Below are 57,322 nucleotides of genomic sequence, written 5' to 3'. Positions count from 1 at the left end.
TGAACGGGAATGCGGCGCGTGGTTCGATGGCGCGGCGCCCGACGTTGCGCCCGGGCCGAGGCGCGCGGCGGCCAGGGACGCGCAAAGCGGGAGAGACAAGCATGCCGGATCGATCCGGAGACCAGACGCGGCGCGCGGCGATCGTCGCGCCCCAGCCCGACGCGGTGGAGACCGGGGCCGTGATCCTGCGCCGGGGCGGCAACGCGGTGGACGCCGCCATCGCCTGCGCCTTCGTCCAGACCGTGGTGGACCCGCTGATGTGCGGGCTGGCGGGGTTCGGGTCGATGCAGGTGTATCTGCCCGACCGGGGAGTGCATGAATTCATCGATTTCCACGGCAAGGCCCCGGCGGCGGTGACCCCGCAGATGTGGGAGCGCCTGATCATCGGCGAGACCTATGACGGTTTCGGCTTCGTGCTGGAGGGCCAGGTCAACGACATCGGCCGCCAGTCGATCACCGTGCCCGGCAGCCTCAGGGCGTTTCACGAGGCGCATTCGCGTTTCGGGACCATGGCGTGGCGCGAGGTGATCGCCCCGGCGATCGGTTTCGCGCGGGACGGTTTCGTGCTGACCCCCGACGTCTATTACTACTGGGTGTCGCGCGACGCGCCGGGGCGCGCCAGCGTCGCCGACCGGCTGCGCCATTCCGCGCCCGGGCGGGCGCTGTATTGCGGCGATGACGGCGCGCCGCTGCCGCTGGGCAGCGTCATCCGCAACCCGGACATGGCCCAGACCCTGTCGATGATCGCCGATCAGGGCCCGGAGGTTTTCTATCGCGGCGTGATCGCCGACGCCATCGACGCCGACATGCGCGCCAATGGCGGGCTGCTGTCGCGCCACGATCTGGAGACCTACGCCACCACGTCGCGCGAACCGCTATGGGGCGAATACCGCGGCCGCCGCTTCGCCACCAACCATCCGCCCGGCGGCGGGGTGATGCTGGTGGAGATGCTCAACATCCTCGAAAATTTCGACCTTGCGGCCATGGGGCATGGCTCGACCGAATACATGCGGGTGGTGGCCGAGGCGATGAAGATCGCCACCTCGGACAAGGACGAGCATGTGGGGGATCCGGATTTCGTCGACGTGCCCATGGACCGGCTGACCGCCAAGGCCTATGCGCGCGAGCGGGCGGCGGCGATCGCGCGCGGCGAGGTCCATCACGTGCGGCGGCTCGGCATCCCGGAATCCCCGAAGACCACCCATATCAGCGTGCTCGACGCCGCCGGCGGGGCGGTGTCCATGACCCATTCGCTGGGCATGATGTCGGGGGTGATCACCGAGGGGCTGGGCTTCATGTACAATGGCTGCATGGGGGTGTTCGACCCGCGCCCCGGCCATGCGGGGTCGCTGGCGCCGGGGAAATCGCGGTTTTCCTCGATCTGCCCGACGATCCTGTTCGACGGCGACGCGCCGTCGCTGATCATCGGCGCGCCGGGGGGCACGCAGATCGCCATCGGGGTGCTGCAGGTGATTCTGAACGTGGTGGATTTCGACATGCCGATCCAGCAGGCGGTGCTGGCGCCGCGGTTTTCGGCCACCAGCGACCGCATCGACGTCTGCGCCCGCATCCCGCGCTACGCCCATGCCGGGCTGGAGGAACTGGGCTACGAAGTCGCGCGCAGCCCCTACAGCTACGATTTCGGCTCGGTGCACGCCATCCGGCTGCGCGACGGGCGAGTGAGCGGCGCGGCGGACATGCTGTATGGCGGCGGCATGGCGCTGCTGGTCTGACGCGCGGGCGGTTGGATGGCGGGGTGGGTGGCTGGCGGGGTTGACCGAGGTCAATGCCCGCGCCGGCGGGATGCGCGATGGTGCCATGCGCCCGGCCCTTGCCGCCCTTCCGCCCTGGGCGGCGGCGCGCGTCGCAACGCATCCGCGGAGACCTCCGATGGCACAGTCAGTGCAAGACATCCTCTGGTTCGAAACCCTGCGCCGCGCCGACGTGCCGATCGTCGGCGGCAAGAACGCCTCGCTGGGCGAGATGGTGGCGGCGCTGGGGAGCGCCGGGGTGCGGGTGCCGCCGGGTTTCGCCACCTCGGCCGACGCCTATAGGGATTTCGTCGCCGCCAACGGGCTTGACGCGACCATCCGCGCGGCGCTCGACGACCTGGAAAGCGGCAAGGCGACGCTGGCCGAGGCCGGGGCGGCGATCCGCGCCGCGTTCCTGCGCGGCGACTGGCCCGAAAACCTCGCCGTCGACATCGCCGCCGCCTATCGCGAGCTGGGCCGGCGCACGGGGCGCGCCGCCCCCGCCGTGGCGGTGCGCTCCAGCGCCACCGCCGAGGACCTGCCCGACGCCAGCTTCGCCGGCCAGCAGGAAACCTTCCTGAATGTCACCGGCGAGGCGGCGCTGCTGGACGCGTGCCGGCGCTGCTACGCCTCGCTGTTCACCGATCGCGCCATAAGCTATCGCAAGTTCAAGGGGTTCGACCATATGGACGCGGCGCTGTCGATCGGCGTGCAACTGATGGTGCGCGCCGATATCGGGGCCTCGGGGGTGATGTTTTCCATCGACACCGAGACCGGCTTTGACAAGGTGGCGGTGATCAACGCCGCCTGGGGGCTGGGCGAGAATGTGGTGCAGGGGGTGGTGGATCCCGACGAATATCAGGTGTTCAAGCCGCTGCTCGACGACCCGGCGCTGACCCCCATCGTCAAGAAACGCCGCGGCGCCAAGACCGTGAAGATGGTGCATGACCGCGACGGCCCGCGCCCGGTGAAGAACGTGCCCACCTCGAAGGCCGAGCGCGAGGCGATCGTGCTCGAAGATGACGAGATCCTGACGCTGGCGCGCTGGGCCTGCGCCATCGAGGCGCATTACCGCTGCCCCATGGACATGGAATGGGCCAGGGACGGCGAGACCGGCGAGATGTTCATCGTGCAGGCGCGCCCGGAAACCGTGCAATCGCGCAAGGATGCCGGGGTGATGCGCAGCTATCGCATCACCCGCAAGGGCCGCACGCTGGTCACCGGGCTGAGCGTCGGCGCGGCGGTGGTCTCGGGCCGGGTCTGCCTGATCGAGAGCGCGGCGCAGATCGATGATTTCGTCGACGGGAGCATCCTTGTCACCGGCTCCACCGACCCGGACTGGGCCCCGATCATGAAGCGCGCCGCGGGGATCGTCACCGATCATGGCGGGCGCACCTCGCACGCCGCGATCCTGAGCCGCGAACTGGGCCTGCCCGGCATCGTCGGCGCCGGAAACGCCACCCATGTGCTGCATGACCAACAGGAGATCACCCTGTCCTGCGCCGAGGGCGACGAGGGCTATGTCTACGAGGGCGACGCCGAAGTCGAAATCCGCGACGTGACGCTGGGCGACATCCCGGCGACGAAGACCAGGGTGATGCTGAACATGGCCAGCCCCGCCGCCGCGTTTCGCTGGTGGCGCATCCCCGCCGACGGGGTCGGGCTGGCGCGCATGGAATACGTCATCAACAGCCAGATCAAGGTCCACCCCATGGCGCTGGCGGCGTTCGACAGCCTGCGCGACCCGCAGGCGCGGCGGATCATCGAGCGCCTGACTCGCGGCTATGCCGACAAGCGCGAATATTTCGTCGACCGCCTGTCGCGCGGGCTGGCGCGGATCGCGGCGCTGGCCCACCCGCGCCCGGCGATCATGCGCATGAGCGATTTCAAGACCAACGAATACGCCAACCTGATCGGCGGCGCCCAGTTCGAACCCGAGGAGGCCAACCCGATGATCGGGTTCCGCGGGGCCTCGCGCTATTATTCGCCGCGCTACCGGGCCGGGTTCGCCATGGAATGCCGGGCGATCAGGCGGCTGCGCGACGACATGGGGTTTTCCAACGTCATCATGATGATCCCGTTCTGCCGGTCCGTGGCCGAGGCTGATCTGGTGCTTGAGGCGATGGCCGAGAACGGGCTGCGGCGCGGCGAGAACGGCTTGCAGGTCTACGTGATGTGCGAGATCCCGTCGAATGTCATCCTGGCGGGCGAATTCGCCAAAAGGTTCGACGGGTTTTCCATCGGCTCCAACGACCTCACGCAGCTGACGCTCGGGGTGGACCGGGATTCGGCCGAACTGGCGGGGCTGTTCTCCGAACAGGATCCGGCGGTGAAATGGATGATCGGCAACGTCATCGCCGAGGCCGGCAAGGCCGGCGCCAAGGTCGGGCTGTGCGGGCAAGGGCCAAGCGACCACCCGGAATTCGCGCAGTTCCTGGTGGAATGCGGCATCGATTCGATTTCCGTGACGCCCGACAGCTTCGTCGAGGTCAAGCGCCACGTCGCCAGGGCCGAGGCGCGGCGCGACGGGTCGGGCTGAGCTGAGCTGGGCGGGGCCGGGGCGGGCGGGGTCGGCGGGGCCCGGGGCGGCGCACTCGACCGGCGCGACGGCGCGCGCTAGACTGGGCGCATCCGACATCGCGGGGTTCGCCCATGCCGCAGGACAAGGCGCTGGTTTTCGAGAACAAGGCGCTGGCCGCCGCCCCCGCGACCCATGTCTTCGTGATCGGCGTCGGGCGCTATGATTTCGGGCGCGACCGGGGCGAAAGCCTGATCGGGGGCGATCTGGCGCAGCTGTCCTCGCCGCCCGCGTCGGCGCGCGCCGTCGCCGACTGGTTCCTGTCGGAATTCCGCAATCCCGACTGCCCGCTGGGCAGCCTGTCGCTGTGCCTGTCCGAGGAGACCGCGCAGGATTACGCCCCCCCGAACCGCGACGCCATGCGCCCGCCCGAGGCCGATCTCGCCCAGGTCAAGCGCGCCGCGCGCCACTGGGCCGACCGGCTGCAGGGCCATGACGACAACATGGCGGTGTTCTATTTCTGCGGCCACGGGGCCTCGCTGGGGCAGAAGGCGGCTTTGCTGCTGGCGGATTTCGGCGACCCGGACAACGGCTATGACGGGGCCGTGGAATTCGACCGGCTGCGCGGCACGCTGAAGAACGCCAATGCCGACAGGCAGCTGTTCCTGCTGGATTGCTGCCGCACAAGGGCCGACGGGCTGTATCGCAACGAACCCGATATCGGGTCGCGCGTGCTGTCGATCCCGCCCGGCGGGCGCGGCGCGGCGCGCCAATGCGTGCTGTTCCCGACCATCGCCGGCGAACGGGCCTACGGGCAGCCGGGCAAGCCCAGCGTGTTCGCGACCTCGTTCCTTGACGCCATGCGCTTCGCGGCGCCCGACGATCAGACCGGGCCATGGATCGCCACCACCTCGCTGATCCTGAACGCGGTGGATCGACTGATCGAATACCGCCTGCCCCCGGCGCTGCGCGCCAAGACCGTGCCCAACGCGCTGGAGGCGACCAATTTCGAGTTCAACCATATCGAGGCGCCGACCTGCACCCGGTCCTTCGTCACCATCGCCGATCCCGGGTTCTGGCCCATGGCCGAGGTCGATTGCGCCCCGGCGGCGGGGCAGGCCGGGGCGGCGCAGTCCCGGCGCGCCGACCAGTCCGACGAACTGGCCTGCTGCGTGTTCGAACTTGCCCCCGGGGCCTGGGAATTCTCGGCCAGGCTGGATGCCGAGCCGCCGCGCGTGAAGCCGGCGCGCCGCACCCTCACCCGCCCGGTGGCCTATGTGCGCCTGGACCTGGCGCCATGACCGCGCTGCGCCTGATCCTGCATCAGCCGCTGGCCGACGGGCGGCTGGATTTCGGCGCCGTGGCCGAATTGCGCCAGCTGCTCGACGCCGCCGGCAAGCCGGTGACGCGCGGCTGGCGGGCCACCCGCAGCGTCGCGGTGGCCGGCGGCGGCGCGCCGGATGACGGCGGCGAGGCCTATGCGCGGTTCGATCTGCCGGCGCCGGGGCGCTACGGGCTCAGCATCCGCATGCCGCGCGGCGCCGATATCGAGCGCGAGCTTGATATCGCCGCCGGCGAGATTCATGCCGAGGTGATCGACCTGCCGGCGTCGCCCCATGAATATCTGGGCTGGCAGCAGTATTCCGGGGTGGTGCGGCAGGACCCGAGCGCGCCCCCGCCGCCCGCGGCGGGGGGCGGGAAGGCGATCTATTCGCCGTCGCGGGACGCCCTGGGCGGCCTCCTGGACAAGCCCTTCGGGGCGCCGGACATGGCGTTTCCGCGCGCCTTCCGGGTCCGCGCGCCAAAGGGAGAGAAGGCCTGGAAACACCTGGCCCGCGCCGGAGATTTCGCCTATTGGGGCGGGGCGCTGAAGGCCGTGGAGATCGACGACTGGGCCTCGGCGCAACATGACGACGCCTATTGCCTCTGGACTCCGCGGCTGCCGCTTGACGACGAGAGCGGCGCGCTGGTGGCGGCGCTGCGCGGCGATGCCGCGCCGCGCGACTTGGCCGAGCGTTTCCCGCGCTGGCTGCTGGTGGAGCGGGACGGGCAATGCGACCTGGCGTCGATGCCCTGGGTCTGGTGGGGGCGCCATCGACCGGATGCGGGGAATGAGGGGCTGAAGCTGCTGCATGACCGGTTCAACCCCAGCCCCGGCGACCCGGACCGACCGGGGCGCACGGTGCTGAGCGTGCAGGACGGGCATTGGGGCGGGCTGCTGGAATTCATCGCCTCGGGGCGGTTGCTGGAGGCCGCGGAACTGGCCGACGACGTGTTCGCGCGCGAACCGCCCGAGATGGCGCTTTACGAAAAGCTCCGGGGGCCGATGACGGCGGCGCTGGGCGCGCTCGTGCTGGTGGCGACCTCGCCGACGCGCGCGCCCCAGCCCTGGGACAGGTGGCTGGCCAATCTGGAGACCTGGTTTCCCGGCATCCCCGACGGCGCCGTTCTTTGCGGCTACCGCAAGTTGCAGCTTGGGCGTCATCGCGAGGGGCGCGCGCTGCTGCGGCGCGGGGTCGAGCGCGGCGTGCCGTATTTCGCCGCCACCATGCGCATGCTGACCCTGGGTTTGTCGCAGGTGGAGGATGACGAGACCCTGCGCCTGGTCTCTCCGCTGGCGACGCAGGTGGACCCGACCCAGCCTTTCACCGTCATCCGCCTGAACGGGGCCGCGCCATGACCTTTCGCCTGACCATGCATCCGGCGCTGGACGGGGATTGCGTGCAGCTGTCCTGGGGCCATGGCGGCGACCTGCGCCACCTGTTCGTGGATCTGGGGCGCGGATCGACCTGGGCCGCGGTGCGCCCGGTGCTGGCCGGACTGAGAGAGATCGAATTGCTGGCGATTTCCCATGTCGACGCCGATCACATCGCCGGGGCGGTGAAGATGCTGCGCGACGAACCGCCGGTCTTCGCGCCCAGGCGGCTGTGGCACAACGCCCGCCCGCAGCTTGAAACCGCGCATCGGCGGCTGCACCGCCCTGTCGAGGTCGACTCCTTCGGCGCGCGGCAGGGCGAGAAACTGGCCCGCGGCATCGCCCGTTTTCACTGGCCCCAGAACGCCGAATTCGCCAGCGGCGTGGTGTCCACCAACAGCCCCGAGGCCGCCGCGCCGCTGGCGCTGCCCGGCGGGCTGACCCTGCGGCTGCTGTCGCCGGGGGACCGGCAGCTGGCTGACCTGCTGCCGGTCTGGGATCGGGAGCTGGAAACGGCCGGCATCCGCAGTTTCGACCCGGATCAGGACGACGACCCGCTGGACGAGGGGTTCGAATCCTTCGACGGCCCCCCGGATGTGGAGGCCCTGGCCGCCGCCCCCTACAGCGCCGATCGCGCCGAGGCCAACGGCGCCTCCATCGCCTTCGTCGCCGAATTCGAGGGCGCGCGCGCGCTGCTTGCCGCCGACGCCCATTCCGAGGTGCTGGAGACGGCCCTGCGCCCGCTGGCCGCGGCCGAGGGCGGGCGATTTCGGGTCGATCTGCTGAAAATCTGCCATCACGGGTCGAAGGCCAACACCTCGCCGGACTTCTTCGGGATGATCGACTGCGCGCGCTTCGCGATCTCCACCAACGGCACGCGGCGCCACAAGCACCCGGACGCCGAGACCGTGGCGCGGCTGCTGAAAGCCGACCCGGGGCGCGAAAAGACCCTGTATTTCAACTATGACCAGCCCAGCGCCAAACGTTGGGACAGCCGGCTGCTGTCGCGCCTGTGGTCGTATCGCGCGGTGTTCCCGGTTGCGCGCGACAACGGGCGGCTTGCCATCGACATCGCCGCGCCGCCCGGGGACCAAGCCGGGGACTGAGCCGGGCTCAGGCCACCCAGGAGGGCGCGAAGAAGGCGCGCGCGACGCCGTCCTCGGCGAACATGGCCTCGGGCGAGGCGGCCTCGATCACCGTGCCGTCGGCGATGAACCAGATCTCGTCCATCTGCCGGGCGATGATCGGGTTGTGGGTCACCACCAGCGCCGTGGCGGGCGAGCCGCGCAGCAGCCGCGTCACCAGTTCGGGCCCCACGGAATCCAGCGCGTCGTCAGGTTCGTCGAGCAGCAGCAGCCGGGCGTCGGACAGCGCGGCGCGGGTCAGCATCGCCCGGCGGACCTCGCCCGCGGACAGGTTGCGCCCGGCCTCGGCCACATGGCCGTCGAGCCCGCCGAGGCGTTCGATCACCTCGCCGAGCCCGTAGCCCCGGGCGGCAAGCAGAATGTCCGCGTCGTCGCGCCGGCCGCCGGCGCCCATGGTCAGCGCCCGGCGCAGGCTGCCCGCGAGGATCGGCGTGCGCGCGCCCACATAGGAAACCAGGCGCCGGCGCTCCGACGCGGAAAGGCTGGCTGGGGCGTGATCGCCGATCCGCACCTTGCCCCGGGTCGGCGCGTCCAGCCCGGCGGCCAGCGCCAGCAGGGTGGATTTCCCCGCGCCGTTGGGGCCGATGACGGCGATCTTGCGCCCTGCCTGCGCGGCGATGTCGATATCGGTCAGCCCGGCGCTCGCCACATGGGCGAAGCGCAGGGGCTGCGGGTCGTCTGAAAGCCGCGCTTTCGGCCTGCCTGGACGTTTCACTTTCGGTTTCTCCAGCAATTCTATGCATTTGTCCCGGGCTGCGACCCAGGCCCGGTGGCGGTCCCAGACTCCGGCGAGGTTGCGCAGCGGCTGGATCATCAGCCCGACCGCCGCCAGCGCCCCGGCGGTGGTCGCGACGCCGGCGCCGCTGCGCAGCGCCGCGAGGATCAGCGCCGCCGCGGCGACGCCCGACACCGCGTCGGGGATGGCGCGCAGGTAGGCGGCGCCGCGGCGGCGGCGGATGGCGGCGCGCACCATGCGTCGGGTGCGCCGCAGGAGCGCGCGGCGCTCGATGCTCATGCGCCCCATCAGCCGCAGTTCCGGCGCGTGGGGGATGCGTTCGCTCATGTCCGCGGCCAGTCCGGCGCGGCGCGCCCGCAGCCGGCGATGCGCCCGCCCCAGGCGCGGCGCGCTCAACGCCATAAGCCCCAGCCCCAGCGCGATCGGCGCCGCGGCCGCGAGCCCCAGCAGCGGGTCGAGCGCGAACAGCACCGCCGTCGCCGCCGGCAGCACGATGGCCGCCGAGATCATGCGCGCCACCCCGAGGCTGACCCAGTTGCGCACCGCCGTGAGATCGCCGACGAAGCGCAGCGCCAGCCCGCCGGTGCGCTGTTCGGCCAGGATTCTGGCCGGCAGACGCGACAAGCGGCGAAACAGCCGCAGGCGCAGTTCGCAGGCGTAGTCCTGCCCCACCCGTTCGGCGATCACCTGTTCGGCGACGCGCAGGCAGGCGATGGCGATCCCCGACAGCGCGATCAGCGCCAGCGCCGCCGCCGGCGGCGCCGCGCCGGGCGCGCGCAGGGCCGCGAACGCCTCGCGCGTGGCAAACGCCGCGACCCCGGCGGCGGCGGCCTGGCCCACCGCGATCGCCGCCACGGCGGCGATGCCGGCGCCCCGGCCGTTGGCGAGGATCCCGGGCAGCCGGGTCACGCCGCGACGCCCGCGCAGCGCCGCGCGTCAGGCGCAGGGGGCTGGGTCAGGGCCGGGGCGGGCGCCGGAACGGGGGCCGGAACGGGGGCCGGAATTGCGGCCGCCTGGCGGCGGATCCCCGCCAGCAGCGCCCCGGCCGAGGCCGGATCGCACAGCGCCTGCTTCGTGGTCACCTCGATATTCGCCGCCGCGCCGGCCTCGCGCATCGCCAGCGGCGAACAGCTGACCATGCCGGTGACGATCGCCGGCTCGATGCCCAGCCCGCGCAGCACCGCGGCGCCGCCCACGGCCGAGGCCGCGCAAGGGGCCGCGAACATCACCCCGTCGAGGGCGTCGAGAATGTCGTCACGGCGCAGCAGCGCCGCGGTTTCGCGCTGAAACACGCCATCGGCGAATTCGATCGCCGCCACGTCGCAGCCGACCGCCGCCGCGTGACCCAGCAGCGTGTCCATGCCGGCGCGGATCCGGGCCACGGGCTCCATATAGGTGGAGGCCATGCCCGCATCGACGAAATCCGCCACGTAGTCGGCGCCCGCGTCCACATAGGCGTTGTAATCGCCAAAGGCGCCGGTGCCGGTGATCTTCAGCGTCGCCACCCGGTAGCCGGCGCGCACCAGGCCATGGGCGAAGCTGGCGACGGCGGTGGTCTTGCCGGCGTTCATCGAGGCCCCGACCGCGGCGATCACCGTCATCCCGGAGGGGCGCGCCATGCCGGGCAAGGCGTAATCGGCGATGTTGAGCGGCGCGCCGCGGCGATCCGCGACCATGCCGATGGGGATGACCCGCGTCGGCCCGGACATGCGGCGGTTGGATTGCAGCATCCGCCCCACCAGACCGCCCCCGGCCAGCATGTCAGCGCCCGCGGGGTCGATCTCGGCAACGCCCTCGTACTGGTCCGGGGCGTAGCGCGCGCCGCAGGTCAGGATCACGAGATCGCCCGGATACAACTGCGAGGGTCGGCCCGAAATCAGCTGGATGCGCTTGTGGGATTCGATGCGCTCGACCCGCGCCAGCACCAGATCGCCCGGCCTTGCGGCGGCGAAATCCGTGGTCAGGCGGCCGGCGTCCCGCTGGTTCACCCGACGCGTTGTGAACGCCCATTTGGCGATTTGCGTGAAGTCAAATCCGGTGTCGGCGATGAGAGACATGATACGCTTTCCGTTTTCGTTTGCGCTGGATGGAATCGCCCGGGGTCGACCCGGATCTCGGCATGGGGCGCGGGGTTGGACTCGGGATTTGATCCCGGGAGTGACTCGGGGGCGTCTCCGGGCAGGATCACCGCCGCCAGCCCGCCCTTTTCGACGCAGTCGACAAAGCTGTGACCGCAATCGGGGAGCACGTGAAACCCGATCCCCGACGGGTCGAGCCCGCGCTCGCGCGCGGCGTCGCGCAGGGCCGCGACCCAGTTGCGCCCTCGCTGCAGACGGTTGGCGCCTTGCTGGCGGTCGATCTCGGGGTTGCTGCGGGTCGCCGCGTCGATGGCGCAATCCTGCGCCCCGACCGCGACCTGGATCGGCAGGGAGAGGAATTCGTCGAGCCGGGCGCGGATCTGCGCGCCCCAGGGCTTGCGGCCGGCGGGCCGATGGCCGAGCCCATAGGGAAACGGCGCCGCGTCGGGGAAGGTGTACCAGCCGGCGGCGGCGATGGTCAGCCGGTTGACCAGATGCGGATACAGCATGGCGAAGCGGTGCGCGAATTGCGCGCCGCCGGAATAGCCGGCCAGATCGAAGCGCCGGGTGCGGCACAGACCGGCGGCGCGCAGTTTCTGCATCAACCCGATCAGCGACAGGTCGGCGCGGGCGCCGCGCACCACCTGCTGATAGTTGCGCCAGGTCTGGTCGTCGTATTCGGGGGCGATCACCGGCCGGCCCAGGGCATTGGCGCGCGCGGCGAGCAGGCCCGCCTGATCGCGCGCCCCGCGCCCGATTCCGTGAACCGCGACCAGCGGCGTGGGATCGACCGCGGGGACGCGGGGCGCGGCGATCCAGCAGGGCAGGTCCAGCCGACCGGAACCCGGCACGTATGTTATTTGCGATGCGGGGTCACTGGATGCGGCCATGCCGAAACCTTCCATTTTATTGCCCATAAAGGCAGGGTTTTACCTATTTTTATTTGCATTTCATTGCAGTATTGCTTTGACAATTGCGTTCGGGCCACCCGCAGCTGCCGATCTTGTCTGTAATGATTGGCATATGACGTCAATTTGTCGCCACCATCCATTGGCAGACGAACTTTCGGACTGAGGTCCGAAGGGTGAATGATATTTGGTCCGAGAATGAATCGCCGCTTGCCTGGCGCGCCTCGGAGCGCCGTCGGCGTCGCGCCTGGGCGCCCCGACCAGATACGCCGCCAACGCCCTGCGTCGACAGCGCTTTTCGGATGGAGATCGGGAAGAACCGGTCGCGCGGCAGCGGCGTGCGCGCCGGAGAATGACGGTCGCGGCCCCGGCGCGCCGGCGTCAAAGGCTGAACGCCGCTCTGCTCGACGGCTGATGCGCCGCTGGGAGATCTTCGAGCCGGCAACGACAACTGGCGCTTCACGACCCGGGCGCGACGCCAATCCGAAACACCGCCGGCCCGCCGCGGCTGCGTTGAATGAAGACTACGCAGCGCCGGGCCTGCGCGGTGCAAAGGGGATCAATATCGGACGCCTGCAAGAGGTCAGTTCTGATTGCCGACTGACATGATGACGCCAGATCAGATCCAATTCGGACAGGCCGAAGCCTTTTCCGTCGCCCGCCAAGCCCCCTCGACGCGGCACTCCTCGGCGCAGCGGAGCGATTCACGCGCCAACCGCCAAAGCCACCACAAGTTCCGACGGCCGTCTGGGATCAACCCTCCGAGAAGCACGGAGATATCTCAAGCTTGAAATCCAATCGCCACCGTCTCAAAGTCGTTGACGCGTTTCGATGCGCCAAGCGTTCCTCAAGGTCGCCCTGCGCATCGGGGAACACAAGCCGCGCCGCAGAATCCCCCTGCCTTCGGCCTATCCGTATCGGAAAACTCTCGTGTCGATGGCGGACCGCATCACCGCTCAAGGCCCCTGAAGCAGGTGGCATGTGCCGCCGGATGAGCCCTCAACATCAACCCCGCTCTCAAGACCCTCACCGAAAAGCCGCCGTCAATCCGGCCACTGCCGCTCGCCTCGGTCAAACCCGGGGGCTGTCATATTCTATTCGCCTATATTGCTATTGCACAATGAATTCCGCGTGCAAAGAGCCAGAAGCCTTGATTGCCTTAAGAATATCAATCATATTTCTTGGCGAAACTCCGAGAGAATTCAACCCATCGACAACTTCGGACAATGTGACTGCATCATTCACCAAGACCAACCCAGTCGCATCCTCCGAGATACCCACTTCCGTCCTGGGAACCACGATGGATTCAGCGCCAATCGTAAACGGGTTCGGCTGCACAACGACAGGTGTTTCCCGGATTCTCAAAGTCAGGTTTCCCTGGCTGATCGCGACTCTGGAGATCTGAACATCATCGCCCATCACGATGGTTCCCGACCTCTGGTCGACAACAACCCGCGCTTTTCTCGCCGGCATTATCCGAATGTTTTCCAAGCCGCTGATCAACCTCGCCGGCGTCAAGCGAGTCGCAGCCAAGTCCACCTGCACCGTTCCCGAATCCAGCATGGCCGCAGAATTTGCGCCAAGGCGCGCCTTGATAGCGTCAGTGATCCTCGCCGCTGTCGTGAAATCGGGTTCGCGCAATGCGAGACGCATTGTCGTCATCTCCTTAAAGTCGAAATCGATCTCCCGTTCAATTCTGGCTCCTGACGGAATGACGCCCGCAGTCGGAACGCCTTGCGTCACGGACGCGCCATCGCCTTCGGCAAACACGCCTCCGGCAATGATGGACCCCTGCGCGACAGCGTAGATCTCACCGTCCGCAGCATTCAACGGCGTCATGATCAACGTGCCGCCCAACAACGATTTGGCATCGCCTATCGCTGAAACCGTGACGTCTATTCTTCCACCAGACCTCCCAAATGGCGGCAATACTCCGGTCACAAGAACAGCCGCGACGTTCTTGGGTCGAAACCGCTCTCCAGACACATTGATGCCGAGGCGTTCAAGAAGGTTCGCCAGAGCCTCTTCGGTGAAAGGGGAATTTCGCAACACATCTCCGGTGCCGGCCAACCCGACCACCAGCCCGTAGCCAACCAGATCATTGCCGCGGACGCCGTCAAACTCGACCAGATCCTTGATGCGCACCCGGGGCCCGGAACCGGTTCCATCCTCCTCCACGCCGAAAGCGGCATCGGCGTCTTTCTGCATGACGCCCGCCATGGTGAATGCCGGCAACGACGCGGCCATCAGCGCAGTCAGCAAGAAGATCCGGAGCATTGCCAAATCCTTATCTGAGGAAGTTCGTCAGGGTCAGTTGCGATAGGCGGGCGGTGATCGTGAACATGGATTGAAGCTGGGATTCGACCGCTTGGAACTCGGTCGCCGCTTCATACGGATCCTTGGCCACGATCGCGGATCGGGCCAGATCGAGCGCGGCGCTTTCGGCGGCCGTTCTGGTCTTCACGGCCTCGACGCGCGCCTGGGACAGCCCGACTTCGGAGCCCAATTGCTGGATTGCCGCCGTTGCGTCCACGGTTGAGCGAGCGCTGTTGGAAAACAGATCCATGGCGTCCGCGTCGCTCCCGCCGAATGATCCCTCCACGGCGATGACCGAGATCGCAAGCGCGCGCAGCAATTCGCGCGATGCATCGGCGTCGGCGCGAACGGTGAAGGACAGCGTCTGACCACGACCGATCACGGCGTCTGGAGCGTCGCTGTCGGCGCCCTGATACGCCGAGGTCGAGAAGCCGCCGGCCGGGTCGCGAAAATAGTCATCGATCACCGCGAGCGCATCCGCGGCGGTCGTCGTCGCGCTGGTGAGGGCGGCGATGTCCGAAAGCATCTCCTCCGACGACGCCAGCGCCGTGCTTTCCACGTCTGCGCCGGAGAACAGGGATCGACCGGCGAATCTCGTGTTGAAAGCCGAAACCACGGCGCTGAACGCGCCTCGCGCCTGCCCGGCATACAGGCGGGCGGCCGCGCGATCTCCGCGTTCCACCGCAGCGAGTTGATCGACGCCGATGCTGCTGCCCGCAATCCGGGCTGCGTCAAGCGCGGCTTCCGTCGCGTCGAGACGGCCGCCGGCCAGCTTGATGGCCGCAGAATATCCTTCAACGCGCGTCCGCGAACTGTCGATCGCCAACAATCGGCTGATATCGCCGCCTGACGCGGCGACAAGGTCGTGCTTGAGGCCCGTGGTCAGTTCTTCGCCAGAGATGCGAAGCCGCTCGGAAACGCGCGCCGTCGCCGTTTGCAGGCGCTGATTGGCGGCCAGGTCGGGAAGGGAGGGGAATCGCATCGCTAGATCTCCAGCAGTCGGCGCATGAGGGAATCAACCACTTCCATCACGCGGGCGTTCGCGGAATAGGCCTGTTCGACCAGCAGCAGATTGGACAGCTCCTGATCCGTATTCACGCCCGTGAACGACGCCTCCGTTTCGCGAAGCATGGTGTAGCGCCCTTCCTGATAGGCGGATGCGGTCTCGGCCTGGCTCGTTGCATGCGAGCGAACGGCGCTCAATCGCTCGGCAAGCGAGGTGGCGTTGAAACTGCCGACGACATCAAGCCCCGCCGGCGGCGTTCTTTGCTCCGTGATGCTGGCGATCATGGAGCGAAGAATGCCATTCTCGCCTTGCAGACCCGGCGCGGCGGCGTTCAGGCCGTCGCGAAGCCGCCAGAGTTCGCCTCCGTTCGCAGGATCCACCGCGGCGTTGACTTTCAAGCGTTCGGCCAGCCCGAGTTCGTCGGCGGCCGCGAAGGCGTTTCCGGAATCGGTGAACAGCCCCGCGTCGCCGGGAAGCAATGTGGGATCCACTGCCGGATCTTGCAGCCGTTCGACCAGGTCGCGCGCGTAGCCGTCGGCCTGCGCGCTGAATTCAGGCGCCAGATCGTCGCGAATCTGGAAATGCGCGCCAAGAGACCCGCCGTCCAGCTGGCCTCCGCCCGCCGGTTGGCCGATGGTTATTGCGCGTCCATTCAGGGTCAGGCCCGACAGCGCGCCGGACGCGAGGGTCATGTCGGGGGTGATGATCCTGGTCGGGGAGAAGCCGATCTCGGAGGCCCTGCCCTCCAGCAGCACGGCGCCATTCCCGGTATAGAGCGCGATGGCGCCGTCTTCGCGCCGCGCGCTTCGAATCGGAATCATCGATGACACGGTGTCGATAAGCTGCTGTCGCTGCTCCTCCAGCGCCGCGAGATTGCCGCCGCCCAGACTGCGAATGCGGATCTCGGCGTTGAGCGCCTCAATCTTGCGAAGCGAATCGTTCAGAGTGCTCACTTCGCGGGCGATGCTCGCGTCCGCATCCATGCGAATCCGGCTGGTTTCCGTCGACAGCAAGTTGATGCCGCGAACGAGATCCGCGGACGATCCCAACGCTTGCGCCTGTAACGCCGGGCTTTCCGGCGTGTCCGCAAGCGCGCGCAGGTCGGTTTCAAACGCGACGGCGCGGGCCGCGAGGGAACCGGGATCCCCCGGCTCGCCAAGGGCCGCCGAGATCCGGGCCTGCGCGGCCGCCAGCGCGCCCCCGCGACCCAGATCGGCTTCGGCCTGCCGGCGCTCGGCGGTGGCGCGAGGATTGGCGACCCGCGTGACGCCCTCGACCCGCACGCCCGCGCCCTGCCCGGCAAGGCTGACCGACGTCACGTCGATCTCCCGGCGCGAGTACCCTTCCGTGAGCGCATTCGCAACATTGTCAGAAATGATCTCGGCCGTGCGCGACGCGGCGGTCATCCCTGAAAAGGCGTTTGCGAGCGCAGATGTGATACTCATGCCGTTACTCCGTCAAAAGCCGGTTTCAAACCGGCGCGTCACCTCTTAATATTCGTTGTTTCCTGCAGCATCTCATCCACCGTCTGGATGATCTTGGCGTTGGAGGAATAGGCGCGCTGGGTTTCGATCAGCGCGGTGAGCTCGCCGGCGATGTCGGTGGTCGATTCCTCCAGCGCATAGCCGATGAGCTGACCGGTCGGGCCGGCGCCGCTGTCCCACAGGTAGAGCGAGCCGCTCTGCGCGGTGAGCGAGTAGGCCTGGCCGTCCTCGGCCTTCAAGCCGTTGTGGTTGGGCACGTCCGCGATCGGAACCTGGTAGATCGTGCGGATGAACCCGGTGTCGTAGATCGCGTTGAGAAAGCCGTTCTCGTCGAATTCCACGGAGGACAGCGTGCCGACCTGCGACCCGTCCTTGGTGATCGGGACCGGCGTGAATTCCGCCGAGAGCTGGGTCAGCTTGTCAGTGGAGCCGGGCGTGCCCACATTGACGTTCATCGGTCCGCCTTCGACGGTGACGGCGAGGACCCCGGTGAGCGCGTCGTAGGTGGCGCCGGCGACCGGAGTCACGGACAGGAGCGACCCGCCGGACCCCCGGCTGTCGTCGAACACCAGCGTCACCTCGGCGATCGGGTTGGAGGCTGCGTCGGTCGCCGTGTCCTCGATCGTCATCGTCCAGGTGTTCGACGAGCCCGCGGCGGGAATCGTCGGCGTGAACGAGGTGGTCAGCGTCTGCGAGGCGCCGACATTGTCGAAATACTCGATCGGCACCACCAGCGTGTCGCCGGACGCGCTCGCCTGGGTGGCCACCGCCGGCAGATTGACGCCGAGGCCGATGTTTTCCGTGGGCGACGCCGCGAACTGGTTGTTGAAGATGCGCACGGGCTCGAGCCCGGCGATGCTGTCCCTGGGATTGTCAGGCACGTCGCCGCCGGGATCTGCCGGCCATCCCAGGAGCGCCAGTCCGCTGGCCGTGCGCAGCAGCCCGTTTTCGTCGGGCCGGAACGATCCGGTGCGCGTGAGCAGCAGCGGCGGATTCGATTCGCCCAGCGTTGCGGCGGATGCCGTGGTCGTGGGCAGCATGCCGCGCCCGCTCACCGCGATGTCGAGCGCATTGGTGGTGGTCGCGAGCGAACCCAGCGCCGTGACTTCGCGCGTGGTGGCCGAGCGCACGCCGCCGGCGGTGTAGGATCCCTTGGTGGAGGAGACCACCATCGACGAGAACTCGGCCTCCGCGCGCTTGTAGCCAAAAGTCGCGGAGTTGGCGATGTTGTCGGAAATGGTCGCGAGCCGGCTGGCGTTGACGCTCAGTCCGGTGACGCCGGCGTTGAGCGCGGAGGAAATGGTCATGGGGGTGTCCTTTGCTTTGGGGGCGGGCCGGGTCAACTCGTCATGGAAGCGCCGAAGCATCGACGCCTGGGGGTGGTCGTTTCTTCGAGCATCCGGGATAAACATTGCCACCGGGTAAACCACGCGGGCGGCGCTTGGGGCTTGCCGGGGCATGCGCAAGGCAAACCGGCGAGCGGCGATGGCGGGCGGTCAGTGCGCGGCGGCGTGGCGTTCGGTCAGCCGCCGGATGTGTTCCTGCAACGCGGCGTCGGGCGCCGCGGTCAGCTTGATCGCCTTGCGGCCCTCCCAGGCGCCCAGCCGCCCGGTCGCCAGCAATTCGCCGGTGTCGAGGCCGATATCGACCCGGCCCCGGCAGCTTTCCGGCAGCGGCAGCACGACGCCCGGGCGCAGGGCCTGCAATTCCGAGACGCTCAGTTGCAGGCGATGCAGCACGGCGATCAGATGCAAGGGCGCGGCGCTGGCGGCCGCGGCCATGTGACTGGACCAGATGTCATTCTGCTGGGCGGTGGTCATCTCGCCGGGATCCTGCGGAATCAGCGCCTTGTAGGAATCGAGCACCGAAAGCGGCAGCACCAGGTCGAACTCGCCGCTGCGCCCGGCGTCGCCGATGTCCAGGGACAGCCGCATCACCAGCACGTCGGAATGCTCGGGCGCGATCCGCACCATGGTCACGTGCTGCTCGAAATGGCTGAGACGCATGGCGTCGCTCACGCCGGGTCCGAGATTGAGCCGCAGCGAGGCCTCGAAAGCGTTGACGATGGCGCTGATGAAATCCGCGCAAAGCGCGCTGTCGATGGCGGTGTTGGCGCGCGCGACCGGCTTGGGCGTGGCCATGGGATCGCCGCCCATGCGCAGATCCACGATGTGATAGGTCAGGTCGGGGCCGAGATTGACCAGCGCGCTGTCCTTGGCGTTTTCCACCGCGATCACGCCGATCATCGCCGGCGAGGCGATTTTCTCCAGCACATGCGACAGCTTCTGCACTTCGCAGCTGATCACCACCGCGCCGACGATGGTGCGCATGAACCCGCGCAGCTTTTCGTCTAGGATTTGAGCGAAAATCTCGCCAATTCCCTCGACCCCGCGGATGGGCGAGCGGCCGACCCGGCCGCCGTCCAGCTTCCTGGAGATCACGCTTTGTCCTGATTCATGCATATGCGGCGATTCCCGACTGTCCGTTGGCGCCAATCTGGGCGGCGTTCCTTGCGAACTGCTTAATGGCGGCGCATCGGCGCGCCGAACCCCCCGCAACGAATCGGTTTTTCGGAAACCCGCCGGTAACGTTCTCGGGTCAGGGTGCTCGACGGGTGAGAACAAAAGGGGTGTGGCGCATGGCGCAGACCGGCGAAGGCGTAATCAACGTCACGATCATCAAACGCAAGAAAGTGTCCGGCGGCGACGGACATCACGGCGGGGCCTGGAAAGTCGCCTACGCCGATTTCGTGACCGCGATGATGGCGTTCTTTCTGCTCATGTGGCTGCTCAACGCCACCACCGAGGAGCAGCGCAAGGGCCTGGCGGAGTATTTCGACCCGCGGGTGCCGATCGCCAAGATTTCGGGCGGCGGCGCCGGCGTGTTCAAGGGCGACAGCGTGTTTTCCGAGGAAACCATGGCCCAGGACGGCACAGGCGCCACCGAGAAGCGGCCCAGCGAGGAAAATCAGGCGCGCGGCGCAACCGGCGCCGAATCGATGGACAAGCCGGAGGAGAAGCTCGCCGACGGCATGGCCGAGCTCGAAAACCTGTTCATGGGCATGTCGGGCGAAAGCGATGTCGAGGACGACCTGCTGTCCCAGGTGCGCACCCGGGTCACCGACGAGGGCCTGATCATCGAGCTGTTCGACGTGGAGGGCGCGCCGCTGTTCAACATCGGTTCCGCCCATCCGACGGCGAAGATGCTGGCGCTGCTGAAGATGGTCGGCGGCGTGGCGGGCATGCTCACCAACAGAATCGCGGTCGAGGGCCACACCGATGCGGCCCCGTTCAGCGGCGCCGGCTACGGCAATTGGGAGCTGTCCTCGGATCGCGCCCAGGCGGCGCGGCGCGTGCTGGAGGACGCGGGCGTCGAAGCGGATCGCGTGGCGCGGGTGACCGGCAAGGCCGACCGGCAGCTGGCGCTGCCCGACGACCCGCTCAACCCGCGCAACCGGCGCATCGCCATCACCATCCTGCGCAGCGACCTCAAGCGCTGAGGCCGCCCCGCGCCGCCGCGGCCGAACTCAGTTGCCTGACTGGGCCCAAGACATGACCGGGGCCCGGGACCTGACCGGGACCCGAGGCGTGATTGGAGCCCGAGGCGTGATTGGGGGCGGGCGCGATCCGGGCCCGCCAACGCCGCGCCGCGGCAGCACGGGCGCGGGGCGCGCAATGACGGGCAAAGCGCCCGGCGGCGCGGCCCGGGGCGAGATCAGACCCGATTGCCGGCGCCGGGGGCCGCGACAGCCGTCGGGCGCGGTTCGGGCGCATGATCGACCGCCTGAAAGGCGCCGACCCTCTCCGGCCCGCGCGCCGCCGGCCGCGGCGCGGCCTTTCGCTCAGGGACTGGCGAAATCGCCGCTGGCGCCCAGATTGACCGCATTCAGAAAATCGCGCGCCGCGTCGCCGCGCACCATCGCATCGGGCGCGCAGCGGCGGGCGAGGACATAGCCCTCGCCGAACGCCTCGCGCCAGGCCTGCAGCCTCGCCTGGTCCCGCGGCGTCGGATGCCTCGGCAGCAGCAGAATCGGCATGGTTTCGCGAAATCTCAGCGACAGCCAGACCCGCAGGCGCGCCAGCTGCGCCCCCGGCGCCAGCCGCCACAGCGCATCGCATTGCAGGATGGCCGAATGGGCGGCGCTGTGGCGGATCTCGGCGGCGAAGGCGTCGAGCGCGTCGTCTGCGCCGCCCAGCGCGAACCGCGCGAGCGGCGCGCAGACCTGCACGCCGTTCACCCGCCCCATGGTCGAAGGGATCAGCACCCCCCGGCGCGCCAACCGGCCCCGGTTGGCGGCGATCAAGCGGCGAACCGGGGCGGAATCCTCCGGACGCGCGGCCACATGCAGGTAGCAGAACAGGCGCGGCGGCGGGGCGCCCGAGTCCGGATCGACGGCGGTCGGGAACCGCGCCCAGGAAGGCGCCGCCGGGCTGCGCCCCCCGGGGGTCGCGGAGGGCGCGGCGCCGGTCATATGACCTCGTAGCCGAAGCGTTCGAAATCCGGCGCGTAGAAGGCGTTGATGCGGTCCAGGGTCGCGCGCTCCAGCCGGGTCACGTCGTAGCGCGCGCCGCCGGCGCGAACCGCGTCGCCCTGAGTGATGTTGCGCCGTTCGGGATCGCGCCCGCCGAGCAGCTCGACGACGCGGGGATCCCAGTCGTCGGGGCTCTCGACCTTCGAGACGACGTCGATCAGGCGCGCGCCGTCCAGATAGAAATAATCGGACTGGCGACGAAAATGCACCCGCTTGACCTCCATATCCAGCAATTCCTCGTCAAATGCCCATTTCGACAGCTGATTGAGCACGGTGTAGAAACAGTCGGGATCCCCCATGACCGCATCGCGCATCAGCGGCGTCGTCAGCTTCAGATGCTGCGCGAAGGCCGAGCAGAACCGCTGATACGGGTCGCGCACGAAACCGAAGGTGAACGCCTCCTCCAGCATGTCGAACACGTCGCCGTGGAACTCGCGCAGCTGCGCCAGGGTCAGATGCGCGCGGTCCAGCGTGCGCCCGGCGGCGGGATAGGGGATCCAGCCCAGAAAGAACCTGCCGGTGGTGTCATGCTTTTTCAGCGCGGTGCGGAAGGTCATCCCCCCGGCCTTGGGATTGTGGATGAAGATGAATTTCCGGGTCTCCGAAACGATCATGCCGGCCCTTCGCGTTCCTTTTGCCCGAACGGATCCGAGCGGTTCCGACCGCGCCCGCCGCCGCCGCGGCGGCGGGATCAAAGCCGGACGCAAACACAGCCGACCAATGGTGTCAAATCGCGATTCCCCCGCGCGCGGCAAGGGGTGCGGCAGGGGGCCCGGCAAGGGGTGCGGCCGGCAAGCGGGCGTTTGACTGGCGCCTGAGCGGCTGCTAATGCGATTCAGACGCCCGAAGCCGGGGCGAAGGGGACGATCGATGGGCGCAGACCGCGAAAGCAACGCAACGCAGGCGCCTCCGCGCGGCGCGCTGCACTGGCTCAGATGGCGCATGGATCCGGGCTATCGCGCCTGGCGCGACGCCGAACGTCGCATGGGTTGGCTGCGCAACGAAATCGCGCAGCTCAAGAAGGAAAAGCGGCTGGTGGAGCTGGACGCGGCGGCGGCGCGCGAGGAAACCGCCGACACGCTGCGCCGCGTGGCGCTGGCGGAGGACGCGGCGGAGATGGACGCGATCCCCTACCTCGCCGGTCTCAACGCTTCGCTGGCGCGGCTGAAGAAGGTTCCGGCGCGGCGGCTGAAGGCCCCGGGCGAACAGCTGACCCCCGGCGTGGCGCTGCAATTCGCGCCCGAAGCCGGGGTCGAGGCCGAGATCCTCGACGGCGATGATTTCGGGCTGCGGCTCATCGATCGCGGGGCCTCGGACTGGTTCGGCCTGTCCCTGCGCCTGCCGCTGGTGCAGTTGCAGACGGCGCGCTGGTTCGGCCTGCGCATCAGCGGCCGGGCGTCCCATGCGGTGAGCGGCGCCGCGCTCATCCGCTGCGCCCATGGCGAAAGCCATGCCGACATCCCGCTGCCGGTCGAATACGCCTTTGACGCGACGCCGGGGGACAATCTCGGCGTGGTCGAGGTCAGGGGCCGCACGGAGCTGGAGGGCGCCGATCACGCGGATCTGCTGCTGTTCTTCCGCCAGTCCAGCTTCGAACTGCATCTGAGCGCCGCCGACATCTTCTGCGCAGCCTGAGGCGGGGCGGTGTTTTCCCTCGTCATCCCCGCATACAACGACGCCGAGGGCGTGGCGCGGCTGCTGGCCCGGCTCGACGCCATGGGCGAGGACGTGGAGGCGATCGTCATCGACGACGCCTCGCCCGACCCGCTGGCCGATCGGCTCGCCGACCGCGCGCCGGGCGCGCATGTGGACCTGAAGATCCTGCGCAACGAGACCAATCTCGGCCCCGGCCCCAGCCGCAACCGCGGGCTGGCCGAGGCGAGCCGCGACTTTCTGCTGTTTCTCGACGCCGACGACCTGCTCTGCCCGCAGGCCTTCGCGGCGCTGCGCGACAACCTCCCGCGCTCGCCCTGCGATTTCACCCTGTTCCGCTACCATCTGGTGAGCGACCCGGCGGCGCCCCACACCTATCGCATGCTGCCGCGCGACGAGGCGATCTGGACCGCCGCGCGCGAAACCGTGGATCTAGACGGGCCGATCCTGCTGGCCGACGCGCCCGACCTCACCCGCTGCGCGGCGTTTCCGTGGAACAAGCTGTATCGCACGGCGTTTCTGCGCGAGGCCGACGTCGTCTTCCCCGACCTGCGCCTGCATGAAGACGTGGAGCCCCACTGGTGCAGCTTCATCATGGCCGAGCGGTTCCGCGTGCTCGACAGCGGGCCGCCGCTGATCCAGCATTTCCGGCTGGACAGCGCCGCCCGCGCCACCGACGACGCCACGGCGCAGCGGCTCGACGCCTTCACCGCCATCGGGCGTTGCTTCAACGATCTGGCGCCGCTGCGCGAGGACGCCGAGATTTTCGCCCAGTTCGCCCGCTTCGCCCTGGATCTGGCGGGCTGGTCCATGGCCAAGTTCCGCGGCGACCCGCTGTCGGCGCGCGCCCAGGCGGCCGCGACCTCGCTGTTCGCGCGGCTCAACGCCCATGCCGAGGAGCGCGGCTGGCTGTTCGTGGATCCCCATCTCGGGCTGAGCCTGGCCGACGCCGCCGAGGCCCCCCTGCTGCTGGCGGCGCCCCATGGCTGAGGTCTCGATCATCATCGTTTGCCGCGATGCGGCGGCGTTCATCGAAACCGCGCTGCAATCGGCGCTGGACGCGCCGCTGCCCGACGCGGAGATCGTCGTCGTCGACAACGACTCGCGCGCCGCCGCCCGCCGGCGCATCGAATCCGTGATCCGGCGCAATCCGAAGGCCCGCATCCGCCCGCTGCATCTGGCGCGCCGGATGCCGGACATCGCCGCCGCCGAGATCGGGCTGGGCGCGGCCCGGGGCGCGATCGTGGCGTTTCTCGACGGCCATGACTGGCTGTCGCCCGAGGCGCTGGCCCGCGCGGCGGCGACGCTCGCCGCCTCGGGCGACGATTTTCTGGCGCTCGGGCATGAGGTTTTCGACGGCGCTTCGGGCGAATTGCGCGCCGGCCCGGACGCGGCGCGGCTGGCGCGCGCCGCCATGGCCCCGACGCCGGACGGGCAGCGCCGCGCGCTGCTGCGCTGCGGGCCGATGCTCTGGGGCAAGATCTGTCAGCGGCGCTTTCTGCTCGACGCCCGTTTCCCGACGCAAGGCGATGGTTTCGCGGTCGCCGCGCACGCCCATCACTGGCGCTGCCTGCTGTCGGCGCGCGACGTGGGGGTGTTCGAGGCGCCAACCCATGTCCGCCGCGCCCGCCCGCCGCGCCCGCCCGACGGCGCAGCCGCGATCCGCGCCCTGTTCGCCTGCCACGACCGCATCCGCGCCGATCTGATCGCGCGAGACCAACTGACGGCGCATGAAACCGCGCTGGCCGGCTGGCTGCTGACGCGGATCGCCCGGCGGCTGGGGCGGATCGATCCCATGGGCCTCTACGCGCTGTTCGACGGGGCCGCGGAACGGCTGGCGCTCATCGACCCGGCGCGCCTTGACGCGGCGACCGCCCGCCGCCGCCCGCCGCCGGGGCAGGCCATGCTGTTCGCGGCGCTGCTGGCGGGCGACCGGAGCGGCTTCGCGGGCGGGTTTCTGGATGCCCGGCGCATGGATGGCGGCGCGCAGGATTGATCGACGCCGCCGGCGCCGGGGCTGGCGCAGGGTTTTTTCTGGGAAAGAAACGAATGTTCATTTATAGTCGCCGGCGAGAGGAGCCCACATGGCAAGGCGAATCGGTTCCAGCGGCGCCAAGACGGCGGACAATCTGCGCAAGGCGGCGCTGAACCTGTTCGCGCGCCACGGCTACGCCGCCGTGTCCATGCGCATGATCGCCGCCGAGATCGGCGTGCAGCCCGGCGCGCTCTACAATCACGTGGACACCAAACAGGACCTGCTGCGCGACCTGATGCTCGGCCACATGACCGAACTGATGGAGGCCCATGCGGCGCTCGACCCGCCGCTGGACGCGCGCGGCGATCCGGTGGCGGCGCTCGACGCCTTCACCCGGTTTCACATCCGCCACCATCTGGGCCGCGCCGACGCGGTGTTCATCTCCTACATGGAGCTGCGCAATCTCAGCCCGGAGAATTTCCGCGAGGTCGAAGCCCTGCGCCAGCGCTACGAGGCGCTGCTGCGCGACATCCTGCAATCGGGCGCCGAGGCCGGGCTGCTCCACGCCCCCGACCCGCCGGTGGCGGCGCGGGCGATCATTTCCATGCTGACCGGCGTCACCCAGTGGTTTCGCGAGGGCGGACGGCTCAGCGCCCGGGACATCGAAGACATCTACACCGATCTGGTCGTGCGCAGCGTCGGCCGCGACCCTTCCGCGCCGGGGCCCGCCGGACCCGCGCGGCCCAGCCAGGAGGATACGGAATGTTCCACGCAACCATGAGCTTCGGCCTTGGCGAAGACATCGAGGCCCTGCGTGACCTCGCCCATCGATTCGCGCAGGAGCGCATCGCGCCGATCGCCGCGGACATTGACAAGTCCAATGATTTCCCCGCGCATCTGTGGAAGGAATTCGGCGATCTGGGGCTGCTCGGGATCACCGTGGACGAAGCCTATGGCGGCGCGAACATGGGCTATCTCGCCCATGCGGTGGTGATCGAGGAGCTGGCCCGGGCCTCGGCCTCGGTGTCGCTGTCCTACGGCGCCCATTCCAACCTCTGCGTCAACCAGATCAGCCTCAACGGCACGCCCGAACAGAAGGCGAAATACCTGCCCGGGCTGGTGTCGGGCGCAAAGGTGGGCGCGCTGGCCATGTCCGAGGCCGGGGCCGGGTCCGACGTGGTGTCGATGAAGCTGCGCGCGGAAAAGAAGAATGACCGCTACGTGCTGAACGGCACGAAATACTGGATCACCAACGGCCCCGACGCCGACACCCTGGTGGTCTACGCCAAGACCGACCCCGAGGCCGGCGCGCGCGGCATGACCGCCTTCATCGTCGAAAAATCCATGAAGGGTTTTTCAACCTCGGCGCATTTCGACAAGATGGGCATGCGGGGATCGAACACCGCCGAATTGATCTTCGAGGATGTGGAAATCCCCTTCGAAAACGTGCTGGGCGAGGAGGGCAAGGGCGTCAACGTGCTGATGTCGGGCCTCGATTACGAACGCGTGGTGCTGTCGGGCATCGGCGTCGGCATCATCCACGCCTGCCTCGACCACATCATGCCGTATATGCATCAGCGCAAGCAATTCGGCCGCCCGATCGGCGATTTCCAGCTGATGCAGGGCAAGATCGCCGACATGTACGCGGCGATGAACACCTCGCGCGCGTATCTGTATGCGGTGGCCGCGTCCTGCGATCGCGGGCAGGTGACGCGCCAGGACGCGGCGGCCTGCGTGCTGTATTGCTCCGAGGCCGCGATGCAGCAGTCGATCCAGGCGGTGCAGGCCATGGGCGGCGCCGGCTACATGAACGATTCCCCCGTCAGCCGCATCATGCGCGACGCCAAGCTGATGGAGATCGGCGCCGGCACGTCCGAAATCCGCCGCATGCTGTGCGGGCGGGAACTGATGCGGGCGACGGCGTGAGGCTGGCGGCGGCGCTTTTGCCGAACACCGAATGCCGGCGACGCCCGGCGCGCGACATCCGGCGCCAGCCCAGGACATGGACTTAGCGATGACCATCATCAAATCCGCCTTCTCGCCCAATTCCGAGCAGGCCAGAACCAACCGCGCCGGGCATCTCGACGCGCTGGAAAAAATCGCCGAGGCGGCGGAGGCGGCGCGCAGGGGCGGCGGGCCCGCGGCCCTCGAACGCCATGTGGCGCGCGGCAAGCTGCCGCCGCGCGATCGCGTCGAGGCGCTGCTCGATCCCGGCGCGCCGTTTCTCGAAATCGGGGCCACCGCCGCGCATGACATGTATGACGGCGCCGCGCCGGGCGCCGGGGTGATCGCCGGCGTCGGGCGGGTCGCGGGGCGCGAGGTGATGGTGGTCTGCAACGACGCCACCGTGAAGGGCGGCACCTACTACCCGATGACGGTCAAGAAGCACCTGCGCGCCCAGGAGATCGCCGAACAGAACAGCCTGCCCTGCGTCTATCTGGTGGACAGCGGCGGCGCCAACCTGCCCCAGCAGGACGAGGTGTTCCCGGATCGCGACCATTTCGGGCGCATCTTCTTCAACCAGGCCAACATGTCCGCCAGGGGCATCCCGCAGATCGCCGCCGTGCTCGGGTCCTGCACCGCCGGCGGCGCCTATGTGCCGGCGATGTCGGACGTCACCATCATCGTCAAGGAACAGGCGACGATCTTTCTGGCCGGCCCGCCGCTGGTCAAGGCCGCCACCGGCGAGGTGGTCAGCGCCGAGGATCTGGGCGGCGGCGACGTGCATACGCGGTTGTCCGGCGTCGCCGACTATCTCGCCGACGACGACGCCCACGCGCTGGCGCTGGCGCGCCAGGCGGTGGCCAATCTCAACCGTCCCAAGCCGATCACGGTGGAGATGCAAACCCCGGAACCGCCGCTCTACGACCCCGAGGAGATCCTCGGCGTCGCGCCTGCGGATCTGAAAACCCCCTACGACATCCGCGAGGTGATCGCGCGGGTGGTGGACGGCTCGCGCCTTGACGAATTCAAGGCCCGCTACGGCGCCACGCTGGTCTGCGGCTTCGCCCATGTCGAGGGCGTCCCCTGCGGGATCATCGCCAATAACGGCATCCTGTTTTCCGAGAGCGCCGTGAAGGGCGCGCATTTCGTCGAACTCTGCTCGCAACGCCGCATCCCCCTGATATTTCTGCAAAACATCACCGGCTTCATGGTCGGGCAGAAATACGAGGCCGAGGGCATCGCCCGCCATGGCGCCAAGCTGGTGACCGCGGTGGCGACCACGCAGGTTCCCAAGGTGACCATGCTGATCGGCGGATCCTTCGGGGCCGGCAATTACGGCATGTGCGGGCGGGCCTATTCGCCGCGCTTCCTGTGGAGCTGGCCGACCTCGCGCATTTCGGTGATGGGCGGCGCGCAGGCGGCGGGGGTGCTGGCCACGGTGCGGCGCGGCGGCATCGAGCGCAAGGGCGGCGCCTGGTCCGCGACCGAGGAGGCCGCCTTCAAGCAGCCGATCATCGACCAGTTCGAACATCAGGGGCATCCGCTGTTCGCCTCGGCGCGGCTGTGGGATGACGGGATCGTGGATCCGCGAAAAACCCGCCGCGTGCTGGCGCTGTCGCTGTTCGCGGCGCTGAACGCCCCGATCGGAGAAACCCGCTTCGGCGTGTTCCGCATGTGATGGGGAAAACATGAGCATGTTCCAGAAAATCCTGATCGCCAATCGCGGCGAGATCGCGGTGCGCATCGCCCGCACCTGCCGCGAGATGGGCGTGCGCACGGTTGCGGTGCATTCCGACGCCGACGCCAACGCGCTCCATGTCGCGGTCTGCGACGAGGCCGTGCGCATCGGCCCGGCGCCGGTCGCCGACAGCTATCTGCGCGGCGACCGGATCATTGCGGCGGCGCTGCGGACCGGCGCGCAGGCGATCCATCCCGGCTACGGCTTCCTGTCCGAAAACCCGGATTTCGTCGAGGCGGCGGAGGCTGCCGGACTGGCGTTCATCGGCCCCTCGGCCCCGGCGATCCGCGCCATGGGGCTGAAGGACGCGGCCAAGCTGGCCATGGAATCCGCCGGCGTGCCGGTGGTGCCCGGCTATCACGGCGACAGCCGCGATCCGGCCTTCCTGAAGGCCCGGGCCGAGGAAATCGGCTACCCGGTGCTGATCAAGGCGCGCGCGGGCGGCGGCGGCAAGGGCATGCGCAAGGTGGACCGACCCGAGGATTTCCTGTCCTCGCTGGAGGCCGCGCAGCGCGAGGGCGAGGCCAGTTTCGGCGACCCCGCCTGCCTGATCGAGAAATGGGTGACCGCGCCGCGCCATATCGAGATCCAGGTTTTCGGCGACAAACACGGGAACGCGCTGCACCTGTTCGAGCGCGACTGTTCATTGCAGCGCCGCCATCAGAAGGTGATCGAGGAGGCCCCGGCGCCGGGCATGCCGCCCGACATGCGCCGCGCCATGGGCGACGCCGCGGTGCGCGCCGCCAAGGCCATCGGCTATGCCGGCGCCGGGACCATCGAATTCATCGTCGACGCCTCGGACGGGCTGCGCGCCGACCGGTTCTATTTCATGGAGATGAACACCCGCCTGCAGGTCGAACATCCGGTGACCGAGGCGATCACCGGGCGCGACCTGGTGGAATGGCAATTGCGCGTCGCCGCCGGCGATCCCCTGCCCTGCGCGCAATCGGATCTGTCCATCGACGGCTGGGCCTTCGAGGCCCGCATCTACGCCGAGGACCCGAGCAAAGGCTTCCTGCCCGCCACCGGCACGCTGGCGCATCTGCACCTGCCCGCCGATCGCGCCCGCATCGACGCCGGGGTGCGCGCGGGGGATGCGATCAGCCCCTATTACGACCCGATGATCGCCAAGGTGACGGTGCACGGCGCGGATCGCGCGCAGGCGCTGGCGCGGCTGCGCGACGCGCTCGCGGCGGTCGAGGTCGCGGGCTCGGTGACCAATGCCGGGTTTCTGGCGCGGCTCGCCGCGCATGAGGGGTTTTCGCGCGGCGAGGTGGACACCGGGCTGATCGAACGCGATCTCGATGCGCTGACCGCGCCCCGGCCCTTGGCCCCGGAGCTGCCGGCGCTGGCCGCCATCGCCGCGCTGGGGCTGGATGCGCCCGCCCCCGGCGCCGGTTTCGACGACAGCGCCGGCTGGCGGCTCTGGGGCGGGGAAACCCGTTCGGTGACGCTGATCGGCGACGCGCCTCTGCGCGTGGAGCTGACCATCCTCGGCGACGGGCGTTTCGCCGCCGACGGGCTGGAGCTGACCCTGCGCCGCACCCCCGAAAGGCTGCTCTGCGAGATCGCCGGCGCCGCGCGCCCGGTGCGCCTGATCCGCCACGCGGACGCCGCCGGCGAATCGGTGACGGTGATCGACGGCGCGACCGCCGCCACCTGGCGGCTGCTCGACCCGCTGGAAGCTGCGGCGCAGGCGGGCGCGACGGGCGACGTGGTGCTTTCGCCCATGCCCGGCCTGGTGAAGATGATCGCCGCGAAACCCGGGGATTCGGTGCGCGAGGGCGACCCGCTGATCGTGCTCGAAGCCATGAAGATGGAACACCGCCTGACCGCCCCGCGCGACGGCGTGGTCGCGGAGCTGTTCTGCGAGACCGGCGCGCAGGTGCAGGAAGGCGCGGTGCTGCTGGCGCTGGAGGAGGCGGGCGATGACTGACCTTGCCCCAACCCGACTGCGCATTTTCGAAATGGGCCCCCGCGACGGGCTGCAGAACGAAAAGCGCCTGATCCCGACCGCCCGGAAAATCCGGCTCATCGACATGCTGTCCGAGTGCGGGTTCGACCGGATCGAGGCCACCAGCTTCGTCTCGCCCAGATGGGTGCCGCAGATGGCCGACGCGGCGGACGTGCTGGCGGGCATCGCGCGCCGCCCCGGCATCCGCTACGCGGCGCTGACCCCGAACCTGCGCGGGTTCGAGGCGGCGCGGGCCGCGAAGGCCGACGAGGCGGCGGTGTTCGCCTCCGCCTCGGAAGGCTTCAGCCAGAAAAACATCAACTGTTCGGTGGCGGAAAGCCTCGCGCGTTTCGCGCCGGTGATGCAGGCCGCGAAAGCCGCCGCCATCCCGGTGCGCGGCTATGTGAGCTGCGTCACCGACTGCCCCTATGACGGCGAAACGCCGCCCGATTCCGTGGCCCGCGTCGCAACGGCGCTGATCGCGATGGGCTGCTATGAAATCTCGCTCGGCGACACCATCGGCGCGGCGACGCCAGAAACCATCGCGCGGATGCTCGACGCCGTGCTCGCCGAAATCCCGCCCGACCGCCTCGCCGGCCACTACCACGACACGCGCGGGCGGGCGCTCGACAACATCGCGGTCAGCATCGAACGCGGGTTGCGGGTGTTCGACGCCTCGGTGGCCGGGCTGGGCGGCTGCCCCTACGCGCCGGGCGCCGCGGGCAATGTGGACAGCGGCGCGGTGGCGGCGCTGGCGCTTGAGAAAGGCCTGGAAACCGGGCTCGACCTGGGCAAGCTGGCCGCGGCCGCCGATTACGCGCGAACCCTGAGGGAGCCCGACAATGCCTGAAACCATCCGGATCGACACTGACGCGCGCGGCGTCGCCACCCTGACGCTGGCGCGCCCGGAGAAACACAATGCCATGTCCGGCCCGATGATCGGCGAACTGCATGCGGCGGTGCGCGCGCTGTCCGCCGACGACGCGGTGCGCGTGGTGGTGCTGACCGGCGAGGGGCGCAGTTTCTGCGCCGGGGGCGACCTTGGCTGGATGCGCGCCCAGATCGACGCGACCCGCGAACAGCGCATCGAAGGCGCGCAGGAACTGGCGCGGATGCTGATGGCGCTCAACGCCATGCCCAAGCCGCTGATCGGGCGGGTGCAGGGGCAGGCCTTTGGCGGCGGCATCGGGATGATGGCGGTCTGCGACGTGGCTGTGGCGGTCGCGGGGGCCAGATTCGGGCTCACCGAAACCCGGCTCGGGCTGATCCCGGCCACCATTTCGCCCTACGTGATCGCGCGCATGGGCGAGGGCCGGGCCCGGCGCGTGTTCATGTCCGCCCGGCTGTTCGACGCCGAGGAGGCCCGCGATCTGGGACTGGTGGCCAGGGTCGTGACGCCCGAGGCGCTGGACGCCGCGATCGAGGCGGAAATCGCCCCCTATCTCGCCGCCGCGCCCGAGGCGGTCGCCGCCGCCAAGGCGTTGGCCCGGGCGCTGGGCCCGACGATCGACGAGGCGGTGCTGGAAACCACCGCCCGCCGGCTCGCCGATTGCTGGGAAACCGCGTCGGCGGCCGAGGGCATCGCCGCATTCTTCGACAAGCGCAAGCCCGGCTGGGCGGTCTGAGCCCCGGGCGCCGGGCCGATGACCGAACTCGGGGGGCCGTGCGCGGACCGCATCGCCGACGAGGCGCTGAAACTGCTGCGGGTCTGGGGCGGCGCGCCGGTGCGCGACGCGTTCGCCGCCCCGCCGCAGACCCCGCTGGTGGACCTGATCGCCTTTGGCGACCGCCACCAGATCGGCTTTGCCCTGGGCGAGGCGCTGGCCGCGACCCATGCGGCCTTCGGCGCCAGGGGCGTGGCCGCGCTGCTGGCCCCGGCGCAGGCGGCGCGCGCGGCGCGGGCCGAGGCGTTCCGGGCGCAGTTTCAGGACATCGCCGCGCGGCTGGCGGCCAACGGCGTCATGGCTGTGGCGTTGAAGGGCGCGGCGCATCTGGCCGCGGCGGGCGGCGCGGTCCCCTGGCGCGAGATGGTGGATTTCGACCTGCTGACGCCGCCCGAGGCGCTGCCCACCGCCGTCGCGGCGCTGAAATCCGCCGGGTATCGCGGCGATGACGCGGCGTTCCTGCCCGGCTCGGACTACCATTACCCGGCGCTGTTCCCGCCCGAGGGCCCGGCGACGGTCGAACTGCACGCGCGCCTTGGCTGGGCTCGCGGCGGGCTGCTTGACGCGCGGGCGATCATCGCCCGCGCCCGCGCCACGGCGCTGCCCGGGATCGTCCTGCCCGCCCCCGGGGACCGGCTGGCGCATCTGATCCATCACGCGATGATCGCCGACCGGGGCCATGCCTGCCGCGCGCTGCGCCTGCGCGATGCGCTGGACTGGCGGCGGCTTGGGGGCGACGACCCGGCGATGCGGCGTCAACTTGACGCCCGGTTTCAGGCGGCGGGGCTGAAAAAGCCGTTCCAGGCCTTTGTCGCGCTCATGGATCGGATCTGGGCCAACCGCCGTCCAGATGACCGTCAGGCGGCGTGGGTGGCGCAAACCCTCGCCGGTCTGTCTGACCCCGCGGCGGTCGCGCGCCGCCGCGCGCAGGATCAACGCTGGGCGCTGGTCCGGGCGCTGGCCTCGCCGGCGATGCGCGCGCATCTGCTGGGGGGCGCCTTCAACGACGCGCGGCGCCGCCGGCTGCTCAAGCGACTGCGGCGCTAGGCGGCGCTAGGCGGGGCGGCGCGGGGCGGGGCGGCGCGGGGCTCAGATCCGTCCATGGGCGAAATCCCAATACAGTTCCCGCGCCCTGCGCGTCACCGGGCCGTAATCGTAGTCGCGATCGTCAAAGCGGGTCACCGGCATGACCTTCAGGGCGTTGCCGGTGGAAAACACCTCGTCGGCGTCGCGCACGTCCTCGACGCTCAGCACGGTCTCGCGCACTTCGATCCCGGCGCCGCGCAGCAGCTTGATGACCCGCTGGCGGGTGATGCCGTTCAGGAAGGTGCCGTTGGGAATCGGCGTCATCGCCACCCCGTTGCGCACGATGAACATGTTGGCGGTGGCGAATTCGGCGACGTTGCCCAGCGCGTCCAGCACCAGCGCGTTGTCAAACCCCCTGGCGTTGGCCTCGCGCAGCATCCGGGCGTTGTTGGGGTAGAGGCAGCCGGCCTTGGCCTCGGTCGGCATCATCGACTGCATGGGGCGGCGAAACCGCGTCACGGTGATCGAAAACCCCTTGACCGGGCGCATGGGCATGGTTTCGAGGCACAGGCAGAACACGGTGCTGGACGGGTCGGCGGCGATCAGCGACGGCCCGGCGTTCACCGACCAGGCCATGGGGCGGATGTAGATCTCGGCGTCGGGGGCGAACCTGGCGATGCCGGCGCGGCACAGGTCCAGCACCTCGGCGTCCGACAGCGGCGGCGCCAATCCCATGGCCCGGGCCGAAGTGTTCACCCGCGCGCAATGCCGGTCCAGATCCGGGGCCACGCCTTCAAAAGCGCGGGCGCCGTCGAACACCGTGGTGCCCTGCCACAGCCCGTGATCCGCGGCGCCCATCACCGGCGCGTTGCCCTGCATCCAGTCGCCCTGAAACCAGGTCCAGATTTCGCCGTCGCCGATGGCCATGTCGCGCCTCCTTGGTTTTCGAGCGCCAAGATGCGTCCGGCGCGATCCGAAGACAAGAGCGGGCGGGCGGAATCCGCGCGTTGCCATGGGCCGCGGCGATGCTTACCTGTGCAGCGCAGCGCCCGGCCCGGATTGCTTTTCGCCCCGCGCCAAACTATGACCGCGCGGCAGGACACAGGTCGCAAGGAACCCCCGGCATGAACTGGATCTCCAACTACGTGCGCCCGAAGATCAACTCGCTGTTCTCGCGCCGCGAGGTGCCCGACAATCTCTGGCGCAAATGCGACGAATGCGGGACCATGCTGTTCCATCGCGAATTGAGCGACGCGCTCAATGTCTGCCCCTCGTGCCAGCATCACATGATCATCACCCCGCGCGCCCGCTTCGCCGCGCTGTTTGACGGCGGCGTGTTCATCGAGGCGCCGGTGGCCGACCCGATCGCCGACCCGCTCGGCTTCAAGGACGAAAAGCGATACCCCGACCGCTTGAAGGACGCGCGCCGCAAGACCGACGAGCACGAGGCGATGCTGGTGGCCGAGGGCGATATCGGCGGCCTGAAAACCATCTGCGCCGGGCAGGATTTCAGCTTCATGGGCGGCTCCATGGGCATGGCCGTGGGCAACGCGCTCATCGCCGCGGTGGAACGCGCCATCGAACGCAAGGCCCCGCTGGTGGTGTTTTCGGCGGCGGGCGGCGCGCGCATGCAGGAGGGCATCCTGTCGCTGATGCAGATGCCGCGCACCACGGTGGCGGTGCAGATGCTGAAGGAGGCCGGGCTGCCCTTCGTGGTGGTGCTGACCCATCCCACCACCGGCGGCGTCACGGCGAGCTACGCCATGCTCGGCGACATCCAGATCGCCGAACCCAACGCGCTGATCTGCTTCGCCGGGCCGCGGGTCATCGAACAGACCATCCGCGAAAAGCTGCCCGAAGGCTTCCAGCGCGCCGAATTCCTGCTCGAACACGGGATGCTGGACCGGGTGGTGCACCGCAAGAACATGCGCGACGAACTCGCCGCCATCCTGCGCCTGCTGACGAAGGCGCCGCGGCGCAGCCACGGCAGCCTGACGGGGCCGGGCGCGAAAGCCGCGCCGCCGGCCCCGGTCGACGCGGCGAAGGCGTGAGCCCCGTCGAAACCCGCGCCGATTCCGGCAGCGACGTCATCCTTGACCGGCTGATGACGCTGCACCCGAAGATCATGGACCTGACGCTGGGCCGGATGCACCGCCTGCTGGCCCGCCTCGGCCATCCCGAGCGTGACCTGCCGCCGGTGATCCATGTCGCCGGCACCAACGGCAAGGGCTCGACCCTGGCGATGCTGCGCGCCGGGATCGAGGGCGCGGGCAAGACCTGCCATGTCTACACCTCGCCGCATCTGGCGCGGTTTCACGAACGCATCCGGCTGGCCGGGACGCTGATCTCGGAGCCGGCGCTGATGGCGCTGCTCGACGAATGCGAGTCGAAGAACGGCGGCGCGCAGATCACCTTCTTCGAGGTCACGACCTGCGCCGCGCTGCTGGCCTTCGCGCGCGAGAAGGCGGATTACACCCTGCTGGAGGTCGGGCTCGGCGGGCGGCTCGACGCCACCAACGTCATCGACCGCCCGGCGCTGACCATCGTCACTCCGGTCTCCGTGGACCATCAGCAGTATCTCGGCGATTCGCTGGCCCAGATCGCCGTCGAGAAGGCCGGGATCATGAAGCCCGGCGCGATCTGCGTGAGCGCGCCTCAGCAGAAGGCGGCGCTGGACGCGATCGAGACCCATGCCGCGCGCATCGGCGCGCCGCTGCTGCTCGGCCGTCAGGACTGGGACGCGCGCATGGAATCCGGGCGGCTGGTCTATCAGGACGCGGCCGGGCTGCTGGACCTGCCGCCCCCCGCCCTGCCCGGCGCCCATCAGGCGGCGAACGCCGGCTGCGCGCTGGCCGCGCTGCGCGCGCTGGGCATGGGCGACGACGCATGCCGCGCCGCCATGCGCGAGGCGCGCTGGCCGGCGCGGATGCAGCCGCTGCCCGCCGCGCAGCTGCCCGGCGCGCCCGAACACGCGGAAATCTGGCTCGACGGCGGCCATAACGAAGCGGCGGGCGCGGCGCTGGCCGCGCATATGGCGATGCTGGAGGACCGCCGCCCGGCGCCCCTGCACCTGATCTGCGGCATGCTCGACACCAAGGACCCCTCGGCGTTTCTCGGTCATTTCGCCGGCCTGGCGCGACAGGTGCAGGCGCTGTCGATCCCCGACGCGCCGGCGACGCTGAGCGCCGAAGCCACCGCGGCGGCGGCGCGCGGCAAGGGGCTGACGGCCGAACCCGCGTCCGGGCTGCGCGACGCGTTCGCGCGCATCGCCGCCGCGGGCGACCCGGCGCCGCGGGTGCTGATCTGCGGGTCGCTGTATCTGGCCGGCTGGGTGCTGCGCGAAACCGCGGCGCCGCTGGACTGAGCCGCTCAAGCCCGGCGGTCAGGGCAGCGGGCGCGATTTGCCGTCCTCGCTGATGGCGACGAAGGTGAACACCGCGTCGGTGACCCGCAGATGTTCGCCCGAGGGCTGGCGGGTGATCCAGACCTCGACCCCGATGCGCATGGAGGACCGCCCCTCGCGCAGGATCTCGGAATGGATGCAGACCAGGTCGCCCACATGCACCGAGCGATGGAAGGTCATGGCGTCCACCTGCACCGTCGCCACCCGCCCGCGCGCCCGGGTGCGCGCGGGAACCGAGGCCCCGAGATCCATCTGCGCCATCAGCCAGCCGCCGAAGATGTCGCCATTGGCGTTGACGTCGGCGGGCATGGCGATGGTCTGCAGCGAGATCGCGCCGCGCGGCTCGCTGGGGTCGGCGCGGCGGCGCGGCGCGGTTGCGTCGGTCACCGGCTGGCCTCCATGGGCACGGTCTCGTCGATCTCGCCATTGGCGCGCCACTGGTCCAGGGTGCTGCGGCTGACCTCGAAATGCATGCTGTCCTCGCGCGAGAAGGCGGCGCCCCAGTACCAGCCCTCCTCCAGAAAATACTCGGACAGCAGGATCAGGCCCAGCTGCGATGACCCGTCGCCGAAATCATCCAGCCGGCCGTCGATGGTGATGTCGATGGCGGTGCCGTAGGCATGGGCCGAGATCCGGTCCTTGGACCCCCGGATCAGCCGCCCGCAGAGCGAGCCGCTGGAGCCGATCACCGCGTAAAGCTCGGGTTCGAATTCCTTCACCGCCGCGAAAATCCGCCGCAGGCTTGCCAGCGCCGGGCGCAGCATGCGGGCGCGGAACGGGCCCACGTCCTCCAGCGCCAGATTGGCCACCAGCCGCGGGTTGTCGGGGGCCTGGCATTCGTCGGAGAAATCGCGCGCCAGCCGCGGCGGGCCGAACACCGTTTCCATGTAGGTCGCGCCGATCACCTTCAGCGGGTCGTTGACGTTGCGCCGCCCGGTCAGCAGCATCTTGGTGGCGAAGCGGTCCTCGGGCTTTGGCGGCGCCTCGCCCCCGGTCTGCGCGCCGCCTTCGTAAAGCCGCGCGATTTCCGCGTCGCGCGCGGCGCCGCGGGCGCGTTCCTCGGCGATATCCCCATTCAGCGCGTCCAGCCGCGCGCTCAGCCGCGCCACCTCGTCGCGCAGGGCGTCGATCTCCGGCCCCATATCGACGGCGCCCGGGGCCTCGGGCGCGGGCGGAAAGGCGCGCTTGGCGATTTCGTTCATGAACGGCAGCCAGACGATTGCGAGCGCGATCAGCACCGCCCACCAGAATCGCCGGAAAAACCCCATTCGCACGCCTCCTGCCACGCCTCAAGCCACCCCGCGACGCCAGTTTAGCAGTCTCGACCGATCCTGCTAAGAGGGCATGAACGAATCCCGAAGATTTTGACGGATGCCGCGCCGGAGTCAGGCGTCCGCTCAGTCGATGGCGGCGATCAGGCGCGCGCAATGGCCCTCGACATGGTGGATTTTCCTGATCGCGCCGCGCAGCACGGGCCGGGTCGCGGCGGCGCGGGTCGGTCAGCCATGGCGGGCCGGGGGCGCGCCGGGATCTGACCCGCGCGCCACCGGCTCCGGCGCGCGGGTCAGGTTTCGGTTTCGGCCTCTGGCTGCGGTTCGACGCCGGCCGGCGCGGCGGCCGCGATGCCGACCATCGCCGGGCGCAGCAGGCGGCCCGAAATCGTGAACCCCTTCTGCATCACCTGAATCACCGTGCCGGGCTTCGCGCCGGCCACCGGGGCCTCGAACATCGCCTGGTGCAGCTTGGGATCGAACTTGTCGCCCAGCGCCGGGTCGATCACCTCGATGCGGTGCTTGGCGAAGGCGCTCAGCAATTCGCGCTGGGTCAGCTCCACGCCCTCGATCAGCGCCCGGCCATGTTCGCGCATGTTGTCGTCGACGACGCCGAGCGCGCGGCCCAGATTGTCGTAGACATCGAGGATGTCGCGCGCCAGCCGGGCGCCGCCATAGGCCTCGGCGTCCTTGCGGTCGCGCTCGGCGCGCTTGCGGATGTTCTCCGCTTCGGCCAGCGCGCGCATCAGCTTGTCCTTCAGCGCGTCCCGCTCGGCGTTCACGGCGTCGAGCGCCGCCTGCATCGGGTCCGCGGGTTCGGGCAGCGGCGATTGCCCCGGGTCGCCGGCTGGGCCCGCGCCGGGATTCGGGCCCGGGTCCATGCCGGGGGCCGCGCCATTGGCCTGATCCGCCGCCGCTTCGTCGATCCGTGCGCCGGTCTCGGTTTTTTCGTCAGCCATTCCTGATCCTTCTTCCGGGTCCGCGTCAGCGCCGCCGCTCGGCCACCATCCGCCCCATCAGCCTGGCGGTATAGTCCACGATCGGCACGACGCGACCGTAATTCAGGCGCGTGGGGCCGATGACCCCGATCGCGCCGATGATTCGTCTTTCCGCATCCATATATGGAGAAATCACCAAAGATGAACCCGTAAGCGAAAACAGCTTGTTTTCCGAGCCGATGAAAATGCGCACGCCCTCGCCGGTTTCGGCCAGATCGAGCAGGTGCAGCAGGTCTTCCTTGCGCTCCATGTCGTCGAACAGGCGGCGGATGCGCTCCAGTTCCTCCTCGCCCTCCATGCCGTCGAGCAGATTGGCGCGCCCGCGCACGATCAGCCGGTCGGGGCTGTCGCCGAAACCGTCGCCCTCGCCGCTCCAGATCGCCACGCCCTGCTCCACCAGCTGCGCCGCCAGCGCGTCCAGTTCGCGCCGGCGCGCGGCGATCTCGTCGAGGATCGCGACGCTGGCCTCGCTCAGCGTGCGCCCGCGCAGCATGGCGTTGAGAAAATTCGCCGCCTCGCGCATGGCCGAGGGCGTCAGGCCGACGGGCGGCGCGAACACCCGGTTTTCAACCGAGCCGTCCTCCAGCACCATCACCACCAGCGCGCTGTCCGCCGACAGAGACACGAATTCGATGTGCTTGACGGCTTTTTCGGTCTTGGGGGCCAGCACCAGCGAGGCGCCCCTCGTCAGCCCCGACAGCATGGAGCCGGCGCGCGCCAGCATGTCCGAGACGCCCTTGACGCTGTCGCCCGCGTCGCCGCCCAACCCGCCCTCGATCTCGGCGCGCTCCGCCTCGGACACGTCGCCGATCTCCAGCAGTCCGTCCACGAACAGCCGCAGCCCGATCTGCGTGGGGATGCGCCCGGCGGACACATGCGGGCTGCCCAGCAGGCCCAGCTGTTCCAGATCCTGCATCACGTTGCGCACGGTGGCGGGCGACAGGCTGTGCTCCAGCGCGCGCGACAGGGTGCGCGACCCCACCGGGTCGCCGGATTCAAGATAGGCTTCGACCAGATGCCGGAAGATCTCGCGGCTGCGGTCGTTCAGGTCGCTCAGCTTGGCGGGCTCGCTGTACATGACGCGTGCTGTCTCCGGGGGGGCGATCGCGCGGCGTTCGCCGATGCAGCAAAATCTAGGCCGCCCGGGGGGCGGGGTCAACGCGCGCCGGACCGGGGCCGATGTCGCGCCCCTCGGCGGCGCCCGCGCCGCGACATGGTGGACCCCGCCGCCAAGCCCGCGTATGTAAGCGCCGTTCAATCCCAACAGGAGTCTCCCATGCGTCCTTCCGGCCGGGCCCGCGACCAGCTTCGCCCTCTGTCCATCGACATCGACGTGACCAAGCACGCCGAAGGCTCCTGCCTGATCCGCATGGGCGACACCCATGTGCTGTGCACCGCCTCGGTCGAGGGGCGCACCCCGCCCTGGATGCGCAATTCCGGGCTTGGCTGGGTGACCGGCGAATACGGCATGCTGCCGCGCGCCACCACCTCGCGCAATCGTCGCGAGGCGACGGCGGGCAAGCAGTCGGGGCGCACCCAGGAAATCCAGCGCCTGATCGGGCGCAGCTTGCGCGCCGGCGTCGATCGCGTGGTGCTGGGCGAACGCCAGATCACCGTCGATTGCGACGTGATCCAGGCCGATGGCGGCACCCGCTGCGCGGCGATCACCGGCGGCTGGATCGCGCTGCGGCTGGCCGCCGACCGGATGCTGAAGGCGGGCGATCTGAAGGAAAACCCCGTCGCCGAACATGTCGCCGCGGTGTCCTGCGGGATCTGCAAGGGGCGCTCGGTGCTTGATCTCGACTACGCCGAGGACAGCGAGGCCGGGACCGACTGCAACATCGTGATGACCGGGTCCGGCGGGCTGGTCGAGGTGCAGGGCTCGGCCGAGGGCGCGCCGTTCTCGCGCTCGGAACTCGACGAGATGCTGAGCCTGGCCGAGACCGGCATCGCCGAACTGGTCGCCGCGCAGAAGGCCGCCATCGCCTGACCCCATCAAGGGAGAGACCGCCATGACCCGCCGCCTGACCGAGCCGCGCCTCGTGGTCGCCACCCACAACGCCGGCAAGCTGCGCGAGATCCGCGCGCTGCTCGCCCCCTTCGGCATCGCCGCCGAGTCAGCCGGCGAACTGGGCCTGCCGGAACCCGAGGAAACCGAAACCACCTTCGCCGGCAACGCCCGCATAAAGGCCCATGCGGCGGCGCAGGCCACCGGCTTGCCGGCGCTGTCGGACGACAGCGGCATCGAGATCGCGGCGCTGGGCGGCGCGCCCGGGGTCTGCACCGCCGACTGGGCGGAAACGCCCTCGGGGCGCGATTTCCCCATGGCCATGACCCGCGCCTGGCGGGAGCTGGAGGCGAAATCCGCCCCCGAGCCCCGCACCGCCCGCTTCGTCTGCACGCTCTGCCTCGCCTGGCCCGATGGCCATGACGAGGTGTTTCGCGGCGAGGCGGCGGGCCGCATCGCCTGGCCCATGCGCGGCGAGTTGGGCCATGGCTACGACCCGGTGTTCGTGCCTGACGGCGAGAGCCAGACCTTCGGCGAAATGGACCCGGCGAAGAAGAACGCCATGTCCCACCGCGCCGACGCCTTTCGCAAGTTCATCGCCGGATGTCTGGAGGCCGGATCATGAGCGAAAGGAAACTCGTTTCCTCGGGATCGCCCTTCGAGGCCGATTACGCCTATTCGCGCGCCGTGGCCCAGGGCGACTGGTGCTTTGTCGCCGGCGTCACCGGCTATGACTACGACGCCATGGCCATGCCCGAGGACCCGGCGCAACAGACCGCCAACTGCTTCGAGTCCATCGCCCGGGCGCTGGCCGAGGCCGGCTTCGCGCTGTCCGACATCGTGCGGGTGCAGTATCACGTCACCGACCGCGCGGACTGGGCGGCCTCGGCCCCCGCCGTGCGCCGCTATCTGGGCGACGTGCGCCCGGCGGCCACCCTGATCGTCGCCGGGCTGCTGACCCCGGAGATGAAGATCGAGATCGAAGTCACCGCCTACAGGGGCGGCTGAGATGACCGGCCCGCCCGATCCGCCGGGCGCGCCGGTCGCGGACCGGCGCACGGCCGGATTCGGGATCTATGTCCATTGGCCCTTCTGCAAGGCCAAATGCCCGTATTGCGATTTCAATTCGCATGTTGCGCAAGACATCGACCAGCGGCGCTGGCGCGACGCCCTGATCGCCGATCTCGAGGCCAACGCGGCGCTGACCGGGGCGCGCCGGGCCGACACGGTGTTCTTCGGCGGCGGCACGCCCTCGCTGATGCCGCCTGAAACCGTGGGCGCGGTCATCGACGCCATCGCGCGGCTGTGGGGGCTGGCGCCCGGGGCCGAAATCACGCTCGAGGCCAACCCGACTTCGGCGGAGGCCGGGAATTTCCGCGGCTACGCGCTGGCCGGGGTCAACCGGGTGTCCATGGGCGCGCAGGCGCTGAACGACGCGGATCTGAAGGCGCTGGGGCGCATGCACACCGCCGCCGAGGCCCGCGCCGCCTTCGACATCGCCCGCGCAGCCTTCGACCGCGTGAGCTTCGATCTGATCTACGCGCGCCAGAACCAGAGCGTGGCGGCGTGGGAGGCCGAGCTGCGCGCCGCACTCGACATGGCCATCGACCACCTGTCGCTCTATCAGCTGACCATCGAGGCCGGGACGCGCTTTGGCGACCTGCATGACCGGGGCCGCCTGCGCGGGCTGCCCCGCGACGACGCGGCGGCGCAGATGTACGCGGCGACGCAGGCGATCTGCGATTCCGCCGGGCTGCCGGCCTATGAAATCTCCAACCATGCGCGCCCGGGGGCCGAGAGCCGCCACAACCTGATCTACTGGCGCTGCGGCGATTACGTCGGCGTCGGGCCCGGGGCCCATGGGCGGATCGCGCAGGGCGGCGAGGACGGCGCCCGGATCGCCACCGAGACCCTGCGCGACCCCGCCGCCTGGCTCGCGGCCATGGCGCAGGGCGGGCGGGGCGCGCGCAGCGCCGCGCCGGTCGCGCCGCAGGATCAGGCCACCGAATACCTGATGATGGCGCTGCGGCTGACCGAGGGCGCCGATCTCGACCGCTTCGCGCGGCTCGGCGGCGCGGCGCTCGAGCAGGCGCGCGTCGCGCCGCTGCTGGACAGCGGGCATCTGGCGCGAAGCGGCGCGCGCATCGCCGCCACCGCGCGGGGCCGCCCGCTGCTCGACGCGCTGCTGCGCGAATTGCTGGTCTGAGCCGCGGCCCCGGGCGAAACCCGCGCCGAACGCTCGCAACCCTCTCCGGCCCGGGTTAGACATGTCCCATGCGGGTGTTCTGGTTTCTCGTCGGCGCGCTCAGCGTCCTTCTCGGTGTGGCGGGCATGTTCCTGCCGCTGCTGCCGACCGTGCCGTTCCTGCTGCTGGCCGCCTATGGGTTCGCGCGCAGCTCGACGCGGGTGCATGACTGGCTGCTGAGCCATCCGCGGCTGAGCCGGCCGATCATCGACTGGCGCCGGAACGGGGCCATCAGGCGGCGGATGAAATGGATCGCCAGCGCCTCGATCCTCGCCGCCTTCGCCATGTCGCTGGCGCTCGGGTTCAGGCCCTGGGTGCTGGCGGTGCAGGGGGTCGTGCTGATCGGCGTGGCGATCTTCATCTGGACGCGCCCCGAGGCCGGCGCCCGCGCCGACCCCGCCGATTTCTGACCCGCGCCCCCACAATCCCTGACCCGCGCCAAATGGCCCGCGCAACGAAAGAGGGACGGCGCATCCGCCGTCCCTCCCGAAATCCTGAAATCGTCAGCGGGATTCCCCGCCCGCGGCTCAGCCGCGAATGCCGGCCTTGAAGGGCGCGGCGAACTTGAAGCGCGGGGCCATGTGGGCCTCGGCCATCTTCTTCTCGCCGGTCTGGGGATTGCGCACTTCGCGCGCGGCGCGCTCGACGGCCTCCAGCTTGCCCACGCCGGCAAGCGTCACGGCCTGACCGCCCTTCAACGCGCTCAGCGCGACGCCGGGCAGCGCGCCCAGAACGGCGGCGACGCTCGCTTTGGTCTCGCCGCTGGCTTCGGCAAGGGCGGTGACGAGTTCATCTTTTTTCACGTGCTGTCCTCCGGGTCGGAACTGGGGGTTTTCATTTGCGGTCTCAGAACACAGCAATTCAAAGAATTGTCAAGCGAGCGCCCCCACATGTTGCGTGATCTTTTTCGCTTTTCACGATTTATCCACAAGATCGCGCAATTCGTAAACAAGATCGAGCGCCTGACGCGCCGTCAACTGATCCGGGTCGATCTCCCCGAGCCGCGTTTCCGCCGCCGAGACCGCGATCGCCGGCGCGCCCGTCGCCATGGCCGTGCGCGCCGCCGAAAACAGCGGCAGATCGTCGATCAGCGTCGCCGCCCGCCCGGCCCCGCCCTCGCGATCGCCCTTCTCCAGCGCCTCCAGCACCACACGCGCGCGCGCGATCACCGCGCCGGGCAGCCCGGCGATCCGCGCCACCTGCACCCCGTAGGACCGATCGGCGGCGCCGGCGCGCACCTCGTGCAGAAAGATCACCTCGCCTTCCCATTCACGCACCGCGACGGTGGCGTTTTTCAGGCCGGGCAGCTTTTGGGTCAGCGCGGTCAGCTCGTGGTAATGGGTGGCGAACAGGGTGCGGCAGCGATTGACGTCGTGCAGGTGTTCGAGCGTCGCCCAGGCGATCGACAGGCCGTCATAGGTGGCGGTGCCGCGCCCGATCTCGTCGAGGATCACCAGCGCGCCCGCCCCGGCCTGATTGAGGATGGCGGCGGTCTCCACCATCTCCACCATGAAGGTCGAGCGCCCGCGCGCCAGGTCGTCGGCCGCCCCGACCCGCGAAAACAGCTGGTCGACGACGCCGATGCGCGCCGACGCGGCGGGCACGTAGGCGCCCATCTGCGCCAGCACCGCGATCAGCGCGTTCTGGCGCAGGAAGGTGGATTTGCCCGCCATGTTCGGGCCGGTGAGCAGCCAGACCGGCTTCGCGCCCCCCCGATCCGCCCCCCGATCCGCCCCCCGATCCGCCCCGAGGTCACAGTCATTGGCGACAAAGGCGCCGCCCTCGCGCCGCAGCGCCTGCTCCACCACCGGATGCCGCCCGGCGGTGATTTCAAAGCTGCGATCGGCCAGGATTTCGGGGCGGGTCCAGTCCTCCTCGACGGCCAGTTCCGCCAGCGCCGCCGACAGGTCCAGCACCGCCAGCCCGCGCGCGGCGGCGGCGATGGCGGCGGCCTGATCAAGCGCCGCGGCGCGCAGGGCGCCAAACAGCCGCTTCTCGATCTCCAGCGCCCGACCGCCGGCGTTGAGGATGCGGGTCTCAAGCGCCGACAGCTCGACGGTGGAAAACCGCACCGCATTGGCCAGGGTCTGGCGGTGGATGAAGGTTTCTGACAGCGGTTCCGCCAGCATCTTGCGGGCGTGCAGGGCGGTGGTCTCGATGAAATAGCCCAGCACGTTGTTGTGGCGAACCTTGATCGAGCCGATGCCGGTCTGCGCGGCGTAGGTCTTCTGCAGCCCCATGATCACGCCGCGCCCCTCGTCGCGCAGCTTGCGCGCCTCGTCGAGCTCGGCGTCATGGCCCGGCGCGATGAACCCCCCGTCGCGCGCCAGCAGCGGCGGTTCGGCGACCAGCGCCGCGTCGAGCGTCTCCACCAGCGCGTCATGGCCGCGCAGCGCGGCGAGCGCCGCGACGATCTTTGCGGGGGCCTCGCCGTCAAGCCGGTCGGCCAGTTCCCGCCCCCGCGCCAGCCCGTCGCGCAGCGCCGCCAGATCCCGCGGTCCGCCGCGATCCAGCGCCAGCCGGTTCAGCGCGCGCTCCATCTCCGGGGTTTTTCGCAAGGCGTCGCGCAGGGCGCCCGCCAGATCGCGGCGCGCCACGAACCAGCCCACGGCGTCGAGCCGCGCGCCGATCTCGTCGCGATCGGTGACCGGCGCCGCCAGCCGGGTCTCCAGCAGCCGCGCCCCGGCGCCGGTGACGGTGCGGTCGATCGCCCCCAGCAGCGCCCCGCTCCGCTGACCCGAAAGGGTGCGCGCCAGTTCCAGATTGCGCCGCGTCGCCGCGTCGATGCGCATCACCCCGCCGGAGGCCTCGGCGACCGGCGGGCGGATCAGCGGCAGCTTGCCGCGCTGGGTGACCTCGACATAGGCGACCACGGCGCCCGAGGCCGAGACCTGAGCCCGCGTGAACCCGCCGAACGCGTCCAGCCCCTTGACCCGGAACAGCCGCGTGAGCCGCGCCTGCGCCGCGCCGCTGTCAAAGCTCGCGGGGCCGAGCGCGGTGACCGTGGCCCCGGCCTCCTCGATCAGCTCGACCAGCGCGCGGTCGTCCCAGGCGGTCTCGCTCACCAGCACCTCCGAAGGCGCCAGCCGCGCCAGCAGCGGGCCCAGCGCCACGCGCGGGCAGGCGGCGGTGTGGAAATCGCCGGTGGACACATCGACCCAGGACAGCGCGCCCTCGCCGCGGATCTCCGACCAGGCGGCGAGGTAATTGTGACTGCGCGCGTCCAGCAGGCTGTCCTCGGTGAGCGTGCCCGGGGTCACCAACCGGGTCACGTCGCGCCTGACCACCGCCTTGTAGCCGCGCTTCTTCGCCTCCGCCGGGTCTTCGAGCTGTTCGCAGACGGCGACGCGGAACCCCTTGCGGATCAGGGTCAGCAGGTAGCCCTCGGCGGCATGGCGCGGCACGCCGCACATGGGAATGTCGCCGCCCTGATGCTTGCCCCGCTTGGTCAGCGCGATGTCGAGCGCAGCCGAGGCCTGCGCCGCGTCGTCAAAGAACAGCTCGTAGAAATCGCCCATGCGGTAAAACAGCAGCGCGTTGGGGTAGCGGGATTTTATTTCAAGATATTGCGTCATCATCGGGCTGACGGCGGATTTCCCCGCCGGTTTCCCCGCCGGTTTGCCCGCCGGTTTGCCTGCCGCGTCGCTGTTCGCGCCGCTATCCGCGCCCGTCGCCGTCGCCATGCCGCTCCTCCCCGTCTCGCCAACGCCCGATAGCATGGGGTGCGCCGGGACGGAACGCCCCATTGCCCCGCCCGATCCTTCCCGGCCCCGCCGGCGGGATCCGGGCGCAACGCCGCCCCCTGCCCGGCCCCCCGGCGAAGCCGGGAAGGGGCGGGCGGGCGGGGCTGCGCGTCGCGAAGCGGCGCGCAGCGCGGCCCAACGGGAGACGCCCGCTCCTTCAGCGGGCGATCGACGGGCGGGAGCTTCGCGCCCCGGGAAACCGCGCCGCCGCCAACCCCGCTTCCCCAACCCCGCTTCCCAACCCCGCTTCCCCAACCCCGCCGCCGCCCGAACGCCCCGAGGCCGGCCAAAGGCTCCCGCCCGTCGGTCGGCCCCTGCGGGGCCGCCTCCCGTTGGGCCCGGGCCCTCGCTGTTCCACGACGCTTCGGGCTGCATGGGCGCGGCGCCCGGCCCCGGCATGCCGGCGAAATCAGTAGGCCTGCGGCAGGCATTCCTTGCGCATGTAGAGCGGATGGCGCGGCGCGCCGTGCTTGGTGAGGCCAAGGCAGAACAGTTCGCGCCCGTCGGCGCGCAGCGCGGCGACGGTCTCCTCGCCGAAACGGCGCAGCTTCGGGTGCAGGGCGCCGAAGGCGAGCATGATCAGCGCCGCCTCCGCCGCCTGCTCGCGGATCAGCGGCAGATTGGCCGCGCTGCGCGGCGCCACCCCCGCCGCCAGCAGGTCGCGCGGATGGGTGGCCCGGTAATCCATCACATTCGCCTTCACCAGGCGCCCATGGCCCCAGAGCCGCGAAAAATCGGTTTCCCGGCGCACGGTGGGATCATCGACCTCCGCCGCCGCCGTCGAGGGGTTCATGCCGATCCACAGCGCCGCGCCCTCCCCGCCATCCCAATCGCGGGTCAGCAGCAGCCGATAGCGCCCGTCCGCGGAAAACACCGCGTCGCCCGCGATCCCCGCGGCCACCCGCAGCCGAACCTTGCCGCCGGGATCATGCCTGTCCTCGACCCTGTCCCCCACCCTGTCCCCCACCCTGTCCACCGCCGCCTCCACCGATCGTCCGGCGACGGTTCTCGCCGCTTTCAGGCGGATTGTCCATTCTCCGGCGGGGCGCCGATCGCCCGCCCGGCCTCCGCCGGCCAGGGCGGCGCCCGGTGGATTTCGGCCAGCGGCCCGAGCCGCTCCAGGATCGCCGCGCCGGCCTCGACCACCCGCCCCGACCCCGCCGCCACGTGCAGCAGCATGGTCTCGCCGGTGGCCGCGCAGCGCCCATCCGCGGCGATCAGGCGGTGGAACAGCCGCAGCCGCCTGCCGTCAGCGTGAAGAATCCGCGTATCCACATGAATCGCCTCGCCCAGCTTCAGTTCGGCGCGAAAGGTCACGTGGTTCTCGACCGTGTAGAAACTGCCGACGCGCTGCAGATACGCCGCATCAAGCCCGATTTCGGCCAGCAGCGCGTCAGAGGCGTCGGCGAAGACCTGCGCGTAGCGATGCTCGGTCATGTGGCCGTTATAGTCGATCCAGCTCGGCAGCACCCGCGCCTCCAGCGTCCTGAGCGGCGCCGATGACGCGTCCAGCGCCGGCGCCGCGCCGCGCAGCCGCGCGTCATGGGCGTTCAGCAACGCCCCCGCGCCCCAGTCGCGATCCTTCAGCACCCGCAGGAACCCCACCAGATTGTCGTCGCGGATGCGCTCCAGCTCGCGGATCGACCGGCCGCCGGACTGGGCGTCGGATTGTCCGGCGATCATGGCGATCAGTTCGTCGGTCAGCTCCGGCACGTCCATCAGCTTGGTCCACGACCATTGCAGCGCCGGGCCGAACTGGGCGAGGAAATGCGCCATGCCCGCCTCGCCGCCGGCGATGCGGAAGGTCTCGAACAATCCCATCTGGGCCCAGCGCAGGCCGAAGCCATAGGCGATGCAGTCGTCGATTTCCTGCGTGGTGGCGATTCCGTCCCGGACCAGCCACAGCGCCTCGCGCCAGACCGCTTCCAGAAGCCGGTCGCCGACATGGGCGTCGATCTCCTTGCGCAGATGCAGCGGCTTCATGCCGAGATCGGTCAGGATCGCCGCCGCCTGCGCCGGCATCGCGGGCGGGTTGGCGGGCGAGGCCACCAGCTCCACCAGCGGCAGCAGGTAGACCGGGTTGTAGGGATGGGCGACGATGATGCGCCCCGGCGCCGCGGCGCCCTCCTGCAACTGGCTGGGCCGAAAGCCCGAGGTTGACGACCCGATGATCGCGCCGCCTTGCGCATGGCGCTGGATGTCGGCGAACACCCGGCGCTTCAGGTCGAGCCGCTCGGGCGTCGATTCCTGGATCCATGCGGCGCCCGACACCGCGTCTTCAAGGTCGCGCGCGAAGCTGAGCGCGCCCTCCGCGGGCAGCGGCGCATCCAGCGCCGCGGGCAGGGCGCGACGGGCATTGGCGAGCACCTCGGCGATCTTGCGTTCGGCCTCAGGGTCCGGGTCATGCACCGCCACGTCCCAGCCATGCAGCAGGAAGCGCGCCGCCCAGCCGCCGCCGATCACCCCGCCGCCGACGATCGCCGCCTTGCGCCGCCCCGCCGCCTTGCGCCGCCCCGCCGCCGCGTTCATTTCGGGGCCCGCTTGACCAGCTTCAGCTTCTCGCGCACCTCCTCGGGCCCGATCACCCGCGCGCCCATGTTGCTGACGATGGTCGCGGCGCGCTCGACCAGCTGCGCGTTGGTGGCCAGTTCGCCCTTGCCGAGCCAGAGGTTGTCCTCCAGCCCGACCCGCACATTGCCCCCGGCCAGCGTCGCGGCGGCGGCGTAGGCCATCTGGTCGCGCCCGATGGAGAACGCCGAAAAAACCCAGCTGTCGGGCAGCGCGCCCACCATGGCCCCGAACGTCGCGAGGTCGTTGGGCGCCCCCCAGGGCACCCCCATGCAAAGCTGCACCAGCACCGGATCCTCGATCACGCCCTCCTTGACCAGTTGCTTGGCGAACCACAGATGCCCGGCGTCAAACAGCTCAAGCTCGGGGCGCACGCCAAGCTTGGTCATCATCATGCCCATGGCGCGCAGCATGCCGGGCGTGTTGGTCATCACGTAATCGGCCTCGGCGAAATTCATCGTGCCGCAGTCGAGCGTGCAGATCTCCGGCAGGCATTCGGCCACATGGGCGACGCGCGCGGCGGCGCCCGCCATGTCGGTCCCCTCCGCGTTCAGCGGCAGGGGATGCTCGGGCGGGCCGAACACCATGTCGCCGCCCATTCCGGCGGTCAGGTTCAGCACCACGTCGATATCGGAGTCCCGCACCCGCCGGGCGACCTCGCGATACAGGGCCCGATCGCGCGAGGGCGCGCCGGTCTCGGGATCGCGCACATGGCAATGCACGACCGCCGCGCCGGCGCGCGCGCTCTCGATGCAGGCGGCGGCGATCTGCGCCGGGGAGCGCGGCACATGGGGCGAGCGATCCTGCGAACCGCCCGAGCCGGTGACGGCGGCGGTGATGAAAACCTCTCGGGACATGGCGAGCGGCATGGGACCTCCGATGCGCTGAGAATGGATTTGCGCCACATTGGCGCGATTCTCCGCGCGCCGAGCGTCGAAAACCGTCTTGGGGCGGTCGCTTTCGTCAGCCGCCGGTCTTTGGCGGCGGCGGTGCGGCGGGGCGGCGGGCCATCTGCACCAGCAGGATGCCCAGGGTCACCACCGCGACGCCGACCGCGTCGCGCGCTGACAGGCTTTCCCCCAGCAGCAGCGCCGCGAAACCGATGCCCAGCACCGGGTTGAGAAAATGAAACGCCGCCGCGTTCACCGCGCCGATGCGCCGCACCAGCCGGAACCAGATCACCGTCGCCAGCAATCCCGGAAACGCCAGCGTGTAGACGAAGGCCAGCGCCAGCGGCCAGGACCAGCTTATGTCGCCGACGCTTTCGAAGATCAGCGCCGCCGGGGCCAGGGTGACGGCGCCCACCAGCATCTGCAATCCGACGATCATCAGCAGTTTGTCGCCGGGCGAGATCCCGCGCATCAGCAAGGTCGCCGCCGCCAGCGCCAGCGCCCCGGCCAGCGCCAGCCCGATCCCCAGCGGATCGGCGCCGCCCGACAGCCGCGCGCCCATGATCATCAGCACCCCGGCGAAGCCCAGCGCCAGCCCGCCCAGCCCCAGCGCAGGCAGGCGCTCTCTCAGGATCAGCCAGCCGGCGGCGGCCACGTAAAGCGGCAGCAGGCTGGCGATGATCGCCGCGAGCCCGGCCTCGATCCGCGTCATGGCGAGGAAGTTGAATCCCAGATAGAGGCTGTTCTGGCAGATCCCGAACACCGCCGCCAAGCCCCATTGGCGGCGCGTCAGATCCATGCGCTGCCCCAGCGCCAGCGCGATCCCCACGGCCAGCAGGCCCGAAATCGCGAAGCGCAGCGCCAGCGCCGTGAAGGGCGGCGCCGCGGCGACGATGATCCGCGCCGACGAAAACGCGCTGGCCCACATCGCCGCGAAGGCCAGCCCCATCAGCATCGCCTGCCAGTCGATGCCGCGCATGCCGGCGCGGGCGGGCGCGCCGCCCGGGCGATTGTCCTGAATGGTCATCGGTGACTGGTAACATCCGAAACCGGTGCGCCTGCCATGCGTTCTATGCATAGCCGCCATGCGCGGGCCGCGCGGCGGCGGCGCGCGGCGCCCGCGTCGCCGCCGCTCGGTTAATGGATTTTAAACGAAACGAATCAATTTTCGGGCGATTCAGGCAAGGTTCCGTTAATTTGTGATCACAGCAAAAATCGTGTGATCACAAATGTCGGTTTTCTGTCGCAAAACCGCTTGATCGTTTGCTTAACCCGGCAAGCCGCGGTTAGAAAACCCTATCGGCCGCGCGTGAAAACCGCCGCTCGCCGGGATCGCAGGCGCGCCGCAGGATTTGTCGGGCGCGTCGGTCCGGGCGCGCCGATCCGTCGGAACGCCTTGGAGGACGTCCAGGACATGAACATTCACGAATACCAAGCCAAGCAACTGCTCAAGGAATACGGCGCGCCGATCGCCGACGGCCGCGTGGTGCTGCGCGCCGAGGAGGCCAAGACCGCCGCCGGCGAACTCGACGGCCCGCTATGGGTGGTCAAGGCGCAGATCCATGCGGGCGGGCGCGGCAAGGGGCGCTTCAAGGAACCCGAAGCCGGCGACAAGGGCGGCGTGCGGCTGACGCATTCGGTGGCCGAGGCCGCCGAGCAGGCCGAAAAGATGCTGGGCCGCACGCTGGTCACCCATCAGACAGGCCCGGCGGGCAAGCAGGTCAACCGCATCTACATCGAGGACGGCGCGGATATCGAGACCGAGCTGTATCTGGCGCTGCTGGTGGATCGCGAGACCTCGCGCGTGAGCTTCATCGCCTCCACCGAGGGCGGCATGGACATCGAGGAGGTCGCGGCCAGCACGCCCGAGAAGCTGGTCACCTTCTCGGTCGATCCGGCGACCGGGATTTCCGGCTTTCACGGCCGGCGCGTCGCCTTCGCGCTGGGGCTGAGCGGCGTCGCCTTCAAGGAATGCGTGCGGCTGGTCGGCCAGCTCTACAAGCTGTTCCTCGAAAAGGACGTGTCGCTGCTGGAGATCAACCCGCTGATCGTGCTGAAGGACGGCCATATCCGCTGCCTCGACTGCAAGATGAACTTTGATTCGAACGCGCTCTACCGCCAGCCGGCGGTGATGGCGCTGCGCGACGAGACCGAGGAGGACCCCAAGGAGCTGGCGGCCTCGAAATTCGATCTCAACTACATCACGCTCGACGGCGAGATCGGCTGCATGGTCAACGGCGCCGGGCTGGCCATGGCGACCATGGACATCATCAAGCTGTATGGCTCGGAACCCGCCAACTTCCTCGACGTGGGCGGCGGCGCCACCAAGGAAAAGGTCACCGAGGCGTTCAAGATCATCACCTCGGACCCGAAGGTGAAGGGCATCCTGGTCAACATCTTCGGCGGCATCATGCGCTGCGACGTGATCGCCGAGGGCGTGATCGCCGCGGTGAAGGAGATCGGCTTGCAGGTGCCCCTGGTGGTGCGCCTCGAAGGCACGAACGTGGAGCTGGGCAAGAAGATCATCAACGAAAGCGGCCTCGCCGTGATCGCCGCCGACGACCTCGCGGACGCGGCGGAAAAGATCGTGAACGCGGTGAAGGAGCTGAACTGATGGCCGTTCTGGTTGACGAAAACACCAAGGTGATCTGTCAGGGCCTCACCGGCTCGCAGGGCACGTTTCATACTGAACAGGCGATCGCCTACGGCACCAAGATGGTCGGCGGGGTGACCCCGGGCAAGGGCGGTTCGACCCATATCGGGCTGCCGGTGTTTGACACCGTGGCCCATGCGGTCGCGCAGACCGGCGCCGACGCCACCGCGATCTACGTGCCGCCGCCCTTCGCGGCGGATGCGATCCTGGAGGCGATCGACGCCGAAATGCCGCTGATCGTGTGCATCACCGAGGGCATCCCGGTGCTCGACATGATGAAGGTGAAGCGGGCGCTGGAAGGTTCGCCTTCGATCCTGGTGGGGCCCAACTGCCCCGGGGTCATCACGCCGGACGCCTGCAAGATCGGCATCATGCCCGGCCATATCCACAAGCGCGGCTCGGTTGGGGTGATTTCCCGGTCGGGCACCCTGACCTACGAGGCGGTGGGCCAGACCACGGCGGCCGGGCTCGGCCAGTCCACCTGCATCGGCATCGGCGGCGACCCGATCAAGGGCGCCGAACATATCGACGTGCTGGAATGGCTGCTGGGCGACCCGGAAACGGAATCGATCATCATGATCGGCGAGATCGGCGGCTCGGCCGAGGAGGAGGCCGCGCAGTTCATCGCCGATGAACGCAAGCGGGGCCGCGCCAAGCCCATCGCCGGCTTCATCGCCGGGCGCACCGCCCCCCCGGGGCGGCGCATGGGCCATGCGGGGGCGATCATCGCCGGCGGCAAGGGCGGCGCCGAGGACAAGATCGAGGCCATGCGCTCGGCGGGTTTCGTGGTCGCCGACAGCCCCGCCGGGCTCGGCGAGGCGGTGCTGAAGGCGATCGCCGGCTGAGCGCCGTCAAGACAGCGTAAACCAGTGCGGTCCCATAACGGGGCCGCGCATCCATCGCAGCCATCCGGGGCCAATCCGGAAACCAGCCGCGCAGGGCCGACGCCCGCGGCGCGGCGTCACATCAGGGAGCGGACGCCGCCCGGCGTCGCGCAGCGGATCATGACCGATCAGAGCGCCAATCAGGCATTTCACTCCTCGTCCTTCCTGCAGGGGCACAACGCCCAGTTCATCGAACGGCTCTACGCCCGCTACGCCGAGGATCCGGGCGCGGTCGACGAGGGCTGGCGCAAGTTCTTCGCGGAGCTTGGCGACGACGTGGGCGACGTGATGCAGGAGGCCAACGGCCCCTCGTGGCAGCGAACCGACTGGCCGCCCCAGGCGGGCGGCGAGCTCACCTCGGCGCTGACCGGCGAGTGGGAGGAGGACAGGAAACCCGCGAAACTGGCCGGCAAGATCGCCGCCAAGGCCCGGGAGATGGGCGTCGCGGTCACCGAAAAGCAGACCCGGCAGGCGGTGCTGGATTCGATCCGGGCGCTGATGCTGATCCGCGCCTACCGCATCCGCGGGCATCTGGCCGCCGATCTCGACCCGCTGAAGCTGATCCCCAAGAAACCGCACCCGGAGCTGGACCCGAAAACCTACGGCTTCGCCGAGGCCGACATGGACCGGCCAATCTTCATCGACCAGGTGCTGGGGCTGGAAACCGCCTCCATGCGCGAGATCATGGCCCTGGTCCAGCGCACCTATTGCGGCACCTTTGCGCTGCAATACATGCATATCTCCAACCCTGCGGAGGCGTCCTGGCTGAAAGAGCGCATCGAGGGGCTCGGCAAGGAGATCCAGTTCACCAAGATGGGCCGCAAGGCGATCCTGAAGAAGCTGGTGGAGGCCGAGGGCTTCGAAAAATTCCTGCACGTCAAATACATGGGCACCAAGCGCTTCGGGCTCGACGGGGCTGAATCGCTGGTCCCGGCGATGGAGCAGATGATCAAGCGCGGCGGCGCGCTCGGGGTGCAGGAGATCGTCATCGGCATGCCCCATCGCGGGCGGCTTTCGGTGCTCGCCAACGTGATGGCCAAGCCGTTCCGCGCGATCTTCCACGAATTCCAGGGCGGCAGCTTCAAGCCCGAGGACGTGGACGGCTCGGGCGACGTGAAATATCATCTCGGCGCCTCCTCGGATCGCGAATTCGACGGCAACAAGGTGCATCTGTCCCTGACCGCCAACCCGTCGCATCTGGAGGCCGCCAACCCGGTGGTGCTGGGCAAGGTGCGCGCCAAGCAGTCCCAGAAGCGCGACGAGGACCGCTCGCAGGTGCTGCCGATCCTGCTGCATGGCGACGCGGCCTTCGCCGGGCAGGGCGTGGTGGCGGAATGCTTCGGCCTGTCGGGGCTGCGCGGCCACAAGACCGGCGGCACCATCCACATCGTGGTCAACAACCAGATCGGCTTCACCACGGCGCCGCATAATTCGCGATCCTCGCCCTACCCCACCGACATCGCGCTGATGGTCGAGGCGCCGATCTTCCACGTCAACGGCGACGACCCGGAGGCCGTGGTCCACGCCGCCAGGGTCGCCACCGAGTATCGCCAGAAATTCCACAAGGACGTGGTGCTCGACATCTTCTGCTACCGCCGCTTCGGGCATAACGAGGGCGACGAGCCCATGTTCACCCAGCCCGAGATGTACAAGGCGATCAAGAAGCACAAGACCACGCTGCAGATCTACACCGAGCGGCTGGTGCGCGACGGGCTGATCCCAGAGGGCGAGATCGAGGACGAGAAGACCCGCTTCCAGGCCTTCCTCAACGACGAATTCGAGGCCGGCAAGGAATACCGCCCCAACAAGGCCGACTGGCTCGACGGGCGCTGGAAAGCCTTCGGGCGCGCCGCCGGGGAATACCAGCGCGGCGCCACCTCGGTGCCCATGGAGATGCTCAAGGAGGTCGGCGGCGCGCTGTCGCGCCTGCCCGACAGCTTTCGCCCGCACCGCACCGTGGCGCGCCTGCTCGACGCCAAGGCGAAGATGATCGAGACCGGCAAGGGCATCGACTGGTCCACCGCCGAGGCGCTGGCCTTCGGCTCGCTGCTTCTGGACGGCTTCCCGGTGCGCCTGTCGGGGCAGGACTGCACGCGGGGCACGTTCTCGCAGCGCCATTCCGGGCTGGTGGATCAGGAAACCGAGGAACGCTACTACCCGCTCAACCACATCAGGCCGGGCCAGTCGCAATTCGACGTGATCGATTCCATGCTCAGCGAATACGCGGTGCTGGGCTATGAATACGGCTACACCCTGGCCGAGCCCAACGCGCTGGTGCTGTGGGAGGCGCAATTCGGCGATTTCGCCAACGGCGCGCAGATCATGATCGACCAGTTCATCTCCTCGGGCGAACGCAAATGGCTGCGCATGTCCGGGCTGGTGATGCTGCTGCCCCACGGCTTCGAGGGCCAGGGTCCGGAACACTCCTCGGCAAGGCTGGAACGCTATCTGCAGCTGTCGGCGGAGGACAACTGGATCGTCGCCAACTGCACCACCCCGGCGAATTACTTCCACATCCTGCGCCGGCAGATGCACCGCACCTTCCGCAAGCCGCTGGTGATGATGACCCCGAAATCGCTGCTGCGCCACAAGCGCTGCGTCTCGGGGCTCGACGAAATGGCCACGGGGTCTTCGTTCCATCGGGTGCTGTGGGACAGCGCCCAGACCGGCGATTCCGAAACCCGGCTGGTCGATGACGACAAGATCCGCAAGGTGGTGATCTGTTCGGGCAAGGTCTATTTCGACCTGCTTGACGCGCGCGACGCCGCCGGGCAGTCGGATGTCTACATCCTGCGGCTCGAACAGTTCTACCCGTTCCCGGCGCTGTCGCTGACCAAGGAGCTCAGCCGCTTCAAGCAGGCGCGCGTGGTCTGGTGCCAGGAAGAACCCAAGAACCAGGGCGGCTGGACCTTCGTGGAGCCGAACATCGAATGGGTGCTGGGCCGGATCGGCGCCGATCACGGGCGCCCGGCCTATGCGGGGCGCGCGGCCTCGGCCTCGCCCGCCACGGGCCTCGCAACCAAACACAAGCAGGAGCAGGCGACGCTCGTCAAAGACGCGCTGGCCTAAGGAGCTGATGACATGACAATCGAGATCAGGGTCCCCACGCTGGGCGAATCCGTCACCGAGGCCACCGTCGCCACCTGGTTCAAGAAACCCGGCGACGCGGTGGCGGCGGACGAGATGCTGTGCGAGCTGGAAACCGACAAGGTGACCGTCGAAGTGCCGGCGCCGAACGCCGGCGTGCTCGCTGAAATCGTCGCCCCGGAGGGCGAGACCGTGGGCGTCGACGCCCTGCTGGCGACGCTGCGCGAAGGCGAAGGCGATGGCGCGGCCCCCGCAGCCGCGCCGCCGCCGCCGGCGGCGGACGGCGCATCGGGGGGATCGGGCCCCGAGGACGCGCCCTCGGCGAGGAAACTGATGGCCGAGGCCGGGCTGACCAGCGATCAGGTCAAGGGCACCGGACGCGACGGGCGGGTGATGAAGGAAGACGTGCGCAAGGCGACCTCCGCCGCCGCCGCCGCGCCCGCCGCCGCC

Annotated in this window: 48 protein-coding genes; 27 read left to right on the top strand and 21 right to left on the bottom strand. The window is 69.5% G+C overall.

Annotation, left to right across the window (positions count from 1 at the left end):
• Positions 1 to 101 precede the first annotated feature (101 nt).
• The 5 genes from ggt (at position 102) to AC1HC7_RS11005 (ending at position 8,070) form a co-directional block, all read left to right on the top strand.
• Complete coding sequence (gene ggt / locus AC1HC7_RS11025; protein WP_479495026.1) at positions 102 to 1,733, top strand: gamma-glutamyltransferase; 1,632 nt, start codon at positions 102 to 104, stop codon at positions 1,731 to 1,733.
• Positions 1,734 to 1,890: 157 nt separating this feature from the next.
• Positions 1,891 to 4,290 carry a phosphoenolpyruvate synthase gene (gene ppsA / locus AC1HC7_RS11020; RefSeq protein WP_479495025.1) on the top strand — a complete coding sequence of 800 codons (2,400 nt, stop codon included), beginning with the start codon at positions 1,891 to 1,893 and terminating at the stop codon, positions 4,288 to 4,290.
• Between the two features lie 113 nt (positions 4,291 to 4,403).
• A complete protein-coding gene (locus AC1HC7_RS11015) occupies positions 4,404 to 5,570 on the top strand; it encodes a caspase family protein (RefSeq protein ID WP_479495024.1) in 1,167 nt (388 codons plus the stop codon).
• Positions 5,567 to 6,949 (top strand): hypothetical protein, encoded by a 1,383-nt coding sequence (locus tag AC1HC7_RS11010; RefSeq protein ID WP_479495023.1) that lies wholly within the window; start codon positions 5,567 to 5,569, stop codon positions 6,947 to 6,949. Before AC1HC7_RS11015 ends, AC1HC7_RS11010 begins: the two co-directional genes overlap by 4 nt.
• The gene (locus tag AC1HC7_RS11005) at positions 6,946 to 8,070 is read left to right on the top strand and encodes a ComEC/Rec2 family competence protein (RefSeq protein WP_479499019.1); all 1,125 of its coding nucleotides are present in this window, start codon (positions 6,946 to 6,948) and stop codon (positions 8,068 to 8,070) included. The genes AC1HC7_RS11010 and AC1HC7_RS11005 overlap by 4 nt, the downstream gene beginning before the upstream one ends.
• A gap of 7 nt (positions 8,071 to 8,077) precedes the next feature.
• Here AC1HC7_RS11005 and AC1HC7_RS11000 read toward each other — a convergent pair whose 3' ends face one another.
• The 8 genes from AC1HC7_RS11000 to AC1HC7_RS10965 all read right to left on the bottom strand — a co-directional run bounded on the left by AC1HC7_RS11000 (position 8,078) and on the right by AC1HC7_RS10965 (position 19,099).
• Positions 8,078 to 9,754, bottom strand: coding sequence for an ATP-binding cassette domain-containing protein (locus tag AC1HC7_RS11000; protein WP_479495021.1), 1,677 nt, complete (start codon positions 9,752 to 9,754; stop codon positions 8,078 to 8,080).
• Positions 9,751 to 10,902 carry a hypothetical protein gene (locus AC1HC7_RS10995; protein ID WP_479495020.1) on the bottom strand — a complete coding sequence of 384 codons (1,152 nt, stop codon included), beginning with the start codon at positions 10,900 to 10,902 and terminating at the stop codon, positions 9,751 to 9,753. The genes AC1HC7_RS11000 and AC1HC7_RS10995 overlap by 4 nt, the downstream gene beginning before the upstream one ends.
• A complete protein-coding gene (locus tag AC1HC7_RS10990; RefSeq protein ID WP_479495019.1) occupies positions 10,830 to 11,813 on the bottom strand; it encodes an alpha/beta fold hydrolase in 984 nt (327 codons plus the stop codon). The genes AC1HC7_RS10995 and AC1HC7_RS10990 overlap by 73 nt, the downstream gene beginning before the upstream one ends.
• Before the next feature lie 1,128 nt (positions 11,814 to 12,941).
• Complete coding sequence (locus AC1HC7_RS10985) at positions 12,942 to 14,039, bottom strand: flagellar basal body P-ring protein FlgI (RefSeq protein ID WP_479495045.1); 1,098 nt, start codon at positions 14,037 to 14,039, stop codon at positions 12,942 to 12,944.
• 79 nt (positions 14,040 to 14,118) lie between these two features.
• The gene (locus AC1HC7_RS10980; RefSeq protein ID WP_479495018.1) at positions 14,119 to 15,129 is read right to left on the bottom strand and encodes a flagellin; all 1,011 of its coding nucleotides are present in this window, start codon (positions 15,127 to 15,129) and stop codon (positions 14,119 to 14,121) included.
• Positions 15,130 to 15,131: 2 nt separating this feature from the next.
• Positions 15,132 to 16,598, bottom strand: a complete 1,467-nt coding sequence (gene flgK, locus AC1HC7_RS10975; RefSeq protein ID WP_479495017.1) for a flagellar hook-associated protein FlgK — start codon at positions 16,596 to 16,598, stop codon at positions 15,132 to 15,134.
• A 38-nt stretch (positions 16,599 to 16,636) separates the two neighbouring features.
• Positions 16,637 to 17,944 carry a flagellar hook protein FlgE gene (locus tag AC1HC7_RS10970; RefSeq protein ID WP_479495016.1) on the bottom strand — a complete coding sequence of 436 codons (1,308 nt, stop codon included), beginning with the start codon at positions 17,942 to 17,944 and terminating at the stop codon, positions 16,637 to 16,639.
• Positions 17,945 to 18,133: 189 nt separating this feature from the next.
• Positions 18,134 to 19,099 (bottom strand): FliM/FliN family flagellar motor switch protein, encoded by a 966-nt coding sequence (locus AC1HC7_RS10965; protein ID WP_479495015.1) that lies wholly within the window; start codon positions 19,097 to 19,099, stop codon positions 18,134 to 18,136.
• Between the two features lie 176 nt (positions 19,100 to 19,275).
• On the opposite strand from AC1HC7_RS10965, the gene AC1HC7_RS10960 reads away from it, so the two are divergent.
• Positions 19,276 to 20,136 carry a flagellar motor protein MotB gene (locus AC1HC7_RS10960; protein WP_479495014.1) on the top strand — a complete coding sequence of 287 codons (861 nt, stop codon included), beginning with the start codon at positions 19,276 to 19,278 and terminating at the stop codon, positions 20,134 to 20,136.
• Positions 20,137 to 20,478: 342 nt separating this feature from the next.
• Here the strand turns inward: AC1HC7_RS10960 and AC1HC7_RS10955 are convergent, their stop codons facing one another.
• Positions 20,479 to 21,108 (bottom strand): hypothetical protein, encoded by a 630-nt coding sequence (locus tag AC1HC7_RS10955; protein WP_479499018.1) that lies wholly within the window; start codon positions 21,106 to 21,108, stop codon positions 20,479 to 20,481.
• Entirely contained in the window at positions 21,105 to 21,782 is a 678-nt protein-coding gene (locus AC1HC7_RS10950; protein WP_479495012.1) for a sulfotransferase family 2 domain-containing protein, read from the bottom strand. The genes AC1HC7_RS10955 and AC1HC7_RS10950 overlap by 4 nt, the downstream gene beginning before the upstream one ends.
• Before the next feature lie 256 nt (positions 21,783 to 22,038).
• Here AC1HC7_RS10950 and AC1HC7_RS10945 point away from each other — a divergent pair, with 256 nt between their 5' ends.
• From AC1HC7_RS10945 to AC1HC7_RS10900, 10 genes are all read left to right on the top strand, one after another.
• The gene (locus AC1HC7_RS10945) at positions 22,039 to 22,803 is read left to right on the top strand and encodes a hypothetical protein (protein WP_479495011.1); all 765 of its coding nucleotides are present in this window, start codon (positions 22,039 to 22,041) and stop codon (positions 22,801 to 22,803) included.
• Between the two features lie 9 nt (positions 22,804 to 22,812).
• On the top strand, positions 22,813 to 23,811 hold the full coding sequence (locus AC1HC7_RS10940; RefSeq protein WP_479495010.1) for a glycosyltransferase family 2 protein: 999 nt from the start codon (positions 22,813 to 22,815) through the stop codon (positions 23,809 to 23,811).
• A complete protein-coding gene (locus AC1HC7_RS10935; protein WP_479499017.1) occupies positions 23,804 to 24,817 on the top strand; it encodes a glycosyltransferase family 2 protein in 1,014 nt (337 codons plus the stop codon). The genes AC1HC7_RS10940 and AC1HC7_RS10935 overlap by 8 nt, the downstream gene beginning before the upstream one ends.
• An 88-nt stretch (positions 24,818 to 24,905) precedes the next feature.
• A complete protein-coding gene (locus AC1HC7_RS10930; protein WP_479495008.1) occupies positions 24,906 to 25,577 on the top strand; it encodes a TetR/AcrR family transcriptional regulator in 672 nt (223 codons plus the stop codon).
• A complete protein-coding gene (locus AC1HC7_RS10925; protein ID WP_479495007.1) occupies positions 25,559 to 26,722 on the top strand; it encodes an isovaleryl-CoA dehydrogenase in 1,164 nt (387 codons plus the stop codon). The genes AC1HC7_RS10930 and AC1HC7_RS10925 overlap by 19 nt, the downstream gene beginning before the upstream one ends.
• Positions 26,723 to 26,810: 88 nt before the next feature.
• Positions 26,811 to 28,418, top strand: coding sequence for a carboxyl transferase domain-containing protein (locus AC1HC7_RS10920; RefSeq protein WP_479499016.1), 1,608 nt, complete (start codon positions 26,811 to 26,813; stop codon positions 28,416 to 28,418).
• A gap of 16 nt (positions 28,419 to 28,434) precedes the next feature.
• Complete coding sequence (locus AC1HC7_RS10915) at positions 28,435 to 30,414, top strand: acetyl/propionyl/methylcrotonyl-CoA carboxylase subunit alpha (protein ID WP_479499015.1); 1,980 nt, start codon at positions 28,435 to 28,437, stop codon at positions 30,412 to 30,414.
• On the top strand, positions 30,407 to 31,282 hold the full coding sequence (locus tag AC1HC7_RS10910; protein WP_479495004.1) for a hydroxymethylglutaryl-CoA lyase: 876 nt from the start codon (positions 30,407 to 30,409) through the stop codon (positions 31,280 to 31,282). Before AC1HC7_RS10915 ends, AC1HC7_RS10910 begins: the two co-directional genes overlap by 8 nt.
• Positions 31,275 to 32,057, top strand: coding sequence for a crotonase/enoyl-CoA hydratase family protein (locus AC1HC7_RS10905; protein ID WP_479495003.1), 783 nt, complete (start codon positions 31,275 to 31,277; stop codon positions 32,055 to 32,057). The genes AC1HC7_RS10910 and AC1HC7_RS10905 overlap by 8 nt, the downstream gene beginning before the upstream one ends.
• A gap of 18 nt (positions 32,058 to 32,075) precedes the next feature.
• Positions 32,076 to 33,143 (top strand): nucleotidyltransferase family protein, encoded by a 1,068-nt coding sequence (locus tag AC1HC7_RS10900; protein WP_479495002.1) that lies wholly within the window; start codon positions 32,076 to 32,078, stop codon positions 33,141 to 33,143.
• Positions 33,144 to 33,185: 42 nt separating this feature from the next.
• Here AC1HC7_RS10900 and AC1HC7_RS10895 read toward each other — a convergent pair whose 3' ends face one another.
• Positions 33,186 to 34,049, bottom strand: coding sequence for a branched-chain amino acid aminotransferase (locus tag AC1HC7_RS10895; protein WP_479495001.1), 864 nt, complete (start codon positions 34,047 to 34,049; stop codon positions 33,186 to 33,188).
• Positions 34,050 to 34,246: 197 nt separating this feature from the next.
• On the opposite strand from AC1HC7_RS10895, the gene accD reads away from it, so the two are divergent.
• Together accD and AC1HC7_RS10885 are read left to right on the top strand one after the other, a co-directional pair.
• Positions 34,247 to 35,173 carry an acetyl-CoA carboxylase, carboxyltransferase subunit beta gene (gene accD / locus AC1HC7_RS10890; RefSeq protein WP_479495000.1) on the top strand — a complete coding sequence of 309 codons (927 nt, stop codon included), beginning with the start codon at positions 34,247 to 34,249 and terminating at the stop codon, positions 35,171 to 35,173.
• Positions 35,174 to 35,226: 53 nt separating this feature from the next.
• Positions 35,227 to 36,486: a bifunctional folylpolyglutamate synthase/dihydrofolate synthase gene (locus AC1HC7_RS10885; RefSeq protein ID WP_479495044.1), complete on the top strand. Its 1,260-nt coding sequence runs from the start codon at positions 35,227 to 35,229 to the stop codon at positions 36,484 to 36,486.
• An 18-nt stretch (positions 36,487 to 36,504) separates the two neighbouring features.
• Here the strand turns inward: AC1HC7_RS10885 and AC1HC7_RS10880 are convergent, their stop codons facing one another.
• The 4 genes from AC1HC7_RS10880 to hrcA form a co-directional block, all read right to left on the bottom strand.
• Positions 36,505 to 36,912, bottom strand: a complete 408-nt coding sequence (locus AC1HC7_RS10880) for an acyl-CoA thioesterase (RefSeq protein WP_479494999.1) — start codon at positions 36,910 to 36,912, stop codon at positions 36,505 to 36,507.
• On the bottom strand, positions 36,909 to 37,793 hold the full coding sequence (locus AC1HC7_RS10875) for a M15 family metallopeptidase (protein WP_479494998.1): 885 nt from the start codon (positions 37,791 to 37,793) through the stop codon (positions 36,909 to 36,911). The genes AC1HC7_RS10880 and AC1HC7_RS10875 overlap by 4 nt, the downstream gene beginning before the upstream one ends.
• 296 nt (positions 37,794 to 38,089) lie before the next feature.
• On the bottom strand, positions 38,090 to 38,755 hold the full coding sequence (locus tag AC1HC7_RS10870; protein WP_479494997.1) for a nucleotide exchange factor GrpE: 666 nt from the start codon (positions 38,753 to 38,755) through the stop codon (positions 38,090 to 38,092).
• A 25-nt stretch (positions 38,756 to 38,780) separates the two neighbouring features.
• Positions 38,781 to 39,872, bottom strand: coding sequence for a heat-inducible transcriptional repressor HrcA (gene hrcA, locus AC1HC7_RS10865; protein WP_479494996.1), 1,092 nt, complete (start codon positions 39,870 to 39,872; stop codon positions 38,781 to 38,783).
• Between the two features lie 198 nt (positions 39,873 to 40,070).
• On the opposite strand from hrcA, the gene rph reads away from it, so the two are divergent.
• From rph to AC1HC7_RS10840, 5 genes are all read left to right on the top strand, one after another.
• Entirely contained in the window at positions 40,071 to 40,784 is a 714-nt protein-coding gene (rph, locus tag AC1HC7_RS10860) for a ribonuclease PH (protein ID WP_479494995.1), read from the top strand.
• Between the two features lie 22 nt (positions 40,785 to 40,806).
• Positions 40,807 to 41,427 carry an RdgB/HAM1 family non-canonical purine NTP pyrophosphatase gene (gene rdgB / locus AC1HC7_RS10855; protein ID WP_479494994.1) on the top strand — a complete coding sequence of 207 codons (621 nt, stop codon included), beginning with the start codon at positions 40,807 to 40,809 and terminating at the stop codon, positions 41,425 to 41,427.
• Positions 41,424 to 41,810, top strand: coding sequence for a RidA family protein (locus AC1HC7_RS10850; protein ID WP_479494993.1), 387 nt, complete (start codon positions 41,424 to 41,426; stop codon positions 41,808 to 41,810). Before rdgB ends, AC1HC7_RS10850 begins: the two co-directional genes overlap by 4 nt.
• Position 41,811: 1 nt before the next feature.
• The gene (hemW, locus tag AC1HC7_RS10845; RefSeq protein ID WP_479494992.1) at positions 41,812 to 43,008 is read left to right on the top strand and encodes a radical SAM family heme chaperone HemW; all 1,197 of its coding nucleotides are present in this window, start codon (positions 41,812 to 41,814) and stop codon (positions 43,006 to 43,008) included.
• 68 nt (positions 43,009 to 43,076) lie between these two features.
• Complete coding sequence (locus tag AC1HC7_RS10840; RefSeq protein ID WP_479494991.1) at positions 43,077 to 43,457, top strand: YbaN family protein; 381 nt, start codon at positions 43,077 to 43,079, stop codon at positions 43,455 to 43,457.
• A 117-nt stretch (positions 43,458 to 43,574) separates the two neighbouring features.
• Here the strand turns inward: AC1HC7_RS10840 and AC1HC7_RS10835 are convergent, their stop codons facing one another.
• The 6 genes from AC1HC7_RS10835 to AC1HC7_RS10810 form a co-directional block, all read right to left on the bottom strand.
• Complete coding sequence (locus AC1HC7_RS10835) at positions 43,575 to 43,850, bottom strand: HU family DNA-binding protein (protein ID WP_479494990.1); 276 nt, start codon at positions 43,848 to 43,850, stop codon at positions 43,575 to 43,577.
• Between the two features lie 111 nt (positions 43,851 to 43,961).
• Positions 43,962 to 46,625, bottom strand: a complete 2,664-nt coding sequence (gene mutS, locus AC1HC7_RS10830; protein ID WP_479495043.1) for a DNA mismatch repair protein MutS — start codon at positions 46,623 to 46,625, stop codon at positions 43,962 to 43,964.
• A 574-nt stretch (positions 46,626 to 47,199) separates the two neighbouring features.
• Positions 47,200 to 47,766 carry a DUF1643 domain-containing protein gene (locus AC1HC7_RS10825; RefSeq protein ID WP_479494989.1) on the bottom strand — a complete coding sequence of 189 codons (567 nt, stop codon included), beginning with the start codon at positions 47,764 to 47,766 and terminating at the stop codon, positions 47,200 to 47,202.
• A 41-nt stretch (positions 47,767 to 47,807) separates the two neighbouring features.
• Positions 47,808 to 49,319, bottom strand: coding sequence for a carnitine 3-dehydrogenase (locus AC1HC7_RS10820; protein ID WP_479499014.1), 1,512 nt, complete (start codon positions 49,317 to 49,319; stop codon positions 47,808 to 47,810).
• On the bottom strand, positions 49,316 to 50,227 hold the full coding sequence (gene bcoG, locus AC1HC7_RS10815; RefSeq protein WP_479494987.1) for a 3-dehydrocarnitine:acetyl-CoA trimethylamine transferase BcoG: 912 nt from the start codon (positions 50,225 to 50,227) through the stop codon (positions 49,316 to 49,318). Before bcoG ends, AC1HC7_RS10820 begins: the two co-directional genes overlap by 4 nt.
• 94 nt (positions 50,228 to 50,321) lie before the next feature.
• Complete coding sequence (locus AC1HC7_RS10810) at positions 50,322 to 51,275, bottom strand: DMT family transporter (RefSeq protein ID WP_479494986.1); 954 nt, start codon at positions 51,273 to 51,275, stop codon at positions 50,322 to 50,324.
• Positions 51,276 to 51,662: 387 nt separating this feature from the next.
• Here AC1HC7_RS10810 and sucC point away from each other — a divergent pair, with 387 nt between their 5' ends.
• From sucC to AC1HC7_RS10790, 4 genes are all read left to right on the top strand, one after another.
• The gene (gene sucC / locus AC1HC7_RS10805) at positions 51,663 to 52,862 is read left to right on the top strand and encodes an ADP-forming succinate--CoA ligase subunit beta (RefSeq protein WP_479494985.1); all 1,200 of its coding nucleotides are present in this window, start codon (positions 51,663 to 51,665) and stop codon (positions 52,860 to 52,862) included.
• Positions 52,862 to 53,746 (top strand): succinate--CoA ligase subunit alpha, encoded by an 885-nt coding sequence (gene sucD / locus AC1HC7_RS10800; RefSeq protein WP_479499013.1) that lies wholly within the window; start codon positions 52,862 to 52,864, stop codon positions 53,744 to 53,746. Before sucC ends, sucD begins: the two co-directional genes overlap by 1 nt.
• 159 nt (positions 53,747 to 53,905) lie before the next feature.
• Entirely contained in the window at positions 53,906 to 56,854 is a 2,949-nt protein-coding gene (locus AC1HC7_RS10795; protein WP_479498090.1) for a 2-oxoglutarate dehydrogenase E1 component, read from the top strand.
• A gap of 12 nt (positions 56,855 to 56,866) precedes the next feature.
• Positions 56,867 to 57,322: biotin/lipoyl-containing protein (locus tag AC1HC7_RS10790; RefSeq protein ID WP_479499012.1), on the top strand; the 456-nt coding region annotated here is incomplete at its 3' end.

It is taken from the genome of Oceanicella sp. (genome assembly GCF_056449545.1).
This window is presented reverse-complemented; position numbering and strand designations above follow the sequence as displayed.

Coding starts and splice junctions, on each gene's coding strand:
- AC1HC7_RS11015 (WP_479495024.1), top strand. CDS start 4,404: ATGCCGCAGGACAAGGCGCTGGTTTTCGAGAACAAGGCGCTGGCCGCC.
- AC1HC7_RS10905 (WP_479495003.1), top strand. CDS start 31,275: ATGCCTGAAACCATCCGGATCGACACTGACGCGCGCGGCGTCGCCACC.
- AC1HC7_RS10820 (WP_479499014.1), bottom strand. CDS start 49,319: ATGAACGCGGCGGCGGGGCGGCGCAAGGCGGCGGGGCGGCGCAAGGCG.
- AC1HC7_RS10970 (WP_479495016.1), bottom strand. CDS start 17,944: ATGACCATTTCCTCCGCGCTCAACGCCGGCGTCACCGGACTGAGCGTC.
- AC1HC7_RS10960 (WP_479495014.1), top strand. CDS start 19,276: ATGGCGCAGACCGGCGAAGGCGTAATCAACGTCACGATCATCAAACGC.
- hrcA (WP_479494996.1), bottom strand. CDS start 39,872: ATGTACAGCGAGCCCGCCAAGCTGAGCGACCTGAACGACCGCAGCCGC.
- AC1HC7_RS10875 (WP_479494998.1), bottom strand. CDS start 37,793: ATGGGGTTTTTCCGGCGATTCTGGTGGGCGGTGCTGATCGCGCTCGCA.
- sucD (WP_479499013.1), top strand. CDS start 52,862: ATGGCCGTTCTGGTTGACGAAAACACCAAGGTGATCTGTCAGGGCCTC.
- AC1HC7_RS10795 (WP_479498090.1), top strand. CDS start 53,906: ATGACCGATCAGAGCGCCAATCAGGCATTTCACTCCTCGTCCTTCCTG.
- rph (WP_479494995.1), top strand. CDS start 40,071: ATGCGTCCTTCCGGCCGGGCCCGCGACCAGCTTCGCCCTCTGTCCATC.
- accD (WP_479495000.1), top strand. CDS start 34,247: ATGAACTGGATCTCCAACTACGTGCGCCCGAAGATCAACTCGCTGTTC.
- AC1HC7_RS10965 (WP_479495015.1), bottom strand. CDS start 19,099: ATGCATGAATCAGGACAAAGCGTGATCTCCAGGAAGCTGGACGGCGGC.
- AC1HC7_RS10900 (WP_479495002.1), top strand. CDS start 32,076: ATGACCGAACTCGGGGGGCCGTGCGCGGACCGCATCGCCGACGAGGCG.
- hemW (WP_479494992.1), top strand. CDS start 41,812: ATGACCGGCCCGCCCGATCCGCCGGGCGCGCCGGTCGCGGACCGGCGC.
- AC1HC7_RS11005 (WP_479499019.1), top strand. CDS start 6,946: ATGACCTTTCGCCTGACCATGCATCCGGCGCTGGACGGGGATTGCGTG.
- AC1HC7_RS10850 (WP_479494993.1), top strand. CDS start 41,424: ATGAGCGAAAGGAAACTCGTTTCCTCGGGATCGCCCTTCGAGGCCGAT.
- mutS (WP_479495043.1), bottom strand. CDS start 46,625: ATGATGACGCAATATCTTGAAATAAAATCCCGCTACCCCAACGCGCTG.
- rdgB (WP_479494994.1), top strand. CDS start 40,807: ATGACCCGCCGCCTGACCGAGCCGCGCCTCGTGGTCGCCACCCACAAC.
- ggt (WP_479495026.1), top strand. CDS start 102: ATGCCGGATCGATCCGGAGACCAGACGCGGCGCGCGGCGATCGTCGCG.
- flgK (WP_479495017.1), bottom strand. CDS start 16,598: ATGAGTATCACATCTGCGCTCGCAAACGCCTTTTCAGGGATGACCGCC.
- AC1HC7_RS10950 (WP_479495012.1), bottom strand. CDS start 21,782: ATGATCGTTTCGGAGACCCGGAAATTCATCTTCATCCACAATCCCAAG.
- AC1HC7_RS10930 (WP_479495008.1), top strand. CDS start 24,906: ATGGCAAGGCGAATCGGTTCCAGCGGCGCCAAGACGGCGGACAATCTG.
- AC1HC7_RS10920 (WP_479499016.1), top strand. CDS start 26,811: ATGACCATCATCAAATCCGCCTTCTCGCCCAATTCCGAGCAGGCCAGA.
- AC1HC7_RS10810 (WP_479494986.1), bottom strand. CDS start 51,275: ATGACCATTCAGGACAATCGCCCGGGCGGCGCGCCCGCCCGCGCCGGC.
- AC1HC7_RS10995 (WP_479495020.1), bottom strand. CDS start 10,902: ATGTCTCTCATCGCCGACACCGGATTTGACTTCACGCAAATCGCCAAA.
- bcoG (WP_479494987.1), bottom strand. CDS start 50,227: ATGCCGCTCGCCATGTCCCGAGAGGTTTTCATCACCGCCGCCGTCACC.
- AC1HC7_RS10925 (WP_479495007.1), top strand. CDS start 25,559: ATGTTCCACGCAACCATGAGCTTCGGCCTTGGCGAAGACATCGAGGCC.
- AC1HC7_RS10840 (WP_479494991.1), top strand. CDS start 43,077: ATGCGGGTGTTCTGGTTTCTCGTCGGCGCGCTCAGCGTCCTTCTCGGT.
- AC1HC7_RS10870 (WP_479494997.1), bottom strand. CDS start 38,755: ATGGCTGACGAAAAAACCGAGACCGGCGCACGGATCGACGAAGCGGCG.
- AC1HC7_RS10980 (WP_479495018.1), bottom strand. CDS start 15,129: ATGCGATTCCCCTCCCTTCCCGACCTGGCCGCCAATCAGCGCCTGCAA.
- AC1HC7_RS10945 (WP_479495011.1), top strand. CDS start 22,039: ATGGGCGCAGACCGCGAAAGCAACGCAACGCAGGCGCCTCCGCGCGGC.
- sucC (WP_479494985.1), top strand. CDS start 51,663: ATGAACATTCACGAATACCAAGCCAAGCAACTGCTCAAGGAATACGGC.
- ppsA (WP_479495025.1), top strand. CDS start 1,891: ATGGCACAGTCAGTGCAAGACATCCTCTGGTTCGAAACCCTGCGCCGC.
- AC1HC7_RS10915 (WP_479499015.1), top strand. CDS start 28,435: ATGTTCCAGAAAATCCTGATCGCCAATCGCGGCGAGATCGCGGTGCGC.
- AC1HC7_RS10935 (WP_479499017.1), top strand. CDS start 23,804: ATGGCTGAGGTCTCGATCATCATCGTTTGCCGCGATGCGGCGGCGTTC.
- AC1HC7_RS11010 (WP_479495023.1), top strand. CDS start 5,567: ATGACCGCGCTGCGCCTGATCCTGCATCAGCCGCTGGCCGACGGGCGG.
- AC1HC7_RS10885 (WP_479495044.1), top strand. CDS start 35,227: ATGACGCTGCACCCGAAGATCATGGACCTGACGCTGGGCCGGATGCAC.
- AC1HC7_RS10985 (WP_479495045.1), bottom strand. CDS start 14,039: ATGCAGAAAGACGCCGATGCCGCTTTCGGCGTGGAGGAGGATGGAACC.
- AC1HC7_RS10990 (WP_479495019.1), bottom strand. CDS start 11,813: ATGGCCGCATCCAGTGACCCCGCATCGCAAATAACATACGTGCCGGGT.
- AC1HC7_RS10955 (WP_479499018.1), bottom strand. CDS start 21,108: ATGACCGGCGCCGCGCCCTCCGCGACCCCCGGGGGGCGCAGCCCGGCG.
- AC1HC7_RS10910 (WP_479495004.1), top strand. CDS start 30,407: ATGACTGACCTTGCCCCAACCCGACTGCGCATTTTCGAAATGGGCCCC.
- AC1HC7_RS10895 (WP_479495001.1), bottom strand. CDS start 34,049: ATGGCCATCGGCGACGGCGAAATCTGGACCTGGTTTCAGGGCGACTGG.